Raw genomic sequence first — 56302 nt, 5'->3', positions numbered from 1 at the left:
CCGACTGGCCGAACGCCCGGCCAACCTGACCTTCTTCCTGCGGGCGCTGGTCAGCAAGAGCTGATCAGACCAGCGGTTTGCCGAGACGACGGCGGACGCGCATGTCCAGCAGGTAGGCGTTCATCGGAAACATCCGCGCCTGCTTGGGAAGTCGCGTGTGTACCGCCGCGATCGTGCGCAGCGTGCGCTCGAAGCGGGCCTCGTCGCGGGCGGTCCACGCCAGGCGCATTTCGTCGCGCAAGTGCTGGGGCAGCAGCCCGGTCACGATGAAGCGCTGCAATCGGGCGAAGGTCAGCCGGATCGGGCGAGGCATCATCGTCAGGTCGATCATGTCGTTGAAGTAGCGGCGCAACTCGGGCTCGATGGACTTGGTGGCCAGGTTCTCGTCCCAGTACCGCTGGAAGGCGGCGCGGTCGGCCGGCCACATCTCCGGGCGCATCTGCAAGGTGGTGCCCAGCCGCGCGCAGTACTGGTAGAAAGCCTCGGCCATCGCCGGCGCCATCGGGCCGTGGATGCGGGTGTGCAGATCGTCGATGCCCCAGTACAGGCAGGCCGCGACCCACAGCTGCAGATTCGGGTCGAAGGCGTTGTACTTGACCGGGCTGGTCGCGGTGGACCGCACCGGGCGGTGCGACTCGTTGACGGCCTCGCGGTAGGCGACGCGCTCCTCGTCGGTGCCCATCAGCGCGACCGCGAGATAGGTGAGCGTGGTGCGCAGCCGCTTGACCGGATGCAGGGTGACCTTGCCGCTGTCGACCGTGCTCTCCAGCACGCCGCGCCCGACGGGACGCAGGCTGAGCTGCATGATGACGTTGGCCGCGCCGCCCAGGAAGGCGGCGACACCGTCCATGTGCTCTTGCACGGTGTCCGGCGTGAACGGGGTGTAGGCGACCGGTTCGGAGTCGTGGGCACGAGATGCGGCTGTCATGGCTCCCCATTGAGCTGTGAGACGATTTACATCGAACCTTCTCATCCTCTCGGCACTGTGTCAATGATGATCGAAGGACGTCATCGCCTCACGGCATACCGCGGGTAGATAGGGTGGACACCATGGCGAGGCTGACCAAGTTGCTGTCGCTGGTGCGCAGCACCGGCCCCGAGGATCGCAATCAAGCGCGCGTGCTCGACGCGGCGCTGATGGCGTTCCTCGACTTCGGAATCAAACGCACCAGCATGGTCGAGGTGGCCCGGCGCTGTGGGCTGTCCCTCGCGACGCTGTACCGGCGCTTCGCCAGCAAATCCGATCTGATCCAGGCGGTCGCACTGCGGCAGACCCGCGACTTCATCGACGAGGTGGACGCCGTCCTGCAGCGCCAGGTCGACCGCGACGCCAGCGCCGAGGACCAGATCGTCGAACTGTTCGCCGCCTTCCTCACCGGCCTGCGCGAGAACAAGCTGGTGCACCGATTGCTCGCCACCGAACCGGAATTCGTGCTGCCCTTCCTCACCACGCAGGGTGCGCCGATCATCGAGCTGGGTCGCGACTATCTCGCCGAGTTCGTCACCCGGCTGCAGGCGGAAGGCAAACTGCCGGAATACGATCCGGCGCCGCTGGCCGAAATGATCGCGCGCACGGCGATTTCGCTGGCGCTCACGCCGCAGACGGTGATCCCGCTCGGTGACGACGCCGCGATCCGGCAGTTCGCCCGCGACCATGTGGTGGTGTCGTTCCGGGTGCCGAGCTAGACGAGCCGCAACCCCAGGCGCCGGCGCAATCGGAAGTCGGCCATATAGGCGTTGACCGGAAACATTCTGACCGCCTTCGGCATTCGGCCCGACACGGCGCCGAGGGTCTGCAGCAGAGCGGCGAGCAGCTGGTCGTCGAAGGCGCTCCAGCGCATGTCCATCTGCTCGCGCAGGTGCGGCGGCAACATTCCGGCGACCACCCAGCGATGGAACTTCGCGAACGGGAGCCGGGCGGGCAGGGGCAGCATCTTCAGATCGATCAGGTCGTCGAAATAGGCGCGGACCGGCGGATCGATCCGGGTGCGCGCCAGATTCTCGGCCCAATACGCGTCGAACGCGGCGCGGTCGGCGGGCCACATTTCGGGACGCATCTGTAAGGTGGTGCCGAGGCGGGCGGCGAAATAGTAGTAGGCGTCAGCGGCCTGCTCGTCCATCGGGCCGTGCAGCCGCTCGTACATATCGCGGGCGCCCCAATACAGGCAGGCGGCCACCCAGAGCTGGAGCTTCGGGTCGAAGGCGTTGTATTTCACCGGACTTGCCGCGGTCGAGCGGACCGCCCGATGTGAGCGATTCACCGCGTCGCGATAGGCCGCGCGCTCCTCGTCGTCGCCGAGCATGGCCACCGACAGGTAGGTCACCGTGGTCCGCAACCGCTTGATCGGATGCAACGTGACTTTTCCGCTGTCCACGGTGCTCTCGACTACGCCGTACCCGACCGGTGGCTCCGCGAGCTGCATGATTACATTCGCCGCGGCCCCGAAGAAGGCGGTGGCGCCATCGAGATACCGCGCGATATCGAAATCCGCGCCGGGGGAATCGCTGGGCGGCGCCGAATTGTGCGCTGCGCGAAGCGGACTGGTCATGATCGACCTCGTTCTCGTCGTTGAGAAGGTTATGCGCCAACTGTCTCACTGCCTCGCGAGAGTGTCAACGGTCACACCCGATTCGTGGCCTCGGAAGCCGGGCCGGCCGGGGCCGCAGTAGCGTGGGCGAGTGTCTTACGGTCCGCCATTGTTGCTTCGTTCACTGAATCCGCTCGCTGTCGCCGCGGGGGCGGATATCCCTGACGCGGTCACCATCGCGGGGGTGACGTTGTCGCGCAGTGACCTACTCGGCGCGGCGACCTCGGTGGCCGAGCGGATCTCGCGCGCGGAACGGGTTGCGGTGCTGGCCGAACCGACCGCGACGACGGTGCTCGCGGTGGTGGGCTGCCTGATCGCGGGCGTGACCGTGGTGCCGGTTCCGCCGGATTCCGGGAGCGCCGAGCTCGCGCACATCCTGACGGATTCGGGTGCCCAAGCGTGGCTGGGGGCGGTCCCGGAGGGCACGGGCCTGCCGGTGGTGCCGGTGCGGGTGCACGCCCGATCCTGGCATACCTATCCCGAACCTGACCCGGCCACAACGGCTTTCGTGCTCTACACCTCCGGGACGACCGGCCCGCCGAAGGGCGTCGTGCTCAGCCGCGGGGCCATCGCCGCCGGGTTGGACGCGCTCGCCGATGCGTGGGCCTGGACGCCGAATGATGTTCTTGTGCACGGGCTTCCGCTGTTCCACGTGCACGGCCTGATCCTCGGGCTGCTCGGCCCGCTGCGGGTGGGCAGTCCGCTGATCCACACCGGCAAACCCACTCCGCAGGCGTATGCCGCCGCCCGCGGCACGCTGTACTTCGGAGTGCCTACGGTGTGGTCGCGCATCGCCGAAGACGTCGATGCCGCAAAGCAATTGGCCCACGCCCGCCTGCTCGTTTCGGGCAGCGCGCCCCTGCCGGTCCCGGTCTTCGAGAAGCTGCGCGAGCTCATCGGCCACGCCCCGGTCGAGCGCTACGGCATGAGCGAAACCATGATCACCCTGTCCACCCGTGCCGACGGCGAACGCCGCCCCGGCTGGGTCGGCACCCCCGTCGCGGGCGTCCAGACCCGGCTCCGTGACGAGGCGGGCAACGACTTCCCGCACGACGGCGAAAGCATTGGCGGCCTCCAGGTTTCGGGCCCCATGCTCTTCGACGGCTACCTCAACCGCCCCGACGCCACCGCTGAAAGCTGGACCCCCGACGGCTGGTTCAAAACCGGCGACGTCGCCGCCATCGACCCCGCGGGTTTCCATCGCATCGTCGGCCGCGAATCGGTAGACCTCATCAAGTCCGGCGGCTACCGCATCGGCGCGGGCGAAATCGAAACCGCCCTCCTCGGCCACCCCGCAGTCGCCGAAGCCGCAGTCGTCGGCGTCCCCGACCCCGACCTCGGCCAGCGCATCATCGCCTTCGTCGTCCTGCGCGATCCCGCCTCCGATTCCATCGACCAACAGCTGATCACCTATGTGGCCGAACAGCTTTCGGTACACAAGCGCCCCCGCGAAATCCGCGTCGTGGATTCACTGCCCCGCAACGCCATGGGCAAGGTGCAGAAGAAGCTGCTCGGGGATTGACCTCGAGCTGACAGCGGCTCGTGCGGCTGGCTCAGCAGAACGCCCACCGGCTTGATGCCGGTGGGCGTTTCACACTGCGGGTGGCGCTCAGTCGTTGGCGTGCAGTGCGGCGTTGAGTTCGATGCCGGTGCCCTTGCGGGGGACGACCTCGACGGCGCCGGTTTGGGAGTTGCGGCGGAAGAGGAGGTTGTTCTGGCCGCTCAGGGTGGCTGCCTTGACGATGGTGCCGTCGGGGGTGCTGACCTTGGTGCCCGCGGTGAGGTAGAGGCCGGCTTCGAGAACGCAGTCGTCGCCGAGCGGGATGCCGAGGCCGGAGTTGGCGCCGAGCAGCGAGCGCTCGCCGATGGAGATGATCGTGGTGCCGCCGCCGGAGAGGGTGCCCATGGTGGAGGCGCCGCCGCCGATGTCGGAGCCTTCGCCGACCACGACGCCGGCCGAGATGCGGCCTTCGACCATGGAGTTGCCGAGGGTGCCGGCGTTGAAGTTCACGAAACCCTCGTGCATGACGGTGGTGCCCGAGGCCAGGTGGGCGCCGAGGCGGACGCGGTCGGCGTCACCGATGCGGATGCCGGAGGGGACCACGTAATCGACCATGCGCGGGAACTTGTCGATGCTGTAGACGGTGACCGGGCCGCGGGCGCGCAGCTTGGCGCGCACAGTCTCGAAACCTTCGACGGCGGCCGGGCCGTGGTTGGTCCACACCACATTGCTGAGCAGGCCGAACTGGCCGTCCAGGCTGATCTCGTGCGGCTTGACCAGGCGATGTGAGAGCAGGTGCAGGCGCAGGTAGACGTCGTGCGCGTCGACCGGCGCGGCGGACAGGTCCGCGATGGTGGTGCGCACCGCGATCACATCGACACCGCGGGCGTCGTCGAAACCGAGCAGCGCCGCGAACTCCGCAGGCGCCTCCTCCAGGCGCTTGGTGTCGGTCTCGGCGAACTCGCCCAGTTCCGGACTCGGGTACCAGGTGTCCAGGACGGTTCCGTCCGCGGTCACGTTGGCGATACCGATTGCTGCTGCTCCCTGAATGCTCACGTCAGAAGAGGTTACCCACTGTTCCTGAGCAGTGGTCAGCTACCTGCCACCCTTCTAGCCAAATTTGTCTACTCGAGCTACGCTGATTCCGGTAACCAAATTTGGCTAGATAGGAGTTCGGATGTCCTCTGTAACCCCGTACGTGATGGTCGACGACGCCACTGTCTTCCGTGCGTTCCTCGAGCAGGTCTTCGAGGCCGAGGTGACCGACGTGGTGCCGCTACCCACGGACCCGAAGCGAATGATCCACGCGCAAGCCCACATCGGCGACAGCTCGCTGTTCTTCGCCGATTCCGGCCCGGACGGTGGTCGCTGCCTGAGCTCACCCACCGAGCCGGTGCATGTCCAGCTGTGGAGTCAGGTACCCGATCCCGAAGGCGCCTACGAGCGGGCGATCACCGCCGGTGCGCGCCCGGCCGCGCCGGTCACCGTCCAGGCGGACGGCAGCCGGATGGGCGGCTTCGTCGACCCGTTCGGCACACTGTGGTGGGTCACCGCACCGGCCTGACCATTCGACCTGGAGGTACCACGTGACGGCGGTTCGACTGCTCGTGCTCGGCGCGGTCCGGCGTCGTGGCCGCACCCACGGCTACCAGGTGCGCGCCGACCTGGAATCCTGGGGCGCGCACGAATGGGCAAGGGCCACTTCGGGTTCGGTGTACCACGCGCTGAAGTCCCTGACCAAGGACGAACTACTGCGTGCGCACGACACCAGCCCGAGCGAAGCAGGCGGACCGCCGCGCATGGAATACGAGGTGACCACCGCGGGCGAGCAGGCCTACCTCCAGCTGCTGCGTTCCGCGCTGGCCCGCCGCGACCCCCGCCTCGACCTGCTCGCGGCGGCCGTCGGCTTCATCGACGACCTGCCCCGCGCCGATGCTGTTGCGCTGCTGCGGGATCGGGCCCGCGAGTTGGGTGAATGGCGCGCCAGCATCACCACCCATCTGCCCCCGGACACCGATCTCGACACCTGGGGCCCAGTCGGCGAAGTCCTCGGCCTGTGGCTCGACACCGCCGACAGCCGCGCCGCCTGGACCATGCGCCTGATCGGCAGGCTTGAGGGCGGCGCGTTCAAGATGGCCGACGACTAGTCCGCCGAGGGCCGCTGGATCGCCCGCCGGGAAGGTGTCCGCGCGTTAGCCAGTCTCTTGGGTCAAGGTGTACTAGCTCTCCCACTCTGAGCGACAATGCCTGCCGAGGGCCGAGATCGTCGCTCAAAGTGGGAAGCAACTTAGTCATACCCCTTTTGGCCAGCTACTTCGGCGCTAAGTCGTTCACGGTAGGGGTTGTTCTCCGCCGCCACTCGTGACTGAGCGCGGCAGCAGGGTCGTAGGCTGGGCGGGTGAACCTCGACCTGTCTGCCGATCCCATCGCGCTCACCGCGGCCCTTGTCGATATCCCCAGTGTTTCGCTGGATGAGAAGGTCATCGCCGATGCGGTCGAGCAGGCATTGCGGGAGCAGACGAGCGGGTTCGAGGTGCTGCGGCACGGGAATGTAGTGCTGGCGCGGACGAATCGGGGGCTGCCGGCGCGGGTGATTCTGGCGGGGCATCTGGATACCGTCCCGATCGCCGACAATGTGCCGAGCCGGTTCGAGCAGGACGCGGCGGGGGAGCAGGTGCTGTACGGGTGCGGCACCGTCGATATGAAGTCGGGGGACGCGGTGTTCCTGCACCTGGCCGCGACCATCGCCGACCCGGTGCACGATCTGACGCTGATCTTCTACGACGGCGAGGAGATCGCGGCCAAGCACAACGGCCTCGGGCACATCGAACGGGAGCTGCCGGAATGGCTGGAAGGTGATCTGGCGATCCTCGGCGAACCGTCCGGCGGCTGGATCGAGGCGGGTTGCCAGGGCACGATGCGGGCTCGGTTGAGTACTGCGGGCGTCCGGGCGCATTCGGCGCGAGCGTGGAAGGGCGACAACGCGATTCACCGGCTCGCCCCGATCCTGCAGCGCCTCGCTGAATATCAGGCGCGGGAGGTCGACATCGATGGCTGTGTCTATCGAGAGGGTTTGTCCGCGGTGCGCGTCGCCGGTGGGGTAGCGGGCAATGTCATCCCGGACGCCGCCGAGGTGGACGTGAATTTCCGCTTCGCCCCGGACCGTTCGGTCGAACAGGCCGTCGAGCATGTGCGCGAGGTCTTCGACGGCCTCGAGCTGAGCTTCGAGGTCACCGACTCCGCCCCGGGCGCGCTGCCCGGCCTCACCGCCCCCGCCGCCAAGGGCCTGATCGACTCGGTCAACAGCCATGGCGGCGGCGGTGTGCGCGCCAAGTACGGCTGGACCGACGTGTCCCGCTTCGCCGCCCGCGGCATCCCCGCCGTCAACTTCGGTCCGGGCGACCCCAACCTCGCCCACAAGCGCGACGAGCACTGCCCGACCGCGCAGATCACCGCCGTCACCGCCATGCTGCGGACCTACCTGACCGGCTCCTAGCCGCGGCCACGCCCAGCGGTAGCGTGGAGCGCATGTCCAGCGACGCTGCCGAACCCGAGGTTGCCAGTCCGCCCACAGCCGGTACCCCGGCTACCGATCCACCCGCTCAGCCGATGCTCGGCACCCCGGTCGACAGCGCGCCGGTCGCCAGCGGCCCGGTACCGGGCCTGCCCAAATCCACACCGAAGATGCGAGGACCGATCATGTTCCGGCGGGATCGGAAACCGGGGCTGCGGACCGCGGACCAGAACCTACTCGACGATCACGGTCCCAGCGACTGGGTGCACACCGATCCGTGGCGGGTGCTGCGGATCCAGTCCGAGTTCGTGGAGGGCTTCGGCGCGCTGGCCGAGGTGCCGCCGGCGGTCTCGGTCTTCGGTTCCGCCCGCACACCCGTCGACACTCCCGAATATCAGGCGGGCATGGCGATCGGCGCCGCGCTGGCCAGAGCCGGGTTCGCGGTGATCACCGGTGGCGGACCGGGCGCGATGGAGGCGGTGAACCGCGGCGCCTCCGAGGCCGGCGGGTATTCGATCGGCCTCGGTATCGAGTTGCCGTTCGAGCAGAGCCTCAACGAGTGGGTCGACCTCGGCATCAACTTCCGCTACTTCTTCGCGCGCAAGACCATGTTCGTGAAGTACTCGCAGGCCTTCGTCTGTCTCCCCGGCGGTTTCGGCACTCTCGACGAATTGTTCGAGGCGCTCACCCTGGTGCAGACACGCAAGATCACCCGGTTCCCGATCATCCTGTTCGGCACCAAATACTGGTCCGGCCTGATGGATTGGCTGCGGGATTCGCTGGCCGCCTCGGGCAAGATCGCCCTTGGCGACCTGGACCTGCTGCATGTCACCGACAGCGTCGAAGAAGTGGTGGCGTTCATTACCAGCAATGCCGCGGCGGGTGGCGCCGCCGATGCGATCGGTACGGAGGATTCGTGGTGAGTGAACCTGTGGTGCAGCCTTATTCGGTGTGCGTGTATTGCTCGGCGAGCACGGCCGACACCGATTACCTGACCCTCGCTGCCCAGGTCGGTACCGAGATCGCTGGCCGTGGTTGGCAATTGGTGTCGGGCGGCGGGCACGTGTCGATGATGGGCGCGGTCGCCACCGCCGCCCGGGCCGGTGGCGCGAACACCGTCGGCGTCATCCCGAAACACCTGGTGCACAAGGAAGTCGCCGACACCGACGCCGACGAACTGGTCGTCACCGACACGATGCGACAGCGCAAGCAGATCATGGAGGACCGCGCCGACGCCTTCCTCACTTTGCCCGGCGGTATCGGCACGCTGGAGGAATTCTTCGAAACCTGGACCGGCGGATACCTCGGGCAGCACGACAAGCCGGTGGTGCTGCTGGACCCGAATGGCTTCTACCGCGGCCTGTTCGACTGGATCGACGAGTTGTACAACCGAAAGTTCGTGCCGCAACCGGCTTTGGATCGGATCACAGTGGCTAACACCTTGGAAGAGGCCTTCGCGGCTTTGCGACCCTGAGGAGATGTGCTGTGAGTGAGACGCGTACGACGGTCAGCCTGTTCGACCTGGCGAAGTCCTTGCCCCGCATGGCTTTCGACGCGCCGTCGATGCTGCGCGGCGCGAAGGGCATGCTGGTCAGCGGCGGCAGCAAGGCCTCGGTCGGCCTGTACTTCCAGCGCAACGCGCACCGGCACCCGGACCGGCTTTTCCTGCGGTTCCAAGGGCAGAAGTTCACCTACCGTGAGGCTAACGCCGAGGTGAACCGGTACGCGCACGTGCTCGCCGACCGCGGTGTCAACCGCGGTGACGTGGTCGGTGTGCTGATGACGAACCGGCCCGAGACCCTGTTCGTGGCGCTGGCCGTGGTCAAGCTCGGCGCCACCGTAGGCCTGCTCAACTACAACCAGCGCGACGAAGTGCTCTCGCACAGCTTCGGCCTGCTGGAGAGCGTGCTCGATGTGATCGGCGAGGAATGCCAGGAGGCCTTCGACTCGCTCGCCGAGGCGCCGTCGAATGTCTTGTTCAGCAACGATCTTCGCGAAGCCGCCCGCGGCGCCGACGATTCCGATCCGGCGGTGTGCGCGCAGGTCACCGCCCGCGAGCGCGCCTTCCTGATCTTCACCTCCGGCACCACCGGCCTGCCCAAGGCCAGTGTGATGACGCACCGGCGCTGGACCCAGTCCATGTCCGGTCTCGGCGGTCTGGGCGTGCGCCTGAACGGCGGTGACGCCCTCTACTGCTGCCTGCCGCTGTACCACAACAACGCGCTCACGGTGGCGCTGTCGTCGGTGCTCGCGGGCAGCGCCACCTACGTCCTCGGCCAGAAATTCTCCGCCTCCGGCTTCTGGGACGAGATCATCGGCGAGGAGGCGACCGCGTTCATCTATATCGGCGAGCTGTGCCGGTATCTGCTGAACCAGCCCGCCAAACCCGCCGACCGGCAGCACAAGGTCCGGCTCGCTGTCGGCAACGGGCTGCGCCCGGAACTGTGGGACGAGTTCAAGAGCCGGTTCGGCATCAACCGCATCGTCGAGTTCTACGGTGCGAGCGAGGCGCCGGTCGCGTTCATCAACGCCTTCGGCGTCGATCGCACCGCCGGATTCACGGTGCTGCCGTTCACGATCGTGGAATACGACGAGGAGAACGGCGCGGCCAAGCGCGACTCGGACGGCCGGCTGCGCCGGGTCGGAGCAGGCGGGATCGGGCTGCTGCTGGCCAAGGTCACCAACCGCCAGCCCTTTGACGGCTACACCGACCAGGACGCGACCGAATCCAAGCTGGTGCGCGACGCGTTCAAAGACGGCGACGCCTGGTTCGACACCGGCGACCTGGTCCGCAATCAGGGCTGGTGGCACATCGCCTTCGTCGACCGGCTCGGCGACACCTTCCGCTGGAAGGGCGAGAACGTGGCCACCACGCAGGTGGAGGGCGCGTTGAACAAGTACGACGGCATCGACGAAGCGGTGGTGTTCGGCGTCGACGTTCCCGGCGCGGACGGCAAGGCGGGCATGGCCGCGATCACCCTGCGCGAGGACGCGACATTCGACGGCAAGGCCCTCGCCGAGCTCGCCTACGACCAGCTGCCCGGCTACGCGGTGCCGCTGTTCCTGCGCGTCGTTTCCGAGCTGGAGCAGACCTCCACCTTCAAGAGCCGCAAGGTCGACCTGCGCAAGCTGGGTTACGAATCGGACTCCGATACCGAGCTGTATGTCTTGTCGGGCCGCTCCGAGGGCTATGTGCCGTTCTACGACGACTACCCGGAGGATGTTGCGGCACGTCGCGCTCCCAAGTAGTGCCACCCGTTGGGGCACATAGCTTTCCGCTATTGCCCGGTAGCGTCAGTCGGCATGACAGAAGCGCAGAGCAAACACACCGTCATGCGTTCCTCCGTGATTCTCGCGAGCATCCTCGCGTTGTTCGCCGCCGCGCTGGTCGCGCTCGGCGGCGGCGTAGCCCAAGCCGCACCCGGCCTCGACATCCCCACCGGCAGTAGTACTGCCATGGGTCCCCAAGACGAGGGTGGCAATGGCGGCGAAGAGCCAGGCGCCGAGGGTGGCAAGGGGGAGGACGGCACCGACGGTGGCGGTAAGGGTGACGCCGGCAAGGGCGGCGAAAAGGGCGGCAAGGGTGGCAAGGGCGGTGACAAGTCGAAGGGAGCCGGCCAGGGCGTCGCTGGTGACGATGAAGACGACGAAGACGACAGCGATGACAGCAAAGACGACTAGGACCGTGTGATCTCAGGTCCATCGACCCCAGCCCCGGACGCGCCCTGCGCGCCCGGGGCTCGTTCGTACCGTAGATCTTGATGCGCCGCCCGCTGGGTACAGTCAAGGTCATGTTCAGCCCCGCCGCAATGCCGCTTCCTACGCTCTGCGGCAGACCGGTACCGGCGGATCGGGCGCTGGTGATGGCGATCGTGAATCGCACCCCCGATTCCTTCTACGACCGAGGCGCCACCTTCAGTGACGCGGCCGCGATGGACGCGGTCGCGCGCGCGGTGGACGAAGGCGCCGATCTGGTCGATATCGGCGGGGTGAAGGCGGGCCCGGGCAACCGGGTGGACGCGGCCGAAGAAGCCCGCCGCGTCGTGCCGTTCGTCGCGGCGATCCGAGGCAAATACCCGCAGCTATTGATCAGCATCGATACCTGGCGGGCCGAGGTGGCGCGTGCGGCGGTCGACGCGGGCGCGGACCTGATCAACGACACCTGGGCCGGCGCGGACCCCGATCTGGTGCGGGTAGCAGCGGAAACGGGGACGGGAATCGTGTGCAGTCACACCGGCGGCGCGGTGCCGCGGACCCGCCCGCACCGGGTCCGGTACGACGATGTGGTCGCGGAAGTGACGCGGACCGTGGTGGATGCCGCCGAACAGGCGCTCGCGGCGGGCGTGCGGCGGGATGCGATCCTGATCGATCCGACCCACGATTTCGGGAAGAACACCTATCACGGGCTCGAGTTGTTGCGGGCAGTAGACGTTCTCGTAAATACCGGATGGCCAGTGCTGATGGCGCTGAGCAACAAGGATTTTATCGGGGAGACTCTAGGTGTCGGTCTATCCGAACGATTGGAGGGCACATTGGCAGCAACCGCATGGTCCGCCGCCGCGGGCGCCCGGGTCTTCCGCGTCCACGAAGTAGCCGCGACCCGCCGCGTGGTCGACATGATCGCCGCTATCCAGGGCATTCGGCCCCCCGCACGCACCTCGCGAGGTCTGGCATGACGATCAATACCTGGGACAACCCCGATTGGGCGGTCGAAGCACTGGTCGACGCCAAGGACGGCCGCACGGTCTCGGTCGTGCTGCCCGCCTTGAACGAGGAAGCCACCGTCGCCGACGTGGTCGCCAGCATCCGCCCGCTGCTGGGCACCCTGGTCGACGAACTGATCGTGCTCGACTCCGGCTCCACCGACGCCACCGCCGAACGCGCCCGCGCCGCCGGCGCCGAAGTATTCACCCGCGAAGAGGCCGTTCCCGAACTGGAACCGGCGCCCGGCAAGGGTGAAGTCCTGTGGCGGTCACTGGCCGTCGCGAGCGGCGACCTCATCGCCTTCGTCGACTCCGATCTCATCGACCCCGACCCGGCTTTCGTCCCGAAACTGCTGGGCCCCCTGCTGACTGTCGACGACATGCAGTTGGTCAAGGCCTACTACCGTCGTCCGCTCCGGCAGGGCGGCGAGATCGACGCCCACGGCGGCGGCCGGGTCACCGAACTCGTCGCGCGCCCCCTGCTGGCCGCCCTGCGCCCGGAACTATCCCAGGTCCTGCAACCCCTGGGCGGCGAATACGCGGGCAGCAGAGAACTTCTCACGTCGGTACCGTTCGCACCCGGCTACGGGGTCGAAATCGGCCTGCTCCTCGACACCTACGATCGCCTCGGCCTGGAAGCCATCGGCCAGGTCAACCTGGGCGTCCGCACCCACCGCAACCGCCCCCTCGCCGACCTCGGCGTCATGTCCCGCCAAATCCTCGGCACGGTCCTGGGCCGCAGTGGCATTCAGGACTCCGGCGCCGCACTCACCCAATTCCCCATTGTCGGCGACGCTTTCACCGCGCAGAGCACCGAGGTCTCGCTCACCGACCGCCCCCCGATGAACACCTTGCGCCCCACCCGCGTCGCCGCCTGAGCGGATCTGCCAGGTGGCGCGCTGGGTGCTCAGCGGTCGGCGGTGGCCTCGGTCTCGGTCTCTTCGTTCAGGCGGGCCTGGATGGCGGCGACGGTGAGCTGGTCCGCGTCCGAGCCCGGGACGCGCAGCAGCAGGGCCACGAGCGCGCCGACGGCCAGGATCGCGGCCACGGTGATGATCACAATGAGGGTCATTGCTGCCTCCCCCGGATGCGCGACGCTCGGCGCACCCGTCTAGTTACATCAGAGCAATCTAGTGGGCGACTGCCCTTCGCATGGCATCGAGACGTGGTGAACTGCACCACATCATGATTCGGCCCAGCGGGCAATTCTTCAGCGACGAGTGCGTGGCGCCATCACACGGGAGTCGGAAGGATCGTGCCGGTAGACCGGCGTCAGAAGATCGGCGTCGACGGGCTCGCCGGTGCCGCGGTCGTAACGCACCGCGATCAGCACCGAGAACAGATGGTTGGCGGCTCGTTCGTGCAGGGTGGCCAGGCGGGTGGCCAGCAGCCGGATGGCGCCCAGGGATCCGGGTGGGTGCAGGCCGTCGATGATCAGGCAGGTGCCGCGGCCGTCCGGGCGGGGCAGGCGGGCCAGATAGGCGATGTCGTGCGGTTCGGGTCCGCCGGGGCGGTAGACCCGTCGGGCCGCGCGATCCTCGATGCCGCGGCGGGCATCACCGGCGCGGGCGACGGCGCGGCGCAGGCGCGGGTCGGCGGCGATGAGCTGGCGCAGGCTGGGGGAGAGCTCGGGACCGCCGACGATGATCAGCCCGTCGCGGTTCAGGTCGATCGGGCGGCCGGGCAGGAAATGTTCGACAGTGGCGCTGAATCCGAGTTCGTGCAGCAGTTCGGCCAGGCGCCCGGCCGCGGTGGCGTCGGGCGCGCCGAGCACCCGCCCCGCGCGCACTTCGGGCGCGATCACCGTGATCGGGCCGTGCCCGAAGAACAACCCTTCCGGGGCGGGACCCTGGGTGCTCACCTGATGGATGCGGGCGCGGGAAAGACCCGCGGCCGCACCGATTCTGGCGAAGGTCCAGCCCTCGGCATGAAGTTCCCTGATCACAGCTCTGCGAATGCGGGTCAGTTCGTTGATGGTCTGCTGGGCCGCCGCTACTCCGTCGGTTGCCGCTTTGAGCCGCTCGACCTTGTCCTCGATAGCGAAGACCCGTGCCACGTCATCGGCCGACATGTGCGAAGTCTAGACAGCTGGACAGCGTCAGGTGTCTAGAACGCTTGACGCCCGTGACCTTGCCGGGCCTATGTCGCGTCGTTGTCGATCGGCGGAGTTTCGTTGCGCTCCAGCGGTTTCTGCAGCTTCGGCATCGGGTAATCGGTCATCTTCGTGCTGTCCCGGAGATCTCCGACGGCGCCGTCGATGTCCTTGAATACCGAATCATCGCCGCCCAGCAAGTGTTTGGTGACCACCGCGCGGGGCGTCATGCCACGCAACTCGTTCAGGTCGGCCAGCGGCTTGCGCAGGTCGTCGAACTCGGGCCCCAGCTCCTGCTTGAGCTGGGTGGTCGCACCGCTGGCGTAATCACGCACCTGACGCAGGCTGCGCGTGGTCCAGCGAACCGCGCCGGGCAGACGCTCCGGGCCGAGGATCACGAGGGCGGCGACGAGCAAGATGACCATCTCGCTCCAGCCGATATTGCTGAACACGGATCCAACAGTACCCGGAGGTCAGGGCCTTCCTCAGTCGGACTCGAGGGTGACGGGCACGTCCACCTGCCTGCCATCGCGGATCAACTGCACGTTCACCCGCTCGCCGATCTTGTGCTGCTGCACCGCGACTGTCAGTTCCTCGGGCCCGGTCACTTCCCGGTCCCCGACCTTGACGATCACGTCGCCCTCGACGATCCCGGCCTTTGCCGCCGGGCCGCCCGGCTCCACGTCGGCCACCGCGGCGCCGCTCATCACCTCGTTGGCCACCGTCTTGGTGCGTGCGGACAGGCCGATCTTCGCGTGGTGCATCTGCCCGTCGCGGATCAGCGTCTGCGCGACCGTGGTCACCACGTCGGCGGGGATGGCGAAGCCGAGGCCGACCGAACCGCCGGACTCGCTGCGGATCGCGGTGTTGATCCCGATGAGCCGGCCCTGCATGTCGACCAGCGCGCCACCGGAGTTACCCGGGTTGATCGCGGCATCGGTCTGTACGGCGTCGATGACGGCGTTGGTGTCGCTGCCCTCACCGGCCAGCTTCACCGGCCGGTGCAGCGCGCTGACGATCCCGGAGGTGACGGTCTTGCTCAGGCCCAGCGGCGAACCGACGGCCAGCACGTCGTCACCGACCTGCACGTCGGCCGACTTGCCGATCTCGGCCACTGTGAGGTTCTTCACATCGACCTTCAGCACCGCCAGGTCGGTCTTCTGATCCCGGCCGACCAGCTGCGCGGGCACCCGGGTGCCGTCGGAGAAGGTCACCTGGATGACGGCGCGATTGCTCTTGTCCTGCGCGGCCATCGAGATCACGTGGTTGTTGGTGACCACGTAGCCGCCGCCGTCGATCACCACGCCGGAACCGGTGGCGCCGTTGTCGCCGACCGTGACGCGGATCGAAACGACCGACGGCAGCACGGCATTGGCGACCTGGGAGATCTGGCCGTGCGGCTGCTCTTGCGAGTCGCCCTGCTCCAAGGTCACCTTGCGGGAGGTCAGCGTCTGGCCGGTCTCCGCGGTCAACCGGCCCACCAGGCCGCCGACCAGACCGACGAGCAGCGCGACGGCGGCGAGCAGCGCCAAGGCCTTGGGCGCGACGCGGGAGCCGAAGAGGACCTCGCGCGCGCTGAGCTTGGTGGACTCCGGCAGCGCTTCCGGCTGCGGCGTCTCGACCGCGGGCGCGCCGAGCCGGGCGGGGGCGTTCGGATCGCGCCACGGATCCGCGGGACCGGCGACAGCGATATTCGTGTCGTCCGCGTCGGGATCGCGCTGCAGCAGTTCGCTGGAACCCTCGGGCCGCCCGAAGGCTTCGGCCAGTACCGAATCCGGCGGACGGTTCTGCAATTCCGGGCCGAGTTGCGGTGCGGAATTCCCGGCGGCCTGCGGTGAATACGCGGCGAAGGAACCGACCTGGCCGGCGGGCCTGCGGAATGTCGACGCGGTATGCGAATCGACAGGGGGGCGATAAACCGGTCTGGGGCCCAATACGGGCGCATCTGACGGCCTCAGGGTCCCCCTGTTGGCCGCCGAATCGTTGGTGTCGGCCGATCCGGTGTTCTGCGATTCGGTGGTCACGCGTGAAACTCTACTTGCGCCACCACTGTGCCCACCGGGTCGCGGTGAACGAATCGGGAAGAAAACCGAAAACTGCCTCGGTACGCGAGTTTTCCGGAGCGGGATGGGCCGGCCGCTCGGAGGTCGCTCCGGCGCCGGGCAATTCGCCGAGCGGGATGCGGCTCAGGCTGTCGTGCAGGCGGTTGGGAATCTGGATCGGACCGGACTGGCGCAACGCGACGCGCGCTTGCTGCTGGGCGTCGACCTCGGCCGCGCATTCGGGGCACTGGGCCAAATGCTGAGCCGCCCGCAGATAGGCGTTCATCCGCAGCTCGCCATCGACGTAGGCGGCGATCGCCTCGCTCGCCAGATGCTCGGTGGGACGGAAACGCGGCTTAGATTCGCCACTCATTCGGTGCTCACCCTTCCGACCGACAACGTCCATGTACTGGCGGTGCTGCCGGCCCCCGAAGCCGACTGTCGGTTCGGTGCCCGGTTCACCCAAGGCTCGTGGCGGCGGCAACCCGCTGCCCAGCTCCATTATGCGCAAGGTGGTCGCGCAGTGCCTGACGGCCGCGGTGGATTCGGCTGCGCACGGTGCCCAGCTTGACCCCCAGGGTCGCGCCGATCTCCTCGTAGGACAGGCCCTCGATGTCACAGAGCACGACGGCGGCGCGGAATTCCGGAGCCAGCGCGTCCAGGGCGGACTGCAGCTCGGGATCCAGGCGGGCGTCGTGGTAGGCATCCTCGGGGGTCGGGCCCTCGGCGGGCACCCGGTCGTAGTCCTCGGGCAGCGCTTCCATGCGGATGCGGTTGCGCCGGCGGACCATGTCCAGGAACAGGTTGGTGGTGATGCGGTGCAGCCAGCCCTCGAAGGTGCCCGGCTGGTAGTTCGACAGGGAGCGGAAGACGCGGATGAAGGTTTCCTGGGTCAGATCCTCGGCGTCCTGGGCGTCGCCGGAGAGGCGGTAGGCCAGGCGATAGACGCGGTCGGCGTGTTCCCGGACCAGTTCGTCCCAGGACGGCATGACCGAGCGATCGCCGGTGGCGTCGAAAGCGGCAGTGCCGCTCAGCTCTTCCTCCGGGACCTCGACCGCGTCGGAATCAAGGGAAATTACCTGCTCAGGCAGGGTGGACTGTTCGGGAACGTTGGTGGAGTGCCCCGACAGCGCCGCAAACGAGCCTTTGACCATGTGGATGGGGCTACCTCCTACTCAGGACCGTAAACACTCGGGACGGTCAGGGAATACAACCGACTACCTATATGCCGTTGTTCCCGCATTCCCGAGTCAATCGGTCGACTGGTCTTGCGTTGCCCCTACTCTTTACTGCCCTTGTATGCCGCGGGTATGGAGATCCTGAGGGTCAGCTGAGAAACTGAGCGGGGTGAAAAGCGTGTTGTCACAACGCCGATAACGCGGTCTCCGCACTAGCCTCTTAGGCGTGGCATCGAATCTGGAGCAAAATCTCGCCTACGTGGAGGAATCCGTGGTGGAGGACGAGGTACTCGTCAGCGCACGGGAACGGGCCACCGAGCTGGGCGCGGCGCCGGTGCCGCCGTCGGTGGGGGCTTTGCTGAGCATGTACTCCCAGCTGCTCGGTGCCCGCGCGGTGGTCGAGGTGGGTACCGGGGCGGGGATCAGCGGGTTGTGGCTGCTCGACGGTATGCGCGAGGACGGCACGCTCACCACGATCGATTCCGAGCCGGAGCATCAGCGCGCTGCCAAGGAGGCTTTCCGTACCGCGGATATCCCGCCCGCCCGGACCCGGCTGATCAACGGCCGCGCCCTGGACGTGCTGCCGCGCCTGGCCGACGGGGCCTACGACCTGGTCTTCATCGACGCCGCGCCGCTGGAGCATCCGCAATACGTCGAGCAGGCGGTGCGGCTGCTGCGCCAGGGCGGCGCGATCATCCTGCACAACGCGCTGCTCGGCGGCCGGGTTCCCGATGTGGCACAACGGGATCCGGCGACGCAGGCGGTGCGGGCGGCCACCCGCGCCATCGCCGAGGACCCGGAATTGACCAGTGTGCTGATTCCGGTCGGCGACGGTTTGCTCTGCGCCTCGCGCGGCTGATTCCCTTGCCCCACACGGGGTATCCAGCAACCACATCGAGGGTTGCAGAGGTTGAGCATGACGTGGCAGCGCGGGTCCGAATTCGTCGAAGGTGTGCACGTAGGGCACATCGCCACCGAGAAAACGGTGCCCTATTGGCTGATGATGGTTTTGGCTGTAGTCGGTTTCATGGTCGTAATGGCGGTGATTGTGCTTGTGTTGGTCAGCAACGCCGATTTCGACACCGGACCGACGAAAGCGCCACCGCCGCCGGGAACCTGCGCACCGTTCTGCACCGAACCCGCCGCGCCCGCACCCGGGTGATCCAGGCGAACTGAGCGCTGCCCCGGCCCCGGCCACACGGGAAGGGCCAGTCATATGTGGGAGGGCTGGGAAGAAGAGCAGCAGGCACGCCGACGCCGCTACTACGAGCAGCAGTCGAAACCCGACCCGGGTTACAGCGACCCCGGTTACGACGACAGCGACCGCGGCGGCGGCCGCCAAACGGACTGGGCGGGCGCCACGATCGTGTTCTTGCTGCTGCTACTCGCCGCGATCGTGCTGCTGGTGCTGGTCGTCACGGCCGATTTCGGGGACAGCTCCAAGACCACGGTGCCGCGCACACCCGGGCCCTGCGCCCCGTTCTGCACCGGGCAGCCTTAGACCCAGACGCCCTTGCCGACGGTGACGATGCCGCCGTTGCTGATGGCGAAACGCTCCCGGTCGCGTTCCAGGTCCACGCCGATGATCTCGCCCTCGCCCACGACCACGTTCTTGTCCAGGATCGCCCGGCGCACCACCGCGCCGCGCCCGATCCGCACGCCCGGCATCAGCACGCTGCCCTCGACGGTCGCCCCGTCGTCGATCATGACGTTCGCGCTGAGCACCGAATTGCGCACGGTGGCCGCGGACAGGATGCTGCCCGCGCCGACGATGGACTCCTGGGCCAGCCCGCCCTGCGCGAACTTCGCGGGCGGCAGATTCTCGGCGGCCCCGCGGATCGGCCAGTGCCGGTTGTAGAGGTTGAACACCGGATGCACCGACACCAGGTCCATATGCGCCTCGTAGAAGGCGTCGATGGTGCCGACATCACGCCAGTAACCGCGGTCGCGGTCGGTGGCGCCGGGCACCTCGTTGTCGGCGAAGTCGTAGACCGCGGCCTCACCGGCCGCGACCAGCGCCGGGATGATGTCGCCGCCCATATCGTGGTCGGAATCGTTGTCCTCGGCATCGGCGCGGATGGAGTCGACGAGCACCTTGGTGGTGAACACGTAGTTGCCCATCGAGGCGAAGGTGACGTTCGGATCGTCCGGGGTGCCCGGCGGATGGGCGGGCTTCTCCAGGAACTGGGTGATCCGGCCGGTCTCGTCGGAGTCGATGCAGCCGAACGCGCTCGCCTCGCTGCGCGGCACCCGGATACCCGCGACCGTCACGCCCGCGCCGGACTTGATGTGGTGCGAGACCATCTGCTCCGGATCCATCCGGTACACGTGGTCGGCGCCGAAGACCACGATGTAGTCCGGGTCCTCGTCGTGGATCAGATTCAGGGACTGCATGATCGCGTCGGCGCTGCCGGTGTACCAGCGCGGGCCCAGGCGCTGCTGCGCGGGCACCGGGGTGATGTATTCGCCGCCGAAACCGGACAGCCGCCAGGTCTGGGAGATGTGCCGGTCCAGGGAGTGCGATTTGTACTGGGTGAGCACGCACAGCCGCAGATAACCGGCGTTGACCAGATTGCTGAGCACGAAGTCGATGAGGCGGTAGGCGCCGCCGAACGGGACGGCCGGCTTGGCGCGATCCGCGGTGAGGGGGAACAGTCGCTTGCCCTCGCCACCGGCGAGCACGATCCCGAGTACGTGCGGCTGGCTCCTCACAATGCCAAACTACCGTGAAGTAGCGGTGCAAGTGGCCCGAGCTGGACCGAGCGTCTAGTTTGAACTGGGTGAGTTTCGGCACGGATGGGGGAGTTCTCGCGGCGGGCCCGGATGGGCTCCGGGTCGCGATGCTGACTCGTGAATACCCACCGGAGATCTACGGCGGCGCCGGTGTGCACGTCACCGAGCTGACCGCCCGACTACGCGAGCTGTGCGATGTCACCGTGCACTGCATGGGCGTCTCGCGCACGGATGCCGTTGTGCATCAACCCGATCCGTTACTCCAGCAATCCAATCCCGCGCTGCAGATGATGTCCGCGCAGTTGCGTATGGCCGACGCCGCCGGGCACGTGGACGTGGTCCACTCGCACACCTGGTACACCGGTCTGGCCGGGCATCTGGCCGCCAGCCTCTACGGCATCCCGCATGTGCTGACCGCGCATTCGCTCGAGCCCCGCCGACCGTGGAAAGCCGAACAATTGGGCGGTGGCTACCGGCTCTCGTCCTGGTCCGAACGCAATGCGGTGGAGCACGCCGACGCGATCATCGCGGTCAGCGACGGCATGCGCGGCGACGTTCTCGACGCCTATCCGGCGGTCGATCCGGATCGCGTCCACGTGGTGCGCAACGGCATCGACGCGACGCTGTGGCATCCCGGGCCTACCGCGCCCGGCGCCCGGCCGATCCTGGACGAACTGGGGGTGCGCACCGACCGGCCGATCGTGGCCTTCGTCGGGCGGATCACGCGCCAGAAAGGCGTCGGCCACCTGCTCGCCGCCGCCCGCGATTTCGATCCGGATATTCAACTGGTGCTGTGCGCGGGCGCGCCCGACACCCGCGAACTCGAAGTGGAAACCGCGGCGGCGGTGGACGAACTGCAGCGGGTGCGGGGCAATGTGTTCTGGGTGCGGGAAATGCTGCCCACCGAGCAGATCCGGCAAATTCTCTCGGCGGCAACCGTTTTCGTGTGCCCGTCGGTTTACGAGCCGCTGGGCATCGTGAACCTGGAGGCGATGGCGTGCGCGACCGCGGTCGTCGCCTCCGACGTCGGGGGCATTCCGGAGGTCGTCGCCGACGGCGGCACCGGGCGGCTCGTGCACTACGACCCGCAGGAGCCCGAAGCCTACGAGCAGGGCTTGGCCGCAGCGGTCAACGAGGTCGCCGGTGATCCGGAGCTGGCCGCCCGGTTCGGGGCGGCCGGGCGGGCGCGGGCTATCGCCGAATTCGACTGGGCCCGGATCGCGGAGCACACCATCGCGGTCTACGACCTGGTGCGCAAGATCTAGGCGCCGCCGTAGACCGAGACCGTCACCGAGGCGGTCACCTCGAGTGATTCCGGGAGCGCCGCGAGGTCGCGCCCGTCGTCGTGGAATGCGGAGGGGCCCATTCCGACGACATTCGCGATATCGGCGCGGTCGAGTTTCATCGGATAGTCGACCGTCGTGCGGTCCAGGATTTCGAAATGTCCGGCCATCGACTCGCTGAGCCTGCGGTCCTTGTCCGGATCCACCGTGACCATGCCCAGCGGCCCGACCAGTTCGGCCAGATGCCGCACGGTGGGGGTGGCCACCACGAAGCGGCCGTCGGCGCGCAGCACTCGCGCGACCTCGGCCGGGTTGCGCGGGGCGAAGATCGAAACGACCCGGTGCACCGTTTTCGCGCGCAGCGGTAACCCGCGCCAGGCGTCGGCCAGGACCGCCGCGGCACGGGGGTGCGCGCGCGCCGAACGCCGGGCAGCGGCCTTGGCCACATCCAGTGCGAGGCCGCGGGCCGCAGGTGCGGTGTCGAGCACCCGGGCCAGGTAATAACCGGTGCCCGCGCCGATTTCCAGGACGACGGCGGCCGGCTCGTCGGCCGGTGCGGCGGCGGCCACCGCGTCGGCGATGGGCGCGAAGTGTCCGCCGCCCTGGAAGGCGGCGCGGGCGTCCAGCATCGCTGGGGTGTCGCCGGTCATCTTGGTCGAGGCGCCGGTCAACAGGCTGACGTAGCCCTGTTTGGCGAGGTCGAAGCTGTGGCCCTGCGCGCAGCGAAGTGCCCGGTCACACGGCTCGAGTCCGAGACCGCATTCCGGGCAGGCCAGCAGGCCGGCCAGCTCAGCGAGTACGTGCCTAGCTGGTGACACTCTTCAATTCGTCACCGAGCGCTGCCGCCTCATCGGGCGTGAGTTCGACGACCAGACGTCCGCCACCCTCGAGTGGAACCCGCATCACGATTCCACGTCCTTCTTTGGTTGCCTCGAGGGGACCGTCCCCGGTGCGGGGCTTCATGGCCGCCATCCTCTGCTCCCTCCAGATCTGCGCGTTATTCCTGCGCACTTTCTTGGAACTCCAGTTGTCACCAACTAGCGAGCTCGCCGGCATTTGGCGAGCTACACCGCACCTATTCTTCCCTATCGCCGTTGTGGACGGATACCTGAGTTCGAAATGTGACCCCGGGACCACTGTCGGGCACGTCACGTTTCACCCAGCAATCGTGCAGATGATCGTCTACCATTCCGGTCGCCTGCATCAGCGCGTAGGCCGTGGTGGGCCCCACGAAACGGAATCCGCGGCGCTTCAATTCTTTTGCCAGAGCGATGGATTCGGCTGTGGTGGCGGGCACATCGGCGGTGTTTCGCGGGCGTGGTCGCGGGCTCGGCGCGAAGGACCAGAGCAGCTCGTCCAGGCCGATATCGAGATCGCCGGCAACCCGGGCGTTGGCGATCACCGCCTCGATCTTGAGCCGGTTCCGGACGATGCCCGCATCGGCCATCAGCCGGGCGAAGTCGGCGTCGCCGAATCGGGCCACCCGCGCGATCTCGAAGCCGGCAAACGCCGTCCGGAACGCGGGCCGTTTCCGCAGAATCGTGATCCAGGAAAGGCCCGACTGGAACGCCTCCAGGCACATCCGCTCGAACAAGGCGTCGTCGCCGTGTACCGGCTTACCCCACTCGTGATCGTGATACTCGCGGTAGAGCTGGGAGCCCTCCGACCACGGGCAGCGGATCCGGCCGTCGGGGGTGAGCTCGGTGCTCACTGCTGGTCGCGGGGCTGCGGCTGCGGCGGGCCATGGAACACCGGGACTGTTGCCTGGACCGGGTGGCTGTTGTGGGTGGTGTGCTGCGGCGCGGCGTATCCCCGGGCGCGCGCCAGCTCCACCTGTAGCTCGTCGATCCGCGCGGCGAGCCGGGCCAGCGCCCAATCCACCTCACCGGCTTTGTATCCGCGCACCACTTGCTGAAATCGCAGCGCCCGCACATCGGCCCCGCTGATCCCCTCGGCGGGTAGCAGCGTCGCGGTCGTGCCCTCGGGTAGCGGCCCGAGTTCCTCCCCGCGCCCGAACACCGCACTTGCCAGCAGGAACAGCACGGCGGCCACCAGGCCGACGATCAGCACGTACAGAAGCAGCGTGAGCATGCGTTCGAGCTTATTGGCATGGGCCGACAACCGGTACAGCTCACCCCGGCGGAAATCGGTCCTCGCGCTCGCGCTTACAGGTGCCGGGTGGTGTCGATGCCGAGCGACATGCCCGCGAGGCCGCGGCGGCGGACGGCGAGTTTGTCGGCGATTTCGAGCAGGGCCTTGGCGGCCGGGCTTTCCGGGTTGCGCAGCACGATGGGGGTGCCTTCGTCGCTCGCTTCGCGCAGCTCCTGCTCGATCGGGATCTGGCCGAGCAGGGGGACCGAGGCGCCCACCGCGCGGGTGAGGTTGTCGGCGACGATCTGGCCGCCGCCGGAACCGTAGAGGTCCATGCGGGAGCCGTCGGGCAGATCCATCCAGGACATGTTCTCCACGACACCCGCGATGCGCTGGCGGGTCTGCAGGGCGATGGAGCCCGCCCGCTCGGCGACCTCGGCGGCCGCGGGCTGCGGCGTGGTGACGACCAGGATCTCCGCGTTCGGGATGAGCTGGGCGAGCGAGATGGCGACGTCGCCGGTGCCCGGCGGCAGGTCGAGCAGCAGGATGTCCAGGTCGCCCCAGAAGACGTCGGCGAGGAACTGCTGCAGGGCACGGTGCAGCATCGGGCCGCGCCACACCACCGGGGTGTTGCCCTGGGTGAACATGGCGATCGAGATGACCTTCACGTCATGCGCGACCGGCGGCATGATCATGCGCTCGACCTGGGTGGGCCGGGCGTCGGTGCCGAGCATGCGCGGCACCGAGTGGCCGTAGATGTCGGCGTCGAGGACGCCGACGGAGAGACCACGCGCGGCCATGGCGGCGGCGAGGTTGACCGTGACGCTGGATTTTCCGACGCCGCCCTTACCGGAGGCGACCGCGTAGACACGGGTCAGCGAGCCGGGCTGGGCGAACGGGATGACCGGGTCGGCGGAATCGCCGCGCAACTGCTTGCGCAGGTTGGTCCGCTGCTCGTCGTCCATGACGTCGAGTTCCACGGTGACCGCACCGACGCCGGGCACGTCCGCTACGGCCTTGCTGACCCGCTGGATGATCTCGGTCCGCAGGGGGCAGCCCGCGGTGGTCAGGTAGACCTCGACATGGACATTGCCGTCGGTATCGATCGCGATGCTTTTCACCATGCCCAGTTCGGTGATCGGCTTGCGGATCTCCGGATCCTCGACCTTTGCGAGGGCGCCCCGCACATCCGCTTCCGTAAACACTGGCATAACAGTGAATTTTAGGCGGCTCAGATTTTCGGCAGCTCGGCAGGCTTCGGGGCGACCCCGGTGTTGTACGAGTTGGCCCACGCCATGACGTTGGCCACATAGGCCATGGAGTTGTTGTAGCGCAGGATGGCGCGGGTCTGCTGGCCCAGATCACGCATGTTCAAGCCGCCGTGGCACAGGTACTTGCCCGCGGTCAGCGCGGCGTCGTAGAGGTTCTGCGGGTCGGCGATGCCGTCGTTGTTGCCGTCGGCGGCGAAGCGCTTCCAGGTTTCGGGCAGGAACTGCATCGGGCCGATGGCGCGGTCGTAGCCGCCGAGCGCGTCGAGTTCGCCGCCGTCGCTGTCGCGGATGACATTGTTGCCGTAGAGGCTGCCGTCGAGCACCGGTCCGTAGACGGGGCTGAGCGGATTGCCCGCGGCGTCGGCCTTGCCGCCGAACGCGTGCGTGGATTCGACGCGCCCGATGCCGGCCAGCATGGACCAGGACATATTGCAGGTCGGATTCTCCGCGTGCAGGACCTGCTCGGCGTTCTGGTAGGCCGCGACGGCCACGCCGGGGATGCCGGCCTGCGGCGGCAGCGTGGACTTTTCCCGATCATTGGGCAGTGCAACGGTTTTCACGACCGGCGGAGTGCGGTGCCCCTGCTTGGCCACGGCGTGCATTTGATCGGCCGGGTCGGCCACGGGTCTGGCGGCCAGTGGATCCAGCTCGCCCTCCGAGAACTGCTGGATGGATGCGATTTCCCCGGTGTCCAACTCGGAAGCTGCCCCCACGGCCATGAAGCCGGCCGGAACCAAGCCGGTTAGTGCGAGAACGGAGCTGCGCCTGACGGTCGCAGGCGATTTCTTACTGTGACGCCCCACTTGCGGTGATCCTCCTGCAGCGACGAGCTGTTGTGGACCACACGAGGTTACCGCATTCGAGACCTTTTTGTTACTGCTTCGTGACCTGTGTTTATGTTTGGAATCAGGCCGGGGGCAACGGGATAACGATATTGAATGGAAGTGTTATCGCGGGCGGGGCCACCGGCGCGGGCTCCGCGGGAGCGGGCGCGGGCGGCTCGGCTAGCTCGGGCTCGGGGGCCTGCGCCGCTTGCGGAGGCGCGGGCGCGGGTGGTGGCGGGGGCGCGGCGGGTGCGGCCTGTTCGGCGGGCTGCGCGGGCGTGCACACCGGCTGCTTCGGTTCGGCGTTGCCGGGTTCGGCCGCGCCGTAGGTCTGCGGTGCGTTCGGGTTCACCGCCTGCTCGACCGGACGCGCCATCGGCGCCGGAACCGACTCGGCCACACACTGATCGGCCGGCGGCGGGACCGGGGCCGGGCAGAAGATGCCGCACGGGATCGGCGGCAGGCCGGGGAGGTAGATCATCACCTCGGTCGGCGCCGCCGGTGTCACGGCCGGGGCCTGCTGCTGCGGCTGCTGCTCGGTGCTGGTGGGTGGCTTGGTGTTGGCGGCCACCATATCCGGGCCGGCCTGGATCGGAGCCGTGCCGGGCGGGATCAGGCCGGGAGTGATGGGGACCTGGCTCGGGGTGCCGCCGGTGCGGTAGGCCGTCGACCAGCTCAGCACGTTGGCGGCGTAGGACATCGAGTTGTTGTAGCGCAGCACCGCGCGCAATTCCTGTTGCGGGTCGCGCAGATTCATCCCGCCCGAGCACAGGTACTTGCCGGCGGCCAGCGCCGCGTCGAAGACATTGTGCGGATCGGACACGCCGTCGCCGTTGCCGTCGGCGGCGTAGAGGCTCCAGGTGCCCGGCAGGAACTGCATCGGCCCGAGCGCGCGCACGTAACCGCCGTCGGCGGCCTTGATGATCTCGTTGCCGGGCAGTGTCCCGTCCAGAGCGGGGCCGAAGATCGGGTTGACGGTGGTGCCCGCGGCGTCGGTGCGGCCGCTGCTGGCGTGCCCGGATTCGATGCGGCCGATGCCGGCCAGCAGGTTCCAGGACACACCACAGCCGGGCGCCGAGGATTCCAGTGCCAGTTCGGCATTGCGGTAGGCGGCGAGCACGATCTCCGGAATGCCGAGGGCGCCACCGGTGGCGGGCAGCGCGATATCGCGCAGCGGGACCAAGCCCGCGAACGGCGCCACGCCATCGGAGGGCGGCGTCATTGCTGTCAGTTTGCGGGGAGTTTCCGGGGCGACCGGAAGCAGACCGACTGTCCGGGACAGTTGCGCCTCGGCGTCGTTGGCTGCGGTGTTGCCCAAGCCTTTCGAGGTGGCGAGCAACGCCTCCGGAGCGGTGGGCGGGGCGGTATCGGTACTGGACTGAGTGGTCGAGCCGGTAGCGACGAGACCCGCGACGACCAGGGCCGACACGGTTATTGGGGCAGATCTGCGCATTCGGCCACACCAATCTCTACGTCGGTGGGAGCGAGGCCGGGCCATCCCCTGCCCGCCCGCCCCTCGGGACAACGGTGTCTAGGTTACCCATCGGTCAGGTGATTCAGTGCACATTTCCGGTCAATCGTCAGCAACTGAAGGCGAAATCGGTCCTTGTGCCTGCTTTCGCCCGGATGTTTTCTTGCGGCGTGTCTTCGGTTTGTCGAGCTGGGCCGTGCCGGCGGCGGCCTCGATCCGATCCAGCACCTCGCGCACCTCCTCGAGTTCGCGGCGCAGGTAGTCGCGGGTGGCGACATCGCCGACCGCGATCCGCAGGGCGGCGAGTTCGCGGGCCAGGAACTCGGTGTCGGCCTTGGTCTGGGCTGCGCGAGTCCGGTCCTCCTCCAACGAGACTCGGTCGCGGTTGTCCTGGCGGTTCTGGGCCAGCAGGATCAGCGGCGCGGCGTAGGCGGCCTGGGTGGAGAACGCCAGATTCAGCAGGATGAACGGGTACGGATCCCAGCGCAGCGATACCGCGAACACATTGAGCAGGATCCAGACGATCACCAGCAGGGTCTGGATCGCCAGATACCTTCCGGTGCCGAGGAATCGGGCTACACGCTCGCTGCTGCGTGCCAAAGCCTCCGCGTCCCAATCGAATCGGAAACGCGATTCCATCGGGGTTTCCAGACGCTGTCTGGCCGAACTCTTCTCGCTCACCCGCTTCTCACTCATGGATGCGGACCTCCCCGATCGCCTGTTCCTGTTCGCGCCAGTCCTCGGGCAGCAGGTGGTCGAGCACGTCGTCGACGCTGACCGCGCCGAGCAGATGGTTCTCCGCGTCCACCACCGGACCGCAGACCAGGTTGTAGGTGGCGAAGTAGCGGGTCACCGCGGCCAGCGGCACTTCGGGGCGCAGCGGGGACAGATCGGAGTCGAGAATGCCGCCGACCAGATGCGCTGGAGGTTCGCGCAGCAGCTGCTGGATATGCACGCAGCCCAGATAGCGGCCGGTCGGGGTGGCGGTCGGGGGGCGCACCACGAAGACCATGGACGCCAACGCGGGTGTCAGGTCCGGGTTGCGCACGCGGGCAAGCGCTTCGGCGACGGTGGTGGCGGGGGTCAGGATCACCGGCTTCGGCGTCATCAGACCACCGGCGGTATCGGGGGAGTGCACGAGCAGCCGGCGCACCGGTTCGGCTTCCTCCGGATCCATCAGCGCGAGCAGCGATTCGCGTTCGCCAGTGGAGAGTTCGCCTAGCAGGTCGGCGGCATCGTCGGGATCCATCGCCTCCAGCACGTCCGCGGCGCGGCCCACTTCGAGATGGCCGAGCAGGTCGACCTGATCGTCGTCGGGGAGTTCCTGCACCACATCGGCGAGGCGTTCGTCGTCGAGCGCTTCGGCGACTTCGATGCGGCGCTTCTCGGGTAGCTCGCGCAGCAGGTGCGCCACATCGGGGGCGCGCATGCCTTCGAACTGGGCCAGCAGCTGGGTGACATCCTGGCCGGGGCGGCCGACCTCGTACGGGGTGAGTCCGCTGACGCGCGACCAGTCGACCACGTGCACGCTGCGCCGGCGGCCGAGGCGCCGGTGCCCGCGCACCGCGACTCGCGCTACCAGCCAGTCCCTGGTTCTGGACTGTTCGATGGCGAGGTCCACGACGAACACGTCGACTCCGGCGAGGTCCGGCAGATCGGGGTCGTCGACGCGTACCGCGGAGTCCACGATCTGTGCCATGGCCAGCAGTTCCCCGGCGCGCTGCGCGAATCGCCGCAGGCTGACGGTGCCGGTATTGAGTGTCACCGCGCCGGGTTCGATGCCCGTGACCCGCAGCATCGGCACGAAAATCCGGCGGCGGGTGGGCAATTCGACGACCAGGCCGTGCACCCTGGGCTGTTGCCGGTCGTACCGGATGGCCACGACGACGTCACGGATCCGGCCGATAGACTCACCGTCCGGTCCCAGCACCACCAGGCCGGCCAGCCTGGCGACGTACACCCTGGTTGCTGCCATGGTAGCCAGGCTAAGGGAAAGAGCTCTCCATGAAGCCCCGCCGTTCCGTGCTCGCCGTTCCGGGCAGCAACCCGAAGATGATCGAGAAGGCCAAGGGGCTGCCGGTCGACGAGGTGTTCCTCGACCTGGAGGACGCGGTCGCGCCGGTCGCCAAGGCGCAGGCCAGGGCCAATATCGTGGCGGCGCTCAAGGATTCGGGCTGGGGTTCCCAGCTCAAGGTGGTCCGGGTCAACGACTGGACCACGCAGTGGACCTATGCCGATGTGATCACTGTCATCGAAGGCGCGGGCGCGGAGATCGATGCGATCCTGCTGCCGAAGGTCACCGACGCGGGTCAGGTGCGTGCGCTGGATCTGCTGCTCACCCAGCTGGAGATGGCTCAGGAGCTCGAGGTGGGCCGGATCGGCATCGAGCCGCAGCTGGAAAACGCCATGGGGCTGCGCAATATCGATGAGATCGCCACCGCGAGCCCGCGGGTGCAGGCGCTGGTCTTCGGCCCGGCGGATTTCATGGCCAGCATCAACATGCGCACCCTGGTGGTCGGTGAACAGCCCGAGGGCTACGACACCGGGGACGCCTATCACCACATCCTGATGACGATCCTGCTCACCGCCCGCGCGCACGGTCTGCAGGCCATCGACGGCCCGTACCTGCAGGTCCGCGATGTCGACGGCTTCAAGCGGGCCGCCGCGCGCACCGCCGCGCTCGGGTTCGACGGCAAGTGGGTGCTGCACCCCGGCCAGGTCGACGCCTGCAACGAGATATTCAGCCCGCGCCAGGCCGATTACGACCGGGCCGAGGAAATCCTGGCGGCCTACGCCTTCCACACCTCCGCCGAGGGTGGGGCGCGCGGCGCGGTCATGCTCGGTGACGAGATGATCGATGAGGCGAGCGCCAAGATGGCGCAGGTGATCGCCGAGAAGGGCCGCGCGGCCGGTATGACACGCTCTCTGTGAGAAGAGCCGCGTTTCACATCACCGGACAACCGGTCGGACCAGCAGAATAGAGATATGACGAATCCCTTGGGGAACGCGAACCGCCGTGGTCAAGGTCTGCCGACGCCGCCGTCGGGCTGGCCGGTCGGCTCCTACCCGACCTATGCCGAGGCGCAGAAGTCCGTGGACTACCTGGCCGACAACAACTTCTCGGTGCAGGACGTGACGATCGTCGGCGTCGACCTGATGCAGGTCGAGCGGGTGCTGTACCGGCTGACCTGGGGCAAGGTCATCGGCGGCGGTATCGCCAGCGGAGCCTGGCTGGGTCTGTTCATCGGCCTGCTGCTGAGCCTGTTCACGCCGGAGGACAAGAGCTCGCTGGCGCCGCTGGCGGTCGGTCTGATCGGCGGCATCATCTTCGGCCTGATCACCACGGCCATCCCGTACGCCGCGACCAAGGGGCAGCGCGATTTCGCCTCCACCATGCAGTTGGTGGCAGGCCGCTACGACGTGCTGTGCGACCCGAAGTCGGCCGAGCAGGCCCGCGACATGCTGGCGCGACTGGCCATCTGAGCATGGATGTGGTGCAGAAGGTCCGCACCGGGGTGCTCGAACACTTCGGTGTGGATGCCAAGGGAGTCGATTCGGCCTCGGTGACGTTCCTCGGGCTGGAGCCGATCGAGATCCTGCGGATCGTGGACGGTGATCTGGTTCATTACGCGACGCTCGGCGGATCCCGTACGCCGATGGGCGATCCGGGCGACGTGCTGGCCGACCCGGTGCGCGGCCCGCGCGCCGAGCTGGTGCTCACCCTGCGGTCGGGAACCGGCGCGGCGTCCGGGCTGGCCCGCTCGCTCGGGGTGCTGGCCGCCACGCCCGCGGTGGAAGGTGTTGTGCTGCAAGCGGATGCGCTGCTGGATCTGGGGGAGTCGCTGTGGGTGAATTCCCCGTTCACCGCGGTGCTGCTGGGCGACAGCGCGATTCCCGAAGTCGTGCTGCCCGATCCGGCCGAGCCGGTGCGCTATCTCACGGTCACCCCGGTCACCGCGACCGAGGCGGCCTGGGTGCGGGTGCGGGGTGCACAAGCCCTGCGCGAGGCCTGGGCCGAGGCCGGGATCGATGTGCACGATCCGGCCAGAGGCGCTGCGTCGCTGTAGGTTTCACATCCACTTGTTCCGGCGGAAATTGATATACAGCACGGTGCACCCGGTGAGGATGATTCCCCAGATCAGCGGATAGCCCCACGGCTGATGCAATTCCGGCATGAAGTCGAAGTTCATGCCGTAGATGCCCGCGACCATGGTGGGCCACGCTGCCATGGCCACCCATGCGGAGATCTTGCGCATGTCGGTGTTCTGCTGCACGCCGATCTTGGCCAGGGCCGCGGAAACCAGTTCGCTCAAAGACTCGTCGTAGTCGGCGATCCGATCATTGACCGCGGTGTGGTGATCGGCCACATCGCGCATGTAGCGGCGAATCTCCTTGGGCAGCGGCGTATCCGGGTTCTGGCTGAGCATCTGCAGCGGAATCTGCAAGGGCGACACCGCGCGTCGCAGCTCCACCACCTCGCGCTTGAGCTGATAGATCGCCTCGATGGTGACCAGGTTGTTCGGGGTGAAGACGTACTCTTCCATCTCGTCGATATCGTTCTCGACGGCTTCGGAGACGTCGATGTAGGAATCGACGATGTGGTCGGCGACGGCGTGCAGCACCGAGCCGGGGCCGAGGGCGAGCAGCTCCGGTTGTTTCTCCAAAGTGCTACGCACGCCGGTCAATTCGCCGTGATCGCCGTGGCGCACGGTGACCACGAAGTCGGCCCCGGTGAACACCATGATCTCGCCCGTCTCCACGATCTCGCTGACCGAGTTCATCTCGTGCGGGACATAGAGCACGGTGCGCATCACCAGGAACAGGGTGTCGTCGTAGCGTTCGAGCTTGGGCCGCTGCCGGGCGTGCACCGCATCCTCGACGGCCAGCGGATGCAGGTCGAAGGTCTCCGCGATATCGGCCATCTGAGCCGCGTCCGGCCGGTGCAGGCCGATCCAGACGAACCCTGTGCCCCGGGAACGTACTTCGGCGATGGCCTGTTTGTGGCCGTAGTGGCCCGGCAAACGTTTGCCGTCGACGTAGACGCCGCAGTCGACCACCGCGCGTGCGGTCGGCACCGGAATGCGTGGCAGCGGCGCACCCGTGCGCGGCTGGGTCCGGAATGACGGTAGCGGTGGGATAGACGGCACGAATCCGATGCTACGTCTGTAACAGCCGCATACCGGTGATCACCGAAACCTTCCCCGCACGGTATGACTGATGACGTGCGCATCGATCTCCACACCCACTCGAACGCCTCCGACGGCACCGACACCCCGGCCGAACTCGTGCGCAATGCCGCCGCGGCCGGTCTCGACGTCGTGGCGATCACCGACCACGACACCACCTCCGGGTGGGCCGAGGCGGTCGATGCGCTGCCGGCGGGCCTGACGCTGGTGCGGGGCATGGAGATGTCGTGCGTCGGTCTCGGTGAGGACGGCTGGCCGGTGCCGGTGCACCTGCTGGCCTATCTCTTCGACCCGGCCGACAGCAGTTTCGCCGAGGAGCGCGAACGCCTGCGTGCCGAACGGGTGGACCGGTTGCGGGCCATGGCCGAGCGGATGGCCGCCGACGGCCTGCCCATCGATCCCGATGCCGTGCTGGCCTCGGCCGGCGCCTCTGCGGGTCGGCCGCACCTGGCGCGCGCCCTCGTCAATGCGGGCGTGGTGCCGACGGTCGATGCCGCGTTCACCGATCTGCTCGCCCCGCATGGCCGCTACTACGCGGAGAAGGCCGACACCCCGCTGCGCCGCGCGGTGGAGATGATCGCGGCCGCGGGCGGTGTGAGCGTCCTCGCGCACGCGCGGGCCCGCAAGCGCGGTCGCATGCTCGCCCTCGACGATATTCGCGATCTGACCACCCGGGGCTTGGGCGGGCTGGAGATCGATCACCCCGATCACAGTGCCGCCGACCGGGCCGTCCTCAGTGATCTGGCCGCCGAACTGGGCTTGCTCAGCACCGGCTCGTCGGACTACCACGGCGCCAACAAGACCATCCGGCTCGGCGAGTTCACCACCGACCCGGCGCAATTCGAGGCTCTCGTCGGCAAAGCAAGCGGGGTGGCGGTGGTCTCTCGATGAGGGCGCTGCGCGGGTTCAGTGGTTTGGTCGCCGCGGGGACCTTCGTGCTGATGCTGGTGGTGGTCGCCACCGCGGTCATCGGGGACCGGCGTGGCTTTCCCGGTCCGGGCGGGGAATCCATCGCCTGGCATGTGGGGACTTCGGTCGTTGTTATTTCGGCGCAAGTTTTTGCCGACCGGCGTCGGGGTTTGCTCGCATTTTCTGGATCGATGGTTGTTTTTGTGGCCTCTGGTTTATTGCTGTGGACTCAGTGGTGGAGCTGATAAAAGCGCAATAGTTATCAGCTCCGGTTGCGGCCGGATGAATTGTGGCCGAATATTTCTTCTGTGAGTGCGATCGAGACGGACGTACTGGTTCTCGGCGGAGGTCCCGCCGGAGCCTGGGCCGCCCTCTCGGCCGCCGCGGCCGGCGCCCGCGTGGTGCTGGTCGACAAGGGGCGCTGTGGGGCCAGTGGCCCGACCGCCTCCGGGGTGAGCACGCTGTGGAACATTCCGCCCGGTCCCGCTCGGGACGAGGCGGTGCGGCAGGCCGTGGAGCAGGGCGGCGATCTGGGGGATCCGGACTGGATGCACCGGATGCTGGAAGAGACCCATCGGCGCGTCGATCAGCTGACGCGCTGGGGTCATCGCTTTCCCGCGGAACTCTGCGGCACGCGGGTCCGCCTCGGCGGGGCGAGCTATCTGCGCAGGCTGCGCCGCCGGCTGCGGGAAGCCGGGGTACTGGTTCTGGACCACCATCCGGCGCTGCAGCTGCTCGTCGATCGGGACGGGGTCGTGGGCGGGGCGACCGGACTGCAGCACCGATATCGCGGCTGGACCGTGCATGCGGGCGCGGTGGTGGTGGCGACCGGTGGCTGTGCGTTCCGCTCCGGTGGCGCAGGGACCGAGGGGAACACCGGCGACGGGCTTCTGCTGGCCGCCGAAGCGGGTGCGCAGCTGTCGGGCATGGAATTTTCCAGCGCCTACGGGCTGGCGCCGGTCTCTGGCGCACCGGCGCACGCGATGCGGTTCGAGAAGCTCTACGACGAGACCGGCGCCGTGCTCAGCGACCACCCGGCGGCCTTCGCCGCGATCGGACAGGGCCGTCGCGTCTACGCCGCGCTCGACGACCTGCCCGCGCATACGCGCAATTGGCTGTCGCAGCAGGGCGTAGACGCGACAGCCGCCCGGGTGCTGCTGCGCCCGGTGCTGGGCGGCACCGTCGGCGGGACCGGCGGGCTGCTGCTGACCGCACCGGAGTGCGCCACCACCGTCCCCGGGCTCTATGCCGCGGGCGACGCCGCCACCCGGGAGCCGATTACCGGCGCGGCCAGCGGTTTCGGCGGGCAGGGCGGGTCCTGGGCCATCGCCTCCGGCGTGTGGGCGGGTGCGGGTGCGGCCCGATTCGCCCAGGAACGCGGCACACCGGGACCGGTTCGGCCGGTGCCGGGTGCGGGGTTGAGCACCCGGGCGCGGATCGACCCGCGCGCCGTCATCGGCCTGGTCCAGGAGCACACGCTGCCGCTGCGCCGCAGCTACTGGCGCAGTGCGGGCAGCCTGCGCGACAGCATCGCCGAACTCGACGCGATGTGGCCGGGCGCGGAATTCGACCTCGGCGGCGCCGGCGCGGACCGACTATCGGCCCGGCAGGCCGCGGCGCTGCTGGCGGTCGCCCGGTGGACGAAGTACAGCGCGCTGGCGCGGACCGAGAGCCGCGGCATGCACCAGCGCACCGATCATCCGGAGGCCGGCGCGGATTGGCGGGTGCGGCTGACCTCGGGCGGACTCGACCGCATCTGGGTGCGCACCGATGTCGCACGTCCGGCCGCGCCGGTGGCGGTCGTGCCCGCCGCCGAGGTGCCGGTGCCGCTGGGCCGCAGGCCGGACGGGTGGGCGGGCGGCGCGGACGTCGAACTCGATCCCGGCGTGCGCCGGACTTCAGGTCAGAAATCGGTGCTTGCCGTCGCGCGGACAGCGGGCACGGAACCGGCCGGCGTTCCCTCCGGTGCGGTGGCCAGCTGAGGTCGGTCCGCACAGACCGGTCCCTGCCGTTCGTCGGGTCTCTCACATCCGAACCGGTCCGGGCTGCGAGTTTCCCCTTACGTAGGGGTAATTCCCGGGTCCTACCCTCGGATGATGGCGCAGCACCGGAGTTTCATCACACCGGTTTGGCATGTCATCGGGCCGGCTGGCAGAATGTTGCGGATTCCCCGCTCCGCCACCGCCGGGTTCGGGAACAACGGTGATCTCCGCCGCGCGACGCACCGTCGCACCCCGAGAGTCACGGGAGGCGGCAGCCTGCGTAACCACGCGAGCCGCCGCGGACACCGCCGAGAGTCAGCAGCGCCACAACACATTTCGATACCGCCGGGTAATAAGCAAGAATCCCTGAGGAATCGAAACATACCGGTGCGCGCACTCGGTGTGCTGCACCACCTAATACCAATTACCCGGCGGTAACCGTCCCCCTGGATTGCCCCACCCGAGCAGGAGTGAAATCGTGTCACCTGTGACTGACGCACCGAATGCCACTGCGGCCCTTTCCGAAATCACCCAGGAAGAGATTTTCGCAGGCCATCTCGGCGGCAAACTCTCGGTCGAACTCGCGGCGCCGCTGGAAACCCAGCGCGACCTTTCCATCGCCTACACCCCCGGCGTCGCCCAGGTGAGCCGCGCCATCGCGCAGGACGTGACGATGGCCAAGCAGTACACCTGGACCGACCGCCTGGTGGTCGTGGTCAGCGACGGCACCGCGGTGCTCGGTCTCGGCGATATCGGCCCGCGCGCCTCGCTGCCCGTGATGGAGGGCAAGGCGGCGCTGTTCAAGAAGTTCGCCGACCTGAACTCGATCCCGATCGTGCTCGACACCAAGGATGTCGACGAGATCGTGGAGACGATCATCCGGCTGCGCCCGAGCTTCGGCGCGGTCAACCTGGAAGACATCTCCGCTCCCCGCTGCTTCGAGGTCGAGCAGCGTCTCATCGAGGCGCTGGACTGCCCGGTCATGCACGACGACCAGCACGGCACCGCCATCGTGGTGCTGGCCGCGCTCAACGGTGCGGCCAAGGTGCAGGGTCGCGCCATCGACGGCCTCAAGGTCGTGGTGTCCGGCGCCGGCGCGGCGGGTGTGGCCTGCACCAACATCCTGCTCGCCGCGGGCGTCAAGGATGTCACCGTGCTCGACTCCAAGGGCATCGTCGCCAGGGAGCGCTCCGACCTCAACGGCGTGAAAGCCGAACTGGCGCAGCGCACCAACCCGCGCGGCCTGAGCGGTGGCGCGGCCGAGGCGCTGGCCGGCGCCGATGTGTTCCTGGGCCTGTCGGCCGGTCTGATCGCCGAGGAGCTCATCGCCTCGATGGCCCCGGAGTCGATCGTGTTCGCGATGTCCAACCCGGATCCGGAGATCCACCCCGAGGTGGCCCGCAAGTACGCCTCGATCGTGGCCACCGGCCGCAGCGATTTCCCGAACCAGATCAACAACGTGCTCGCTTTCCCGGGCGTCTTCAAGGGCGCCCTGGACGCCGGCGCCCGCCGCATCACCGAGGGCATGAAGATCGCCGCCGCCGACGCCATCCTGAGCGTCGTCGCCGACGAGCTGGGCCCGGAGAAGATCGTCCCCAGCCCGCTGGACCCCCGCGTCGCCCCGGCCGTCGCCGAGGCCGTCGCCGCCGCCGCGCGTGCCGAGGGTGTTGCGTAACAGCCGCGTTCGCTGAACAAAGGGCCCTGTTCCGAATGGAACGGGGCCCTTTGTCGTCGGTTCAGTTCGTGGGCTGGAGGATTCCGGCCGAGGTGATCGGGAGGGGGCGGGTGCGGCGTAGGCGGCCGGTGCCGGGGGCGGCGGCCCAGACCGCGAGGGCGAGGAGGCCGTCAAGGGCCATTGCCAGGATGGCGACCAAGAGGGCGCCGACGAGGACGCGGTCGTAGCGGTAGAGGCCGATGCCGTCGAAGATGTAGCGGCCCAGGCCGCCGAGGTTGACGTAGGCGGCGATGGTGGCGGTGGCGACGACCTGGAGGGTGGCGCCGCGCAGGCCGGTCAGGATGATCGGCAGGGCGTTGGGGACTTCGACGCGGAACAGGATCTGGCGTTCGGTCATGCCCATGGCGCGGGAAGCGTCGACCACGTCGGCGGGGACGTTGGCGATGCCCGCGTAGGCGCCCGCGAGCAGTGGCGGGATGCCGACGGTAACGAGGGCGAGCAGGGGTGGGATCAGGCCGAGGCCGAGCAGCAGCACCAGGAAGGTGAGCAGGCCGAGGGTGGGCAGGGCGCGCATGGCGTTGGCGAAGCCGACCAGCAGGGCCGAGCCGCGGCGGGTGTGGCCGATGACCAGACCCAGCGGGATCGCGACGAGGGCCGAGGCGGCGACGGCGAGGAAGCTGTACCAGAGGTGTTCCAGGATGCGCTGGGTGATCCCGGTCGGCCCGGACCAGTTGGCGCCGTCGGTGAGGTATTGCCAAGCCTCGAGGAAAAGATTCATACCCCGGCGCCTTTCGCGGTGCGGACCCACGGTGTGCCCCAGCGCCCGAGGGCATAGAGCACACGGTCGACGATCAGGGCGAGCGCCAGCGTGACGATGATGCCCGCGACGATCTCGTCGGTGTAGTCGCGCTGATAACCCTGGGTGAACAGCACGCCGAGGCCGCCGCTGCCGATCAGCGCGCCCACCGAAACCATGGCGATATTGGTGACCGCGATGACCCGCAGACTGGACAGGAACACCGGAATGGCCAGCGGCATATCGACGGTCAGCGTGCGGCGCAGCGGGCTGAAGCCGACGGCATCGGCCGCGTCGAGCACGGTGGCGGGCACCGAATCCAGGGCCGCGGGCACCGCGATCAACAGCAGCGCCGTCGAATACAGGGCGAGCGCGATGATGACATTGAGCGGATCGATCGTCGAAATGCCCACCAGCGGTGGAATGATGACGAACAGTGCCAGCGACGGAATGGTGTACGCCAGGCTGGATACCGCCGTGGTGATTTTGCGCAGCAGCGGCGCCCGGCGGATCACAGCGCCCGCCGGAATGGCGATCACCAAACCGATCAGCAGCGGCAGCAGCGCCAATTTCACATGGGTTCTCGTCAAAGCCATGATGTCGGCGAAGTTGTCGATCAGGTACTTCACGCCGGATCCTTGGTCATGCCGTGCTCGTAGGCTTGGCGATTGCGTTCGGCGTCCTCGGCGGCGCGCTGATCGGCGAGCAGCTGGAGCACCTCCGTAGCCAGTACGCCGCCCCGCACCGCGCCCGAATCATCTACTGCCACACCGATTCCCGACGGTGAGGAAATCGCAGCGTCCATGGCCTGACGCAGATCGCCGCTGGGTGTGAACAGCGAGCCGCCCGCGGACATGCACTGCGCCAGTTCGCTGCCGGCGCGCATCGTCTCCACGCCGGTCACGTCGACCCAGCCGACCGGCTTGCCGGCCTCCTCGACCACCAGCACCCAGTCGCCGAGTTCGAGCCGGAGTTCCTTGACCTGATCCGCGGTCGCGGTCCGGATCTCGTGCAGCGGCACGCCCTGCGCGGTCCGGAACGACAGCCCGCGGTAACCGCGATCGTGACCGACGAAATCGGCGACGAAATCCGTTGCGGGCTGGGCCAATACCTCCCGCGGTGTGTCGTACTGCTGCAGCACGCCGCCGCGCGCGAACACCGCGACCTTGTCACCGAGCGTGATCGCCTCGTCGATATCGTGCGTGACGAACACGATGGTCTTGCGCAATTCCGCTTGCAGCCTTTGCATTTCGGCTTGCAACTCGGCGCGCACCACCGGGTCGACCGCGCTGAACGGTTCGTCCATCAGCAGGATCGGCGGATCGGCGGCCAGCGCCCGGGCCACACCGACCCGCTGCTGCTGGCCGCCGGAGAGCTGCGCCGGATACCGTTTCGCCAGTTCGCGATCCAGCCCGACGCGGTCGAGTACCTCCAGCGCGGCGGCCCGGGCGGCCTTGCGCGAATCACCGCGCAGCACCGGCACGGTCGCGACGTTGTCGAGCACCGTGCGGTGCGGCAGCAGGCCGCCGCTCTGGATGACGTAGCCGATACCGAGCCGCAGTTTCACCGGGTCGATCCGCGAAATATCTTGTCCGTCAACGGTGATCGAGCCGCTGGAGGGCTGGATCATCCGGTTGATCATCCGCATCGAGGTGGTCTTGCCACACCCGGACGGCCCGACGAACACGGTGAACGACCCGGAGGGGATCAGCAGATCCAGGTCGGTGACGGCCTGCGTACCGTCCGGGTAGATCTTGCCGATCCCACGGAATTCGATATCGGACACCGGGAAACTCCTAACTGACGGGCTTGTCGAGCCCCTGGGTGCGAATCCACTCCAGCGCGGCCGCCTTGGGTTCGGTCTTGGTCTTACCCGAAACGGCCTCGTTGAGTTTCAGCAGTCCCTCGGTGGTGAGCTTGGCCGACACGGCGTCGAGCACCTTGGCCGCCTTGTCGGTCTTCTTCTTGGCGTTGAACAGCGGCACCACATTCTGCGCGGGGAAGTTGTTCTTCGGATCCGCGAGCACCACCAGGTTGTTCTCCAGAATGGCCTGGGAGGTGGTGAAGATATTGGCGGCGGTGACCTGGCCCTCGACCAGCGCGCGCACCGTGGCGGGGCCGCCGCCGTCGGCGATCGCCTCGAAATTGGCGCGCGAGACATCCAGGCCGTAGTTCTTCTTCAGGCCGGGCAGGCCGCCGGCGCGTTCGGCGAATTCCGCGGGGGCGCCGAACTTCACCTCGGCCGAATGCGGGGCCAGGTCACCGATGGAAGTCAGATTCCACTTCTCGGCGGTGGCCTTGGTCACGACCACCGCGTCGGAATCCTGCGCCGGGGCCGGCTTCGCGATGGCGAGCTCGTCGCCGAGCACGCCGGTCAGGGCCTTGTCGACATCCGCGGAGGTAGCGGCGGTGGCGTTCTTGTCCAGATATTGCAGGAGATTGCCGGTGTATTCGGGGACCACCGAGATCGCGCAGCTGCGCAACGCCGGAATGTAGGCTTCCCGGCTGCCGATGCGGAATCTCGTATCCACCTGGAAACCGTTGATCCGCAATACTTCGGCGTAGATGTGGGCCACGGTCTCGGATTCCTGGAAATCCGCCGAGCCGACGACGAGTCCGTCGCCTTCGCAGCTTCCTTTGCTGCCCAGTGGATCCGAATTGCCGCAGGCGGACAGGACCATGGCGACAGCGAGCGCCATTGCGGCGGCGACAAGTCTGGCAGCGCGTAGCGCCAGGCTCGGCGCCGAGCGCCGAGGGGCGGGATTGGTCGTGGTTTTCACGGGAGTCCTTCCGGGCAAGGCGTGCTCGAGCGTGTGGCCCGCGGCGAAGAACGGGGCCACCGGTACATTCTGGATGTCCATACTGCCCGTTGCATGATGTTCCTGTTCACTACGGAGAGTTGAGGTCGCCGGATGGTGCTGGCCGTGCCGAGACGGATGCTTACCCGGGTGCTGATCGTCGCGGTCGCCGCAATGGCTGTGGCCTGCGGAGATGAGCCCGCGCCGGCGCCGGATTTCGTGGTCGGAGCCGGGGATTCGGCGGAATCGGGATTGCTCGCCGAAATTTACGCGGGCGCACTGGCGCGGACCGGTCTGCCGGTGTCGGTCAAGAATCAGCTCGGTGACCGTGCCGGCTATCTCGCGGCCCTCGATGCGGGCGCGGTGTCACTGGTCGGCGAGCACAACGGTGAATTGCTCGCATTCCTCGACAGCGGGTCCAAGGCGCGCACTCCGGCCGAAGTGACGCAGGCACTGAACAGTTCGCTGCCGCAGGGGCTGGTGGTCGCCGACGCCGCCGATGGCACGGATATGCGTCCGCGCGTGCTGATTCCGGTCACGGTGGCCGAGCGGGACCAGGTGCGCTCGATCGCAGGGCTCGAACCACGCTGCGCGGGAACGGCGGCGGGGGCGGCCCCGGTCCCCGCGGTGCTGCGCGCGCCGGACGACCGGATCCAGGTGACCGGGTGCGATTTTTCGCAGCCGATCACCCTCCGCGACGCCGAGGATCTGCGAGCAGCCTTGCTGGACGGGCGGATTCAGGCCGGTTTGCTGACCGGCCCGGCCGCACTGGTGCCAGACGCGCTGGCCGGGTTGACCGTACTCACCGATGACGATTACGCGCTGCGCGCGCAGAACGTGCTGCCGGTTTTACGCAAGGGCAGCCTCGACGAGTCGCGGCTGACGAAGCTGAACTATGTCGCGGGCGAGCTCACCACCGAAGAGCTCGTCGCCATGCTCCGCGAAATCCGTGACGGCCGGACAACTCCGGGTGACGCGGCCCGGACCTGGCTGGACGCGCACGCACTCTAGTTGTAAACCCGCAGTCCACAGGCAGATTCGGGGCGCTGCCGCGTTCCCGGCCCCTTGTGGTCTTGGTGTTCCACGCCGTATATTCCACGTGGAGTATTCGAAGTGGACCATATCGGGCTGGAGGTAGACCGGATGGAGGGCAAGGCGCGCCCCGCGGTGACGGCATTGGCGATCGCCGTGCTCGCGTTGCTGGAGGAGCGGCCCATGCATCCCTACGAGATGTATCAACTGCTCCTCGCGCGGGGTGAGGAACTGCTGGTGAAGGTCCGGCCGGGCTCGCTGTATCACACGGTCGCGCGGCTGGCCGAGCAGAAACTGGTGCAGGCCGAGGGGGTGGAGCGGGCGGGTAATCGGCCCGAGCGCACCACCTACCGGATCACCGACGCGGGCCGGAAAGCCATGCGCGCCAGGATCTCCGAGATTCTCCGGTCGCCCGGGACGGAGTATCCGATCTTTCCGGTGGCCATCGCGGAGGCGCACAACCTGCCGAGCCACTGCGTGGTCGCGTTGTTGCGCGAGCGCCTCGAGCATCTCGGGAGCGACCTCGCCGACCTGAAGATGATGCGCGAGTGGGCCACGGCGCACGCCGTGCCGCGCCGGTATTGGCTTGTGCTGCAGTACTTGCAGGCCAACCTCGGCGCCGAGGTCGAGTGGATCACCAACCTCATCGAGGAGCTGGAGAGCGGCGCACTCGAGTGGGAGGAATTCGATCCCGTCACCGGTGTCCGGCGCACCGAACCCGAACATCCCTGGCCCGGCAGTGATCTCGCGCTCGACGAGCTGCCGCCGGCGCCCCGCCGATCCGCTCGCGCGGCCAAGCTGCCGCAGCTGCCCTGACCGCACCCTTGATTGGAGCGAAATCGATGCCAACTCAACGTAATCCGTGGCTGGCGCTCGGCGCGCTCGTGGTCGGCTTCTTCATGATCCTGCTGGACATGACGATCGTCGCGGTCGCCAATCCGGCGATCATGAACGCGCTGCACGCCGATGTCTCCCAGGTGATCTGGGTGACGAGCGCCTACCTGCTCACCTACGCGGTGCCGCTGCTGGTCACCGGCCGGCTCGGAGATCGCTTCGGCCCCAAGAACATCTACCTCATCGGCCTGGTCGTCTTCACCGCCGCGTCGCTGGGGTGTGGTCTGTCGGGGACCATCGCCCAGTTGATCCTGTGGCGGGCCGTGCAGGGTCTCGGCGCCGCGCTGATGACGCCGCAGACCATGGCCGTGATCACCCGCACCTTCGCGCCGGACAAGCGCGGCGCGGCCATGGGTCTGTGGGGCGGCGTGGCCGGGCTCGCGACCCTGGTCGGCCCGATTCTCGGTGGCGTACTGATCGATTCGCTCGGCTGGGAGTGGATCTTCTTCGTCAACGTGCCGGTCGGGATCATCGCCTTCGGTCTGGTCATGTGGCTGGTGCCGGCGTTGGAGACGCGCGAGCACAAATACGACCTGCCGGGCATCGTGCTGAGCGGTGTGGGTCTGTTCCTGCTGGTCTTCGGGTTGCAGGAGGGCAATACCTATGACTGGTCGCCGCGCATCTGGTTGTTGATCGGCGGCGGTCTGGTCTTCCTGGCGCTGTTCGTGGTGAACCAGGCGCGCAATACCGACGAACCGCTGATGCCGCTGACGCTGTTCCGGGATCGCAATTTCGCGCTGTCTTCGCTGGCCATCGCGACCATGGGCGCGGCGATCACCGCGCTGATGGTGCCCGCCTACTTCTATCTGCAGGCGGTGCGCGATCTGTCGCCGACCAAGTCGGCGCTGATTTTCGCGCCGATGGCGATCGTGACCGGCATCCTGTCGCCGTTCGTCGGCAAGTTCTCCGATCACGTTGCGCCGCGGATCATTCCGACCATCGGGTTCGGCATGTTCTCGGTCGCGGTGTTCTGGTGGGCGGTGCTGATGGCGCCGGACTCCTCGCTGGTCTGGTTCCTGGTCGCGGCCGCTCTCGCCGGTGTGGCGAACGCGTTCATCTGGGGGCCGCTGGCCTCCACCGCCACGCACAACCTGCCGGTGCATCAGGCCGGTGCGGGCGCGGGCATCTACAACACCACCCGGCAGGTGGGTTCGGTGCTGGGTAGTGCGGCTATCAGCGCGCTCATCGCGGCGCGGCTGTCGGCGAACGGGCTCGGCGGCGGTGCGCCGGTCGGCGAGGGCGCAGCGGGCCAGGCCGCGCTCCCCGCGCAGATCCGCGACGAATTCAGTTCCGCGCTCGGTGAATCCATGTTCCTACCGGCTGGCATCCTGATCCTGGGTCTGATCGCGACGGCGCTGTTCGTCAGCCACAGCCGCGGGGCGAAGGCGCCGGTGGACAAGGTGGTGAAGCCGGAGCCGGTAGCGGGCTGAGCGGTTTTCCGGGTCGGCTGACCTAGGCTGAGCAACGTTCTGGTTAACCGTTGCTCGGTCGAAAGGAACGACCCATGTCCGTGGCTGCCGATACCGACCGCAATCCGTGGCTCGCGCTGTTCGCGCTGGTGGTCGGGTTCTTCATGATCCTGCTGGACATGACGATCGTGGCGGTCGCCAACCCGGCCATCCTGGAGGCGTTCCACGCCGATATCTCCCAGGTGATCTGGGTGACCAGCGCGTACTTGCTCACCTACGCGGTGCCGCTGTTGGTGACCGGCCGGCTCGGAGATCGCTTCGGTCCCAAGAACGTCTACCTGGTCGGGCTGCTGGTCTTCACCGCCGCGTCACTGGGTTGCGGGCTTTCCGGGACCATCGGTCAGTTGATCCTGTGGCGTGCGGTGCAGGGCATCGGCGCGGCATTGATGACGCCGCAGACGATGGCGGTGATCACCCGGACCTTTCCGCCGGACAAGCGTGGGGCGGCGATGGGTCTGTGGGGCGGCGTGGCGGGCCTCGCCACCCTGGTCGGCCCGATTCTCGGTGGCGTCCTGGTGGATTGGCGCGGCTGGGAGTGGATCTTCTTCGTCAACGTGCCGGTCGGCATCATCGCCTTCGGCTTGGCGCTGTGGCTGGTGCCCGCCCTGCCGACGCATCTGCACAAGTACGACGTCCCCGGCATCCTGCTCAGCGGTGCGGGAATGTTCCTGCTGGTCTTCGGCATTCAGGAAGGCAACAACTACGACTGGGACGGCCGCATCCGGCTGATGATCGGGGCCGGCCTGATACTGCTCGCGGCGTTCGTCTGGAACCAGAAACGCAACACCGGCGAACCGCTGCTGCCGATGACCCTGTTCCGGGACCGCAATTTCGGCCTGTCCAACCTGGCCATCGCCGCCATGGGCGCGGCGGTCACCGCCATGATGGTGCCGTCCTACTTCTATCTGCAAGCGGTACGCGAACTTTCACCCACCCGCTCCGCCCTGGTCTTCGCGCCGATGGCGATCATTACCGGCATCTGCGCGCCCCTGATCGGCAAACTCTCCGACAAACTGCCCCCGCGCCTCATCCCGACCTTCGGCTTCACCCTGTTCGCGCTGTCGATCCTCAGCTTCTCCGCCTTGATGAAACCGCACACCGCACTGGTCTGGTATCTCATCGCAGCAGGTTTCGCGGGCTTGGCCAACGCCTGCATCTGGGCCCCGCTGGCCACCACCGCCACCCACAACCTGCCGGTTTACCAGGCCGGCGCCGGCGCGGGTGTCTACAACACCACCCGCCAGGTCGGTTCGGTCCTCGGCAGCGCCGCCATCAGCGCCCTCATCTCCGCCCGCGTCGCCGCCCACGGCCTCGGCAGCGGCAAGATCGCCGAAGGCGGTGCGGGCCAAGGGCCCATCCCCGAACCCGTCAAGGAAGCGTTCAGCGCCGCCCTCAGCCAATCGATGCTCCTGCCCGCCGCGATCCTTCTGGTCGGCGTGCTCGCGTCCGCCCTGTTCGTCAGCCATGGCCGCTCCGCTCCGGACGGCCACACCGACGCCCCGGCCAAGCCCGGAATGCTCGGCGACTGACCCGCCTTCGGCCGCAGCGGACGAGTAGCGGTGGGACGATGACCATGTGAGCGAGTTGATCCGCCGGACCGCCATCCTGATCGCCGTTCCCGAACTCGCGGATTTCACGGATCGTTGGCGTTCGGTGTCCTACTGGTCGGAGTGCCCCGGTGTTCCGTTGACCGAGATCGTTCCGCCGCACATCAGTGTGCTGGTGCCTTGGCTGGCGGAGCCGAGTGCGCGGGATGTCCAGCGGCTGCGGGATGCGATCGCCGATGTCGACCCCTTCGAGATCATCTTTCCCGCTGCCGGTCGGTTCCCGAACGGGACGGTCTGGCTGCGTCCCGAACCATTCGACCGGGTGCGCGAACTATTGCGCTCGGTATTCGCCGCTTTTCCCGAATGCCCGCCTTACGGAGGGGAATTCACCGAGCCCCATCCGCACCTGACGATCGCCATGCCGGGACAGCACAGCGCGGGCGTGCTCGCCGAAGCCGAGGCAGCGCTCGCCGTCGCGCCGCCGCCGGTGTTCCGGTTCGATGCCCTGGGCCTGTGGCGAGAGCACATCGGCGGTGCTTGGCAGCCGATCGGTTCGGTGCCACTCGACAACGGCCGCGCATGATCGGTGACTGAAGATCCAGCTCAGCTGACCTGGACGTTGACCGACGGATACCCGGTGGCGCCGTCCGGGATGACGTCCTGGAACTCGGCGGTCTGGGGTTGGCCGGTGCTGTCGATGGCGCGGGCGCGCAGGGTGTGGGGGCCGGGGGTGGCGTCCCAGTCGTAGACCCATTGGCGCCAGGTGTCGATGGATTGGTCGGCCGAGAGGCGGGCGGGTTGCCATGGTCCGCTGTCGATTTGGACTTCGACGGCGGTGATGCCGCGGTGCTGGGCCCAGGCGACGCCCGCGATGGGGATGCGACCGGCCGAGAGGCGGGCGCGGTTGCGTGGTGTGTCGATGCGGGAGGCGGTTTTGATGGGGCCCTGCGCGGACCAGCCGCGGCGGGTCCAGTAGGCGGTGGCGCGATCGAAGCGGGTGACCTCGAGGTCGGTGACCCATTTGGTGGCCGAGACGTAGCCGTAGAGGCCGGGGACGACCAGGCGGGCGGGGTAGCCGTGCGAGACCGGGAGGGGTTCGCCGTTCATGCCGACGGCGAGCAGGGAGTCGCGGCCGTCGGTGAGGGCGGTCAGGGGTGTGCCGCAGGTCCAGCCGTCCTTGGAGGTGGACAGCACCATGTCGGCGTCGGGGTGCGGGCCCGCTTCGGCGAGGAGTTCGTCGAGGCGGTAGCCGCGCCAGAGGGCGTTGCCGATGAGGTCGCCGCCGACCGGGTTCGAGACGCAGGCCAGGGTGACCAGCCGCTCGATCGCGGTGCGATTGGCGAGATCTGCCCAGCTGATGCGGATTTCGCGATCGACCATGCCGTGGATCCGCAGGGACCAGTCCTCGATCGACACCTGCGGCACGGTGAGCGCGGTGTCGATCCGGTAGAAGGTCGAGTTCGGGGTCAGGTAGGGGGTCAGGCCGGGGATCTTCAGATCCGCTTCCGGCGCAAGGGAAATCGGCGGCCCACTGGGTTGCGGGAGTTGCACGGCCGCACGCTCCGCCGACACGTCGGCGCGCTGCAATCCGAGCAGGCGCCCACCGACCCCGGCCGCCACCGCCAGCCCACCGGTGATCAGGATGCCGCGTAACAATGTCCGCCGTTCCGGCAGCGCGACCTGGGGTGCGACCGGTACCCGCGCTAGGCGGCCCTCGGGTCGTGCTGAGGGGACCGCGTTCGCGTGCGAGTCTGTGTTGTTCGATTGTGCTGGGACGACGCCAGTCTCGCGCGGGTGTGTGGCAGAGGCATCGGATTGTGCTGGGGTGGGAGCGCTGTCGGCCGCACCGTATTCACCGGCCTCGGATTGTGCTGCTGCGGCGGCATTCTCGACGTCGTCCACCATCGCGGTCAGCACCCGCAGCGCGTAGATCCCGGCCCCCACCCCGAGCACCGTCGGCAGCGCGCCCGACAGCCCGGTACGTCCCACCGCGATCACGGCGACCAGCACCCCGAACAGGCCCAGGAGGATCGACCCGGCCGCCCGCTCGGTACGTTCGATCGCCCCAGCGATTCCGGCGAAGACCGCCGCGACAACCGCCATGCACAGATACAGCACCGCTTTGTCATTGGTGCCGAACGTCTGGATCGCCCACTCCCGCAACCCATCCGGCGTGTGGTCGATGACGGTCGAGCCGAGCACGACGTGCGGGGCACTGTCCGCCCCGATGAACGCGGCGACCAACTCGGCCACGCCGAGCGTCAGCCCCGCGGCAAGGATCCCCGCAACCACCCGAAATCGCAGTTCGGCCATGGCCCGAGCCTACTGCTGCCGCCGATACGCGAAAGGCGCTGCCGGTGAACGTGTCACCGGCAGCGCCTTCTCGCGGGAGCTATCTCAGTTGTAGATCGAGTCCACGTCCGCGGCGTACTGCTTCATCACCACGTTGCGCTTGAGCGACATCTTCGGGGTGAGTTCGCCGGTCTCCTGGGTCCAGTCGACCGGGAGGATGCGGATCTTCTTGATGGCCTCGGCCTTGGAGACCTTGTGGTTGGTCTCCGCGACGGCGGCATCGACCTCGGCGACCAGGGCCGCGTTCTCGATCAACTGCTCGATCGGGGTCTCGGCGGAAACGCCGTTGCGTTCCTTCCAGCCGGGCAGGGCTTCCGGATCGAGGGTGATCAGGGCGCCGATGAAGGGCTGGCCGTCGCCGACCACCATGACCTGGCTGATCAGCGGGTGCGCGCGCAGCGAATCCTCGAGCACGGCGGGGGAGACGTTCTTGCCGCCCGCGGTGACGATGATTTCCTTCTTGCGGCCGGTGATGGTGACGTAGCCGTCGCCGTCGATGGCGCCGAGGTCGCCGGTCTTGAACCAGCCGTCGGCGAACGACTCCGCGGTGGCTTCGTCGTTCTGCCAGTACCCGCCGAACACCGAGAAGCCCTTGAGCAGCAGCTCGCCGTCCTCGGCGATCTTGACCGCGTGGCCTTCGGTGGGCTTGCCGACCGACCCGACCCGGATGTTCTCGGGGGTGTTCACGGTGACCGCGGCGGTGGTTTCGGTGAGGCCGTAGCCCTCGTAGATGGTGACGCCGACGCCCCGGAAGAAGTGGCCCAGGCGCGCGCCGAGCGGGCCGCCGCCGGAGACCGAGGCCTCGCACTGGCCGCCGAGCGCGGTGCGCAGCTTGCTGTAGACGAGCTTGTCGAACAGCGTGTGCTTGAGCTTGAGCACCAGGCCCGCGCCGCCGTTGTCGACGGCCTCGCTGTAGGCGATGGCGGTGGCGGCGGCCGCGTCGAAGATCTTGCCCTTGCCGCCGTCGTGCGCCTTCTGCTTGGCGCTGTTGAACACCTTCTCGAACACGCGCGGCACGGCGAGGATGTAGTGCGGGCGGTAGGCGCCGAACTGGTCGACCAGGGTGGTCCAGTCGGCGGTGAACCGGATGGTCACCCGGGCGTCGAAGGAGGCCAGGGTCAGCGCACGCGCGAACACGTGGGCCATGGGCAGGAACATCAGGGTCTTCTTGCCGGGGCCCATGAACTTGTCCGCCGCGATGCGGTCGGACCGGGACTGGCCGTAGAGGTTCGCGTGGGTCAGCGCGACGCCCTTGGGCCGGCCGGTGGTGCCGGAGGTGTAGATCAGGGTGGCGGGCGACTGCGCGCCGACCTGCTTGCGGCGCTCGTGCACCACGCTGTCGTCGAGGTCCGCGCCCCGCGCGATGAGCTGGTCGACAGCGCCCTGGTCGATCTGCAGGGTCTCGGCCAGGCCGGGCAGCGCGCCGTCTTCGATCTCCGCGATGGTGTCCTGGTGCTTGGCGTTCTCCAGGATCAGCAGCTTGGTGGCCGAGTCCTGCAGGATCCACTTGGCCTGCTCGGCGGCCGAGCTGTCATAGATCGCGACGGTGCAGCCACCGGCGGCCCAGATGGCGAAGTCGATGAGCGCCCACTCGTAGCGGGTCGCGGCCATGATGGCGACGCGGTCGCCCACTTCGATGCCCGAGGCGATAATGCCCTTCGCGACGCCGGTGACGGCCTTCGCGAATTCCGCGGCGGTCACATCGGTGAAGTCGCCGTTGCCGTTCGGCACGTTGAACAGGACCGCGTCAGGCGACTGTTCCGCGTGCCGGAAGACGTTGTCGGAATTGTTCGCGTCAGCCGGGATTGTGTAAGAAGCCGGAACTTCGAACTCGCGCATCAGTGCCCTTCCAGGTGGTTTACTCGCCAGTAATCTACGACACCTATGAGGCGGTCGTCATATCGACCACCGGAAACGCGTTCGACCCGCGGTCGAAGCCCGGTGGGGGTGGGGATCGGTGTCATCCTAGATCGCGCATCGACACCGGTTGGACCCCTTCTTTCAAGAAATCGGCCAGCTCCGTGACGGCCGCCGCGGCGGGCCCGACGAAGGCCGCCTGCGCTTGCGCGACATGCCACAGTCCCTGGCTTTCGGTGAACCGGACATGCACACCCGCGGCACGCAGTGCGGTGACCAACTCTACGCACTGACTGTGCAGCAGTTCACTCACATCGACCTGCACGTAGGTGGGCGGTAGCCCGGTCAGCTCGCCGCGCAGCGGCGCGTAGCCGGTGTCCTGACCGTCGCCCGCGCCCAGGTAGGCGGCGGCGCAGGCCCGCGACCAGGCCCGGTTGATGACGAGGTCGCGGTCCTTTTCCGGAATGACGTTCGGGTCGGTCCAGGGCGCGATCAAACCGAGCGCGGCCGGTGTCAGCCCGTGCCGCGCGATCAGCCGCTGTGCGGTGGCCAGGCTCAGCCCGCCGCCGGCGGAGTCACCGGCGATGGCGATCTGGTCGGCCTGGTAGCCCGCGTTCTCGACCAGCTCCAGGAACGCCGCGGTGGCGTCCTCGAGCCCGGCCGGGAACGGGTGTTCCGGCGCCAGCCGGTAGTCGAGCAGGTACACCGCGCACCCGGTCTCGTGCGCCAGCCGCGCGGCCAGCGAACGGTGGGTGGCCAGCGAGCCGACCGCGTACCCGCCGCCGTGCAGGTACAGCACCGCACCCTCGGCGGATTTCCCACGGGCGGTGAGCTTTTCGGCGGGGCGCCCGGCCAGCCGGAGCCGATGCACGACGGTGTTGTCGGGCAGCCATTGCAGCGCCGAACCCAGATCCATCAGCTTGCGCTGGAGCGGGTACGACAGCCGGGCGTTGAGCATGGCCGGAAACATCCGTCCCAGCACAGCTTTGGTGATGGGCAGCGGAAGGTTGATGTCGCGCAACGGATTACCTCAGGGCTGGACGGCCCGGTTCACCACGGCGGAAATCCGCTGGTAGCCGGATGCCGTGATTCGGACGAACGCGTCGAGCAGTTTGGCTTCCCAGCCGATCAGTACGCGGCCGTGGCGCTTGCGCACGCCCTCGGTGATGACCTGCGCGGCCATTTCCGGGGTGTGGATGGCCAGCTTCGCGTCGAACATGGCGGCAGCCTTCTTGCCGTCGATGCCCTCGGCGAAGGTGGAGTTGCGCGCGACCGCGGTCTTGATGCCGCCGGGGTGTACGCAGGTGACCTCGACCGGGTGCTTGCCGAGAATCATCTCTTGGCGCAGCGACTCGGTGAATCCGCGGACCGCGAATTTCGCCGAGTTGTAAGCGCTCTGGCTGGGCACCGCGATCAGGCCGAACAGGCTGGAGATGTTGATGACGTGGCCCGCACCGGATTCCATCAGCATCGGCAGGAACGCCTTGGTGCCGTTGACGACACCCCAGAAGTCCACGTCCATGATCCGCTCGATGTCCTTGAACTCGGACTTGATCACGTCACCGTGGTAGGCGATACCCGCGTTGTTGTAGATCTGGTGCACCACACCGAAGTGCGCCTTCACGGCGTCGGCGTAGAGCAGCACCGCTTCCCGCTCGGCGACATTGAGCCGATCCGATTTCACCTGCGCGCCAAGGGCTTCGCAGCGGCGCACGGTCTCGGCCAGGCCCTCGGTGTCGATATCGGAGAGCGCCAGCTTCGCGCCGCGCTTGGCCAGATTTTCCGCCAGGGCGCGACCGATGCCGGAACCGGCTCCGGTGATCACACAGACTTTGTCCTTGAAGTAAGCGTCGTTGCCCACTGTTTATGCCACCACTTTCCGGTCGCCCGCAGACGACGTCGTCTCGTATGCCGATACGTCGAACTTCTTGGTCAGCCTACGGAATTCGAAGGTGAAGTCCGGCCACAGCGTCGTATTGTTACCGTGCTTGTCGAGGTACCAGCTGGCGCAGCCGCCGGTGTTCCACACGCTCTTGGCCAGCTTCTGCTGCAGGTCCTTGTTGTAAGTGTCCTGCGCGTCGCGGCGCACCTCGACCGTGCTCAGGCCGAGCCGGTCCACGGTGGCCAGCGCGTCGGCGATGTAGTTGATCTGCGATTCGATCATGAACACCATCGAGGTGTGGCCCAGGCCGACGTTCGGGCCGAGCAGGAAGAACATGTTCGGGAAGTTGGCGATGGCCGAGCCCTTGTAGCCCTGCTGGCCGATCTCGTCGAAGACCTCCGAGAGCGTACGACCGTCCTTGCCCGCGATGGTGTTGTAGGTCGGGGAGTCGGTGACGTGGAAGCCGGTCGCCACGATCAGGGCGTCGATCTCGCGCTCGGTGCCGTCGGCGGTGACGATCGAGTTGGCGCGGATCTCCTTGATGCCGTCGGTGACCACGTCGACATTGTCGCGGCTCAGCGCGGGGTAGTACTCGTTGGAGATCAGCATGCGCTTGCAGCCGATGCGGAAGTTCGGGGTGACCTTCTTGCGCAGCTCCGGATCGCGAATCTCGAACTGCAGCTTGGCCTTCGCCAGCAGTTCGAAGCCCTGCATGATCGCCGGGAGCTTGGTCAGGCCCACGACCTGGGTCTCGCGGGCGGCGTAGATGGCGGCGCGGGAGAGGCGCTGCACGCCGGGAATGTGCTTGAACGCGAAGCGTTCGGCAGCCAGGTAGGGGCGGTCCATGCGGGGCAGCAGCCACGGCGCGGTGCGCTGGTAGACGTCGAGGTGACCGACCTGGGCCGCGATGGCGGGCACGATCTGGATGGCGGAGGCGCCGGTGCCGATGATGGCGACGCGCTTGCCGGTCAGGTCGGCGTCGTGGTTCCAGCGGGCCGAGTGGAAGACCTCGCCCTCGAAGTCGTTGATGCCCTTGATATCCGGGAGTGCCGGTTCGCAGAGCGCGCCGACCGCGGAGACCACGGTGTCGGCGGTGAAGCTGCCCTGGCTGGATTCGATCTCCCACAGCGCGGTCTCGGTGTTCCAGCGGGCGCTGGTGACATCGCAGTTGAACAGATGCTTGTCCAGCACGTCGTACCGCTCCGCGACGCTGCGGATGTACTGCTGGATCTCGCCCTGCTTGGAGAACGAGCGCGTCCAGTTCGGATTGAGTGCGAAGGAATACGAGTACAGGTGCGACGGCACATCGCAGGCCGCGCCCGGGTACGTGTTATCCCGCCAGGTGCCGCCGACATCGCTGCCGCGCTCCAGGACGAGATAGTCATTGCGGCCCTGTTGGCTCAGCCGGATTGCCAGCCCGAGGCCCGCGAATCCACTGCCGATGATGATCGTCTTGGCGTGGCGGGCAGGGCGGTTGCCGACAGCTTTGTCTGTAACCTTGCGACTCATGTACCCGAGAGTACGGTCTTATTGAGCACGAGTCAACAGTATTGACTAGCGTTCAGTAAGGTGGTGTTCGTGGGTAGTAAAGCGAACGGAGAAACCAAGCGAACCCGGCTGAGTCCGGACGAGCGCCGTCTGCAGCTGATCACCCTTGGGGTCAAGATGCTAGGCGAGCGGCCGCTGGAAGAGATCTCCGTCAGCGACATCGCCGAACAGGCGGGCATTTCCCGTGGCCTGCTGTTCCACTACTTCCCGACCATGCAGGACTTCCAGCTCGCCGTCGTCGCGCACGCAAATACCGAACTTCTGCAACGCGTCCGGCCCGACAGCTCGCTCGACCTCTTCGAGAAGCTGCGGGATTCGATCGAGCGCTACATCGACTATGTCAGCGAGAACCGCCAGTCCTATCTGGCGCTGCTGCGCGGTCCCGCCAGCGCCAGCCCCGATCTGATGTCGCTGGTCGACCAGACGCGACTATCGATCGTCGAGATGATCCTGACCGAGACGCCGATCGTCGTGGACGAGCAGGACCGGCCGCGCCTGGTCCTGGCGGTGCGCGGCTGGATCGCGTTCGTCGAGGAGATCACGCTCAGCTGGTTGCGGTCCGAGACCATTACCCGCGATCAGCTGGTGGATCTGCTGGTGGAATCGCTGCTGTCGCTGTCGCTAGCCCTCAATCCCGCGCTCGCCGCTGCCCTGCGCGGCTGAGGCCAGTAGGCCGGCGGGCGCGGCGTCCAGGTCGTCGCAGATCGCGGCGAGGGCGGCGGCCAGGTTCGCGGCCAGGGCGGCGATGGTCTCGGGCTCCCACAGTGTTGCCGCGTAACGGAATTCGGCGCTGATCCCGCCGGGTCGCCCGGCAGAGCCGATGCGTTCGCGGGCCTGCATCAGGATTTCGAATTCGGCGCGCTGAGTCGGCAACTCCCGCAGACCGAACTCCAGATCGCCGACGGCGCCCGCCGTGGCGACGTCACGGAAGAAGGTGGTGACGATCTGGGGGAGCGCCGTGGCGCCCGCCGGAAGCAGGCGTTCGTAGGGGTACTCGCGGTGCTCGTAGGCGTCGAGAATGCGGTCGCGGACCTGGCGGATCAGGTCGCGGTAGGTGGGCGCGGCCGCGCGGTCGGTGCGGATCAGGACGATATCGACGGCGCAGCCGAGCATGGTGTCGAGTTCGGCGCGGTCCCGGCTGCTCATCGCGGTGCCGAGGACCAGGTCGGGGCCGGCGCCGTGCCGGGCGAGCGCGCAGACCAGGGCCGTGTGCAGCACGGTGTAGGTGGTGGCGCCGCAGCGGCGGGCGGTGGCGAGCACGCGGGCGTGGGTGTCGGCATCGATGTCGAAGGCCACGATCGCGGCCGGGTTCGCGCCCGTTCGCGGATTGTCCACCGGCAGCGGGGGTTCCGGTGGCAGGTCGGCCAGGGTGGTGCGCCAGTAGTGGGACTGCTGGGCGAAGCGAGCGCCGGGATCGGTGTTCGCGCCCAGGGTTCCACGGGGCTGGAGCGTGTAGTCGGCGTATTGGAAGGCGGCCGTGGGCCACTGCGGTTCCTGGTTCGCCGCACGGGAGAGGTAGGCGAATTGGAGTTCGCTCAGCAGGGTGCCCAGTGACTCGGCGTCCGCGGCGCAGTGATGGACCACCACTAGCAGCACGTGGTGGTTCGGGCTCATGCGGAAAAGTCGCACGCGCCATGGTGGTTCGCTCATGAGCCGGATGCCACGTGCGGTCTCGGCGGCCAGTAGCTGGTCCAGATCGGCTAGGTCTGAGGGGATTTCGCGGTAGTCGACGTCCTCGGAACGGAATTCCAAGATCTGCTGGACCGGGCCGGTGGCGGCGAAAGGCATTATGGTGCGCAGGATTTCGTGCCTGCGCACGACGTCGTCGACGGCCGCGCGGATGGCGGTGGTGTCGAGCGGGCCGTGCAGTTCGAGCGCGGCGGGCATGAGGTAGTCGGCGGTGCCCTCGCTCAGATAGTTGACCGTCCAGAGCCGGTGCTGCACCGGGCTGAGCGGGATCGAGCTGGGACGACGTAGCGCTCGGGGTGCGGGGCGGGTGCTGTGATCGCCGGTGCGCTCGGTCAGGAGGCGCTCCAGCGTGGCTACGGTGGGTGCGTCGAGCAGGTCGCGCAGGGTCACGGTGACGCCGAGGGCGCGGCTCGTGGCGGCAGCCAAACGTATTGCGGCTAGGGAGTTTCCGCCGAGTTGGAAGAAGTCGTCGTCCAGGCCGACCCGGGGTGCGCCGACCACGTCGGCGAACAATCCGGCCAGGATCTGCTGGCGTGGTGTGCGCGGCGGGCGGACCGCCGCCGCCTCGGGCAGCGACAGCGCTTTGCGGTCGATCTTGCCGTTGACGGTGAGCGGCAGTTCGGGGATCTGCACGAGCACAGCGGGCAGCAGATAGCTGGGCAGGTGGGTGGTCAGCTGGTCACGCAGTGCCGCGGTGTCGATTTCGCGGTCGGCCACGATGTGCGCGATCAGCGTCTTGCCCGCCGCCATCCGGTGCGCGGTGACGACGGCGGCGGTGATGCCGGGCCGGGCGCGCAGCACATGCTCGATCTCGCCGGGCTCCACCCGGATTCCGTTCACCTTGACCTGCCGGTCGCCGCGGCCGAGGAAACGCAGTTCGCCGTCGGCGCCCCAGCTGCCGTAGTCCCCGGTGCGATACATCCGGGATCCGGGCGCACCGAACGGGTTCGCGGTGAACCAGCTCGCGGTGCGGCCCGGCATGCCGAGGTAGCCCTGGGCCAAACCCGCACCGGTCAAATAGATTCCGCCGACCGCGCCGGGTGGGACGGGGCGCAGCAGCGCGTCGAGGACGAGCACGTCGGTGTGGTCGACGGCGCGGCCGACCGGGAAGGGATCGGGGCCGATCGGGCCGGGTGGGATGGTGTAGGAGGTGGCGTAGGCGGTGGCCTCGACCGGGCCGTAGATGTTGACGACCTCGGACTCGGGGGCCAGCGTGCGCAGTGCGCGGACGGTGTCCGGGGCCAGGATGTCACCTGCGCTGGAGATGGTGCGCAGCGCGGCGAGACACTCCGGAATGTCTTCGACGAGTACCTGGAACAGGCCGGCCGGGCACAGCATCGCGGTGACCTCGCCGGCGTGCAGCACCTGGCGGAAGTCCGCGGCGCTGAGGCGGGC

59 protein-coding genes (2 of these 59 cut by a window edge) are annotated in these 56302 nt (G+C 67.9%); 29 read left to right on the top strand and 30 right to left on the bottom strand.

Annotation, left to right across the window (positions count from 1 at the left end):
• Nucleotides 1-64, top strand: partial view of a proline dehydrogenase family protein gene (locus IBX22_RS11860; RefSeq protein ID WP_375540218.1) — the 3' portion only. The gene continues 899 nt to the left of window position 1, outside the view; only the last 64 of its 963 coding nucleotides appear in the window; its start codon lies beyond the left edge, outside the window; the stop codon is at nt 62-64.
• Here the strand turns inward: IBX22_RS11860 and IBX22_RS11855 are convergent, their stop codons facing one another.
• On the bottom strand, nt 65-928 hold the full coding sequence (locus IBX22_RS11855) for an oxygenase MpaB family protein (protein WP_194815323.1): 864 nt from the start codon (nt 926-928) through the stop codon (nt 65-67).
• Between the two features lie 122 nt (nt 929-1050).
• Between IBX22_RS11855 and IBX22_RS11850 the strand changes: the two genes are divergently transcribed.
• Nucleotides 1051-1686 (top strand): TetR/AcrR family transcriptional regulator, encoded by a 636-nt coding sequence (locus tag IBX22_RS11850; protein ID WP_194815322.1) that lies wholly within the window; start codon nt 1051-1053, stop codon nt 1684-1686.
• Here IBX22_RS11850 and IBX22_RS11845 read toward each other — a convergent pair.
• Nucleotides 1683-2549, bottom strand: coding sequence for an oxygenase MpaB family protein (locus IBX22_RS11845; RefSeq protein WP_194815321.1), 867 nt, complete (start codon nt 2547-2549; stop codon nt 1683-1685). The genes IBX22_RS11850 and IBX22_RS11845 overlap by 4 nt on opposite strands.
• A 148-nt stretch (nt 2550-2697) precedes the next feature.
• Between IBX22_RS11845 and IBX22_RS11840 the strand changes: the two genes are divergently transcribed.
• Nucleotides 2698-4110, top strand: a complete 1413-nt coding sequence (locus IBX22_RS11840) for an acyl-CoA synthetase (RefSeq protein WP_194815320.1) — start codon at nt 2698-2700, stop codon at nt 4108-4110.
• An 87-nt stretch (nt 4111-4197) separates the two neighbouring features.
• On the opposite strand, the gene dapD is transcribed toward IBX22_RS11840, so the two are convergent.
• A complete protein-coding gene (dapD, locus tag IBX22_RS11835) occupies nt 4198-5145 on the bottom strand; it encodes a 2,3,4,5-tetrahydropyridine-2,6-dicarboxylate N-succinyltransferase (RefSeq protein ID WP_194815319.1) in 948 nt (315 codons plus the stop codon).
• A 121-nt stretch (nt 5146-5266) separates the two neighbouring features.
• Between dapD and IBX22_RS11830 the strand changes: the two genes are divergently transcribed.
• The 9 genes from IBX22_RS11830 to IBX22_RS11790 all read left to right on the top strand — a co-directional run bounded on the left by IBX22_RS11830 (nt 5267) and on the right by IBX22_RS11790 (nt 13184).
• Nucleotides 5267-5653, top strand: a complete 387-nt coding sequence (locus tag IBX22_RS11830) for a glyoxalase/bleomycin resistance/extradiol dioxygenase family protein (RefSeq protein ID WP_194815318.1) — start codon at nt 5267-5269, stop codon at nt 5651-5653.
• 22 nt (nt 5654-5675) lie between these two features.
• Nucleotides 5676-6236 (top strand): helix-turn-helix transcriptional regulator, encoded by a 561-nt coding sequence (locus tag IBX22_RS11825; RefSeq protein ID WP_194815317.1) that lies wholly within the window; start codon nt 5676-5678, stop codon nt 6234-6236.
• A gap of 251 nt (nt 6237-6487) precedes the next feature.
• Entirely contained in the window at nt 6488-7585 is a 1098-nt protein-coding gene (gene dapE, locus IBX22_RS11820; protein ID WP_194815316.1) for a succinyl-diaminopimelate desuccinylase, read from the top strand.
• 188 nt (nt 7586-7773) lie between these two features.
• A complete protein-coding gene (locus tag IBX22_RS11815; protein WP_375540233.1) occupies nt 7774-8526 on the top strand; it encodes a TIGR00730 family Rossman fold protein in 753 nt (250 codons plus the stop codon).
• Nucleotides 8520-9077: a TIGR00730 family Rossman fold protein gene (locus tag IBX22_RS11810; protein ID WP_194815315.1), complete on the top strand. Its 558-nt coding sequence runs from the start codon at nt 8520-8522 to the stop codon at nt 9075-9077. Before IBX22_RS11815 ends, IBX22_RS11810 begins: the two co-directional genes overlap by 7 nt.
• Before the next feature lie 11 nt (nt 9078-9088).
• Nucleotides 9089-10852: a long-chain-acyl-CoA synthetase gene (locus IBX22_RS11805; RefSeq protein ID WP_194815314.1), complete on the top strand. Its 1764-nt coding sequence runs from the start codon at nt 9089-9091 to the stop codon at nt 10850-10852.
• A gap of 54 nt (nt 10853-10906) precedes the next feature.
• Nucleotides 10907-11284: a hypothetical protein gene (locus IBX22_RS11800; RefSeq protein WP_194815313.1), complete on the top strand. Its 378-nt coding sequence runs from the start codon at nt 10907-10909 to the stop codon at nt 11282-11284.
• Between the two features lie 110 nt (nt 11285-11394).
• Entirely contained in the window at nt 11395-12279 is an 885-nt protein-coding gene (gene folP / locus IBX22_RS11795) for a dihydropteroate synthase (protein ID WP_194815312.1), read from the top strand.
• A complete protein-coding gene (locus IBX22_RS11790; protein WP_194815311.1) occupies nt 12276-13184 on the top strand; it encodes a glucosyl-3-phosphoglycerate synthase in 909 nt (302 codons plus the stop codon). The genes folP and IBX22_RS11790 overlap by 4 nt, the downstream gene beginning before the upstream one ends.
• A 29-nt stretch (nt 13185-13213) precedes the next feature.
• Here IBX22_RS11790 and IBX22_RS11785 read toward each other — a convergent pair whose 3' ends face one another.
• From IBX22_RS11785 to sigE, 6 genes are all read right to left on the bottom strand, one after another.
• Nucleotides 13214-13378: a hypothetical protein gene (locus IBX22_RS11785; RefSeq protein ID WP_194815310.1), complete on the bottom strand. Its 165-nt coding sequence runs from the start codon at nt 13376-13378 to the stop codon at nt 13214-13216.
• Between the two features lie 138 nt (nt 13379-13516).
• Nucleotides 13517-14377, bottom strand: a complete 861-nt coding sequence (locus tag IBX22_RS11780) for a hypothetical protein (RefSeq protein WP_194815309.1) — start codon at nt 14375-14377, stop codon at nt 13517-13519.
• A 68-nt stretch (nt 14378-14445) separates the two neighbouring features.
• On the bottom strand, nt 14446-14850 hold the full coding sequence (gene tatB / locus IBX22_RS11775; protein ID WP_194815308.1) for a Sec-independent protein translocase protein TatB: 405 nt from the start codon (nt 14848-14850) through the stop codon (nt 14446-14448).
• 33 nt (nt 14851-14883) lie between these two features.
• Complete coding sequence (locus IBX22_RS11770) at nt 14884-16422, bottom strand: S1C family serine protease (protein WP_194815307.1); 1539 nt, start codon at nt 16420-16422, stop codon at nt 14884-14886.
• 10 nt (nt 16423-16432) lie between these two features.
• A complete protein-coding gene (locus IBX22_RS11765; RefSeq protein WP_194815306.1) occupies nt 16433-16813 on the bottom strand; it encodes a zf-HC2 domain-containing protein in 381 nt (126 codons plus the stop codon).
• A gap of 85 nt (nt 16814-16898) precedes the next feature.
• Nucleotides 16899-17570, bottom strand: a complete 672-nt coding sequence (sigE, locus tag IBX22_RS11760) for an RNA polymerase sigma factor SigE (protein ID WP_194815764.1) — start codon at nt 17568-17570, stop codon at nt 16899-16901.
• A gap of 274 nt (nt 17571-17844) precedes the next feature.
• Between sigE and IBX22_RS11755 the strand changes: the two genes are divergently transcribed.
• The 3 genes from IBX22_RS11755 to IBX22_RS11745 are packed head-to-tail and all read left to right on the top strand — an operon-like array spanning nt 17845 to nt 19119.
• Nucleotides 17845-18477, top strand: coding sequence for an O-methyltransferase (locus tag IBX22_RS11755; RefSeq protein WP_194815305.1), 633 nt, complete (start codon nt 17845-17847; stop codon nt 18475-18477).
• 57 nt (nt 18478-18534) lie between these two features.
• Nucleotides 18535-18780, top strand: coding sequence for a hypothetical protein (locus IBX22_RS11750; protein WP_194815304.1), 246 nt, complete (start codon nt 18535-18537; stop codon nt 18778-18780).
• A 54-nt stretch (nt 18781-18834) separates the two neighbouring features.
• Nucleotides 18835-19119 (top strand): hypothetical protein, encoded by a 285-nt coding sequence (locus tag IBX22_RS11745; protein WP_194815303.1) that lies wholly within the window; start codon nt 18835-18837, stop codon nt 19117-19119.
• On the opposite strand, the gene glgC is transcribed toward IBX22_RS11745, so the two are convergent.
• Nucleotides 19116-20330, bottom strand: coding sequence for a glucose-1-phosphate adenylyltransferase (gene glgC, locus IBX22_RS11740; RefSeq protein WP_194815302.1), 1215 nt, complete (start codon nt 20328-20330; stop codon nt 19116-19118). The genes IBX22_RS11745 and glgC overlap by 4 nt on opposite strands.
• A 128-nt stretch (nt 20331-20458) precedes the next feature.
• On the opposite strand from glgC, the gene glgA reads away from it, so the two are divergent.
• Nucleotides 20459-21616 (top strand): glycogen synthase, encoded by a 1158-nt coding sequence (gene glgA, locus IBX22_RS11735; RefSeq protein ID WP_194815763.1) that lies wholly within the window; start codon nt 20459-20461, stop codon nt 21614-21616.
• Here the strand turns inward: glgA and IBX22_RS11730 are convergent.
• From IBX22_RS11730 to IBX22_RS11690, 9 genes are all read right to left on the bottom strand, one after another.
• A complete protein-coding gene (locus IBX22_RS11730) occupies nt 21613-22452 on the bottom strand; it encodes a putative RNA methyltransferase (protein WP_309234547.1) in 840 nt (279 codons plus the stop codon). The two genes, glgA and IBX22_RS11730, sit on opposite strands and share 4 nt — an antisense overlap.
• Entirely contained in the window at nt 22439-22606 is a 168-nt protein-coding gene (locus tag IBX22_RS11725; RefSeq protein WP_011211259.1) for a DUF3117 domain-containing protein, read from the bottom strand. The genes IBX22_RS11730 and IBX22_RS11725 overlap by 14 nt, the downstream gene beginning before the upstream one ends.
• Before the next feature lie 103 nt (nt 22607-22709).
• Nucleotides 22710-23345, bottom strand: coding sequence for a DNA-3-methyladenine glycosylase I (locus IBX22_RS11720; protein ID WP_194815301.1), 636 nt, complete (start codon nt 23343-23345; stop codon nt 22710-22712).
• Nucleotides 23342-23725, bottom strand: a complete 384-nt coding sequence (locus IBX22_RS11715; RefSeq protein WP_228538303.1) for a DivIVA domain-containing protein — start codon at nt 23723-23725, stop codon at nt 23342-23344. Before IBX22_RS11715 ends, IBX22_RS11720 begins: the two co-directional genes overlap by 4 nt.
• Nucleotides 23726-23799: 74 nt before the next feature.
• Nucleotides 23800-24936, bottom strand: a complete 1137-nt coding sequence (locus tag IBX22_RS11710; protein WP_194815300.1) for an Mrp/NBP35 family ATP-binding protein — start codon at nt 24934-24936, stop codon at nt 23800-23802.
• Between the two features lie 20 nt (nt 24937-24956).
• The gene (locus IBX22_RS11705; protein ID WP_194815299.1) at nt 24957-25799 is read right to left on the bottom strand and encodes a lytic murein transglycosylase; all 843 of its coding nucleotides are present in this window, start codon (nt 25797-25799) and stop codon (nt 24957-24959) included.
• A 103-nt stretch (nt 25800-25902) separates the two neighbouring features.
• Nucleotides 25903-27273, bottom strand: coding sequence for a lytic transglycosylase domain-containing protein (locus IBX22_RS11700; protein WP_194815298.1), 1371 nt, complete (start codon nt 27271-27273; stop codon nt 25903-25905).
• Nucleotides 27274-27393: 120 nt separating this feature from the next.
• A complete protein-coding gene (locus tag IBX22_RS11695) occupies nt 27394-27987 on the bottom strand; it encodes a DUF1003 domain-containing protein (protein ID WP_194815297.1) in 594 nt (197 codons plus the stop codon).
• Nucleotides 27980-29266, bottom strand: coding sequence for a magnesium transporter MgtE N-terminal domain-containing protein (locus IBX22_RS11690; RefSeq protein ID WP_194815296.1), 1287 nt, complete (start codon nt 29264-29266; stop codon nt 27980-27982). Before IBX22_RS11690 ends, IBX22_RS11695 begins: the two co-directional genes overlap by 8 nt.
• 29 nt (nt 29267-29295) lie before the next feature.
• Here IBX22_RS11690 and IBX22_RS11685 point away from each other — a divergent pair, with 29 nt between their 5' ends.
• The 3 genes from IBX22_RS11685 to IBX22_RS11675 are packed head-to-tail and all read left to right on the top strand — an operon-like array spanning nt 29296 to nt 31358.
• Nucleotides 29296-30222 carry a CoA ester lyase gene (locus IBX22_RS11685; protein WP_194815295.1) on the top strand — a complete coding sequence of 309 codons (927 nt, stop codon included), beginning with the start codon at nt 29296-29298 and terminating at the stop codon, nt 30220-30222.
• A gap of 54 nt (nt 30223-30276) precedes the next feature.
• The gene (locus IBX22_RS11680; RefSeq protein ID WP_194815294.1) at nt 30277-30774 is read left to right on the top strand and encodes a general stress protein; all 498 of its coding nucleotides are present in this window, start codon (nt 30277-30279) and stop codon (nt 30772-30774) included.
• A gap of 2 nt (nt 30775-30776) precedes the next feature.
• Entirely contained in the window at nt 30777-31358 is a 582-nt protein-coding gene (locus tag IBX22_RS11675; RefSeq protein WP_194815293.1) for a suppressor of fused domain protein, read from the top strand.
• Between the two features lie 3 nt (nt 31359-31361).
• Here IBX22_RS11675 and IBX22_RS11670 read toward each other — a convergent pair whose 3' ends face one another.
• On the bottom strand, nt 31362-32438 hold the full coding sequence (locus tag IBX22_RS11670; RefSeq protein ID WP_194815292.1) for a magnesium and cobalt transport protein CorA: 1077 nt from the start codon (nt 32436-32438) through the stop codon (nt 31362-31364).
• A 75-nt stretch (nt 32439-32513) separates the two neighbouring features.
• On the opposite strand from IBX22_RS11670, the gene IBX22_RS11665 reads away from it, so the two are divergent.
• From IBX22_RS11665 to IBX22_RS11650, 4 genes are all read left to right on the top strand, one after another.
• Complete coding sequence (locus IBX22_RS11665) at nt 32514-33368, top strand: PHP domain-containing protein (protein WP_194815291.1); 855 nt, start codon at nt 32514-32516, stop codon at nt 33366-33368.
• Complete coding sequence (locus IBX22_RS11660; protein ID WP_194815290.1) at nt 33365-33631, top strand: hypothetical protein; 267 nt, start codon at nt 33365-33367, stop codon at nt 33629-33631. Before IBX22_RS11665 ends, IBX22_RS11660 begins: the two co-directional genes overlap by 4 nt.
• A gap of 63 nt (nt 33632-33694) precedes the next feature.
• Nucleotides 33695-35368 (top strand): FAD-dependent oxidoreductase, encoded by a 1674-nt coding sequence (locus tag IBX22_RS11655; protein ID WP_194815289.1) that lies wholly within the window; start codon nt 33695-33697, stop codon nt 35366-35368.
• Nucleotides 35369-35846: 478 nt separating this feature from the next.
• Nucleotides 35847-37043 carry an NADP-dependent malic enzyme gene (locus IBX22_RS11650; RefSeq protein WP_194815288.1) on the top strand — a complete coding sequence of 399 codons (1197 nt, stop codon included), beginning with the start codon at nt 35847-35849 and terminating at the stop codon, nt 37041-37043.
• Between the two features lie 61 nt (nt 37044-37104).
• Here the strand turns inward: IBX22_RS11650 and IBX22_RS11645 are convergent, their stop codons facing one another.
• From IBX22_RS11645 to IBX22_RS11630, 4 genes are read right to left on the bottom strand one after another with little or no spacing between them, the layout of a single operon-like run.
• The gene (locus IBX22_RS11645) at nt 37105-37821 is read right to left on the bottom strand and encodes an ABC transporter permease (protein WP_194815287.1); all 717 of its coding nucleotides are present in this window, start codon (nt 37819-37821) and stop codon (nt 37105-37107) included.
• Nucleotides 37818-38468, bottom strand: coding sequence for an ABC transporter permease (locus IBX22_RS11640; protein ID WP_194815286.1), 651 nt, complete (start codon nt 38466-38468; stop codon nt 37818-37820). The genes IBX22_RS11645 and IBX22_RS11640 overlap by 4 nt, the downstream gene beginning before the upstream one ends.
• Nucleotides 38465-39625, bottom strand: coding sequence for an ABC transporter ATP-binding protein (locus IBX22_RS11635; RefSeq protein ID WP_194815285.1), 1161 nt, complete (start codon nt 39623-39625; stop codon nt 38465-38467). Before IBX22_RS11635 ends, IBX22_RS11640 begins: the two co-directional genes overlap by 4 nt.
• Nucleotides 39626-39635: 10 nt before the next feature.
• Complete coding sequence (locus tag IBX22_RS11630) at nt 39636-40538, bottom strand: ABC transporter substrate-binding protein (protein WP_228538754.1); 903 nt, start codon at nt 40536-40538, stop codon at nt 39636-39638.
• Between the two features lie 225 nt (nt 40539-40763).
• On the opposite strand from IBX22_RS11630, the gene IBX22_RS11625 reads away from it, so the two are divergent.
• The 5 genes from IBX22_RS11625 to IBX22_RS11605 all read left to right on the top strand — a co-directional run bounded on the left by IBX22_RS11625 (nt 40764) and on the right by IBX22_RS11605 (nt 46162).
• Nucleotides 40764-41648, top strand: a complete 885-nt coding sequence (locus IBX22_RS11625; RefSeq protein ID WP_309234546.1) for a glycine betaine ABC transporter substrate-binding protein — start codon at nt 40764-40766, stop codon at nt 41646-41648.
• A gap of 102 nt (nt 41649-41750) precedes the next feature.
• Nucleotides 41751-42485 (top strand): helix-turn-helix transcriptional regulator, encoded by a 735-nt coding sequence (locus IBX22_RS11620; RefSeq protein WP_309234545.1) that lies wholly within the window; start codon nt 41751-41753, stop codon nt 42483-42485.
• 26 nt (nt 42486-42511) lie between these two features.
• Nucleotides 42512-43993, top strand: a complete 1482-nt coding sequence (locus tag IBX22_RS11615; RefSeq protein ID WP_194815282.1) for a DHA2 family efflux MFS transporter permease subunit — start codon at nt 42512-42514, stop codon at nt 43991-43993.
• 74 nt (nt 43994-44067) lie between these two features.
• Complete coding sequence (locus tag IBX22_RS11610; protein WP_194815281.1) at nt 44068-45561, top strand: MDR family MFS transporter; 1494 nt, start codon at nt 44068-44070, stop codon at nt 45559-45561.
• Nucleotides 45562-45607: 46 nt separating this feature from the next.
• The gene (locus IBX22_RS11605; protein WP_309234544.1) at nt 45608-46162 is read left to right on the top strand and encodes a 2'-5' RNA ligase family protein; all 555 of its coding nucleotides are present in this window, start codon (nt 45608-45610) and stop codon (nt 46160-46162) included.
• Nucleotides 46163-46182: 20 nt separating this feature from the next.
• Here IBX22_RS11605 and IBX22_RS11600 read toward each other — a convergent pair whose 3' ends face one another.
• From IBX22_RS11600 to IBX22_RS11580, 5 genes are all read right to left on the bottom strand, one after another.
• Entirely contained in the window at nt 46183-47892 is a 1710-nt protein-coding gene (locus IBX22_RS11600; protein ID WP_194815280.1) for a molybdopterin-dependent oxidoreductase, read from the bottom strand.
• Nucleotides 47893-47976: 84 nt separating this feature from the next.
• Nucleotides 47977-49770 (bottom strand): long-chain fatty acid--CoA ligase, encoded by a 1794-nt coding sequence (locus IBX22_RS11595; RefSeq protein WP_194815279.1) that lies wholly within the window; start codon nt 49768-49770, stop codon nt 47977-47979.
• 121 nt (nt 49771-49891) lie between these two features.
• Nucleotides 49892-50809 (bottom strand): alpha/beta hydrolase, encoded by a 918-nt coding sequence (locus tag IBX22_RS11590; RefSeq protein WP_228538301.1) that lies wholly within the window; start codon nt 50807-50809, stop codon nt 49892-49894.
• Between the two features lie 9 nt (nt 50810-50818).
• Nucleotides 50819-51649, bottom strand: coding sequence for an SDR family oxidoreductase (locus IBX22_RS11585; protein ID WP_194815278.1), 831 nt, complete (start codon nt 51647-51649; stop codon nt 50819-50821).
• Nucleotides 51650-51652: 3 nt separating this feature from the next.
• Nucleotides 51653-53179, bottom strand: a complete 1527-nt coding sequence (locus IBX22_RS11580) for an NAD(P)/FAD-dependent oxidoreductase (protein ID WP_194815277.1) — start codon at nt 53177-53179, stop codon at nt 51653-51655.
• 69 nt (nt 53180-53248) lie between these two features.
• Between IBX22_RS11580 and IBX22_RS11575 the strand changes: the two genes are divergently transcribed.
• Nucleotides 53249-53881, top strand: a complete 633-nt coding sequence (locus IBX22_RS11575; protein WP_309234543.1) for a TetR/AcrR family transcriptional regulator — start codon at nt 53249-53251, stop codon at nt 53879-53881.
• Here IBX22_RS11575 and IBX22_RS11570 read toward each other — a convergent pair.
• A protein-coding gene (locus tag IBX22_RS11570) for a non-ribosomal peptide synthetase (protein WP_194815276.1) crosses the window boundary here: on the bottom strand, nt 53840-56302 show its 3' portion. The gene runs 1938 nt beyond the window's last position; only the last 2463 of its 4401 coding nucleotides appear in the window; the start codon falls outside the window, past its right edge; it ends in the stop codon at nt 53840-53842. The two genes, IBX22_RS11575 and IBX22_RS11570, sit on opposite strands and share 42 nt — an antisense overlap.

The organism is Nocardia sp. XZ_19_385 (assembly GCF_015355755.1).
In the GTDB taxonomy this organism is placed as follows: Bacteria; Actinomycetota; Actinomycetes; order Mycobacteriales; family Mycobacteriaceae; genus Nocardia.
This window is presented reverse-complemented; position numbering and strand designations above follow the sequence as displayed.

What these genes read in the sequence shown, in the direction of transcription:
- IBX22_RS11855 (WP_194815323.1), bottom strand. Translation starts at nt 928, where the DNA reads ATGACAGCCGCATCTCGTGCCCACGACTCCGAACCGGTCGCCTACACC.
- IBX22_RS11850 (WP_194815322.1), top strand. Translation starts at nt 1,051, where the DNA reads ATGGCGAGGCTGACCAAGTTGCTGTCGCTGGTGCGCAGCACCGGCCCC.
- IBX22_RS11845 (WP_194815321.1), bottom strand. Translation starts at nt 2,549, where the DNA reads ATGACCAGTCCGCTTCGCGCAGCGCACAATTCGGCGCCGCCCAGCGAT.
- IBX22_RS11830 (WP_194815318.1), top strand. Translation starts at nt 5,267, where the DNA reads ATGTCCTCTGTAACCCCGTACGTGATGGTCGACGACGCCACTGTCTTC.
- IBX22_RS11815 (WP_375540233.1), top strand. Translation starts at nt 7,774, where the DNA reads ATGCGAGGACCGATCATGTTCCGGCGGGATCGGAAACCGGGGCTGCGG.
- IBX22_RS11800 (WP_194815313.1), top strand. Translation starts at nt 10,907, where the DNA reads ATGACAGAAGCGCAGAGCAAACACACCGTCATGCGTTCCTCCGTGATT.
- folP (WP_194815312.1), top strand. Translation starts at nt 11,395, where the DNA reads ATGTTCAGCCCCGCCGCAATGCCGCTTCCTACGCTCTGCGGCAGACCG.
- IBX22_RS11790 (WP_194815311.1), top strand. Translation starts at nt 12,276, where the DNA reads ATGACGATCAATACCTGGGACAACCCCGATTGGGCGGTCGAAGCACTG.
- IBX22_RS11785 (WP_194815310.1), bottom strand. Translation starts at nt 13,378, where the DNA reads ATGACCCTCATTGTGATCATCACCGTGGCCGCGATCCTGGCCGTCGGC.
- IBX22_RS11780 (WP_194815309.1), bottom strand. Translation starts at nt 14,377, where the DNA reads ATGTCGGCCGATGACGTGGCACGGGTCTTCGCTATCGAGGACAAGGTC.
- IBX22_RS11765 (WP_194815306.1), bottom strand. Translation starts at nt 16,813, where the DNA reads ATGAGTGGCGAATCTAAGCCGCGTTTCCGTCCCACCGAGCATCTGGCG.
- IBX22_RS11750 (WP_194815304.1), top strand. Translation starts at nt 18,535, where the DNA reads ATGACGTGGCAGCGCGGGTCCGAATTCGTCGAAGGTGTGCACGTAGGG.
- IBX22_RS11745 (WP_194815303.1), top strand. Translation starts at nt 18,835, where the DNA reads ATGTGGGAGGGCTGGGAAGAAGAGCAGCAGGCACGCCGACGCCGCTAC.
- glgA (WP_194815763.1), top strand. Translation starts at nt 20,459, where the DNA reads ATGCTGACTCGTGAATACCCACCGGAGATCTACGGCGGCGCCGGTGTG.
- IBX22_RS11725 (WP_011211259.1), bottom strand. Translation starts at nt 22,606, where the DNA reads ATGGCGGCCATGAAGCCCCGCACCGGGGACGGTCCCCTCGAGGCAACC.
- IBX22_RS11715 (WP_228538303.1), bottom strand. Translation starts at nt 23,725, where the DNA reads ATGCTCACGCTGCTTCTGTACGTGCTGATCGTCGGCCTGGTGGCCGCC.
- IBX22_RS11710 (WP_194815300.1), bottom strand. Translation starts at nt 24,936, where the DNA reads ATGCCAGTGTTTACGGAAGCGGATGTGCGGGGCGCCCTCGCAAAGGTC.
- IBX22_RS11700 (WP_194815298.1), bottom strand. Translation starts at nt 27,273, where the DNA reads ATGCGCAGATCTGCCCCAATAACCGTGTCGGCCCTGGTCGTCGCGGGT.
- IBX22_RS11695 (WP_194815297.1), bottom strand. Translation starts at nt 27,987, where the DNA reads ATGAGTGAGAAGCGGGTGAGCGAGAAGAGTTCGGCCAGACAGCGTCTG.
- IBX22_RS11690 (WP_194815296.1), bottom strand. Translation starts at nt 29,266, where the DNA reads ATGGCAGCAACCAGGGTGTACGTCGCCAGGCTGGCCGGCCTGGTGGTG.
- IBX22_RS11685 (WP_194815295.1), top strand. Translation starts at nt 29,296, where the DNA reads ATGAAGCCCCGCCGTTCCGTGCTCGCCGTTCCGGGCAGCAACCCGAAG.
- IBX22_RS11680 (WP_194815294.1), top strand. Translation starts at nt 30,277, where the DNA reads ATGACGAATCCCTTGGGGAACGCGAACCGCCGTGGTCAAGGTCTGCCG.
- IBX22_RS11675 (WP_194815293.1), top strand. Translation starts at nt 30,777, where the DNA reads ATGGATGTGGTGCAGAAGGTCCGCACCGGGGTGCTCGAACACTTCGGT.
- IBX22_RS11660 (WP_194815290.1), top strand. Translation starts at nt 33,365, where the DNA reads ATGAGGGCGCTGCGCGGGTTCAGTGGTTTGGTCGCCGCGGGGACCTTC.
- IBX22_RS11645 (WP_194815287.1), bottom strand. Translation starts at nt 37,821, where the DNA reads ATGAATCTTTTCCTCGAGGCTTGGCAATACCTCACCGACGGCGCCAAC.
- IBX22_RS11630 (WP_228538754.1), bottom strand. Translation starts at nt 40,538, where the DNA reads ATGGCGCTCGCTGTCGCCATGGTCCTGTCCGCCTGCGGCAATTCGGAT.
- IBX22_RS11615 (WP_194815282.1), top strand. Translation starts at nt 42,512, where the DNA reads ATGCCAACTCAACGTAATCCGTGGCTGGCGCTCGGCGCGCTCGTGGTC.
- IBX22_RS11610 (WP_194815281.1), top strand. Translation starts at nt 44,068, where the DNA reads ATGTCCGTGGCTGCCGATACCGACCGCAATCCGTGGCTCGCGCTGTTC.
- IBX22_RS11600 (WP_194815280.1), bottom strand. Translation starts at nt 47,892, where the DNA reads ATGGCCGAACTGCGATTTCGGGTGGTTGCGGGGATCCTTGCCGCGGGG.
- IBX22_RS11595 (WP_194815279.1), bottom strand. Translation starts at nt 49,770, where the DNA reads ATGCGCGAGTTCGAAGTTCCGGCTTCTTACACAATCCCGGCTGACGCG.
- IBX22_RS11580 (WP_194815277.1), bottom strand. Translation starts at nt 53,179, where the DNA reads ATGAGTCGCAAGGTTACAGACAAAGCTGTCGGCAACCGCCCTGCCCGC.